The sequence below is a fragment of the Pedobacter insulae genome (assembly GCF_900113525.1).
Classification (GTDB): Bacteria; Bacteroidota; Bacteroidia; order Sphingobacteriales; family Sphingobacteriaceae; genus Pedobacter; species Pedobacter insulae.
This window is the reverse complement of record NZ_FOPP01000004.1, coordinates 346,029-403,699: the sequence shown is the minus strand read 5'-3', so window position 1 is coordinate 403,699 and position 57,671 is coordinate 346,029. Positions and strand designations below refer to the sequence as shown.

54 protein-coding genes (2 of these 54 cut by a window edge) are annotated in these 57,671 nt (G+C 38.1%); 10 read left to right on the top strand and 44 right to left on the bottom strand.

All coding sequences use genetic code 11. From position 1 onward, the window contains the following. The 10 genes from traK to BM207_RS09065 form a co-directional block, all read right to left on the bottom strand. Positions 1-612: the 5' portion of a conjugative transposon protein TraK gene (traK, locus tag BM207_RS09110; RefSeq protein WP_090993256.1), read on the bottom strand. The gene continues 3 nt to the left of window position 1, outside the view; 612 of the gene's 615 nt are visible here — the first part of the coding sequence; its start codon is at positions 610-612; its stop codon lies beyond the left edge, outside the window. 31 nt (positions 613-643) lie between these two features. Continuing rightward, positions 644-1,843, bottom strand: a complete 1,200-nt coding sequence (gene traJ / locus BM207_RS09105; RefSeq protein ID WP_090993255.1) for a conjugative transposon protein TraJ — start codon at positions 1,841-1,843, stop codon at positions 644-646. Positions 1,844-1,849: 6 nt separating this feature from the next. Further along, entirely contained in the window at positions 1,850-2,470 is a 621-nt protein-coding gene (locus BM207_RS09100; RefSeq protein WP_090993347.1) for a hypothetical protein, read from the bottom strand. A gap of 40 nt (positions 2,471-2,510) precedes the next feature. Continuing rightward, on the bottom strand, positions 2,511-3,203 hold the full coding sequence (locus tag BM207_RS09095; RefSeq protein WP_090993254.1) for a hypothetical protein: 693 nt from the start codon (positions 3,201-3,203) through the stop codon (positions 2,511-2,513). Further along, positions 3,190-3,927, bottom strand: a complete 738-nt coding sequence (locus tag BM207_RS09090) for a conjugal transfer protein TraI (protein ID WP_245768062.1) — start codon at positions 3,925-3,927, stop codon at positions 3,190-3,192. The genes BM207_RS09095 and BM207_RS09090 overlap by 14 nt, the downstream gene beginning before the upstream one ends. Positions 3,928-3,933: 6 nt before the next feature. Beyond that, positions 3,934-6,393 carry a TraG family conjugative transposon ATPase gene (locus tag BM207_RS09085; RefSeq protein ID WP_090993253.1) on the bottom strand — a complete coding sequence of 820 codons (2,460 nt, stop codon included), beginning with the start codon at positions 6,391-6,393 and terminating at the stop codon, positions 3,934-3,936. 4 nt (positions 6,394-6,397) lie between these two features. Next, the gene (locus tag BM207_RS09080; RefSeq protein WP_090993252.1) at positions 6,398-6,748 is read right to left on the bottom strand and encodes a DUF4133 domain-containing protein; all 351 of its coding nucleotides are present in this window, start codon (positions 6,746-6,748) and stop codon (positions 6,398-6,400) included. Positions 6,749-6,750: 2 nt separating this feature from the next. Further along, positions 6,751-7,095 (bottom strand): DUF4134 domain-containing protein, encoded by a 345-nt coding sequence (locus BM207_RS09075; protein ID WP_090993251.1) that lies wholly within the window; start codon positions 7,093-7,095, stop codon positions 6,751-6,753. Between the two features lie 53 nt (positions 7,096-7,148). Continuing rightward, on the bottom strand, positions 7,149-7,667 hold the full coding sequence (locus BM207_RS09070) for a hypothetical protein (RefSeq protein ID WP_143095937.1): 519 nt from the start codon (positions 7,665-7,667) through the stop codon (positions 7,149-7,151). A gap of 143 nt (positions 7,668-7,810) precedes the next feature. Further along, positions 7,811-8,680 carry an RteC domain-containing protein gene (locus BM207_RS09065; protein WP_177217088.1) on the bottom strand — a complete coding sequence of 290 codons (870 nt, stop codon included), beginning with the start codon at positions 8,678-8,680 and terminating at the stop codon, positions 7,811-7,813. 424 nt (positions 8,681-9,104) lie between these two features. Here BM207_RS09065 and BM207_RS09060 point away from each other — a divergent pair, with 424 nt between their 5' ends. Further along, a complete protein-coding gene (locus tag BM207_RS09060) occupies positions 9,105-10,964 on the top strand; it encodes a DUF6119 family protein (protein WP_090993248.1) in 1,860 nt (619 codons plus the stop codon). On the opposite strand, the gene BM207_RS09055 is transcribed toward BM207_RS09060, so the two are convergent. The 3 genes from BM207_RS09055 to BM207_RS09045 form a co-directional block, all read right to left on the bottom strand. Next, positions 10,961-12,115, bottom strand: a complete 1,155-nt coding sequence (locus BM207_RS09055) for a hypothetical protein (protein WP_143095936.1) — start codon at positions 12,113-12,115, stop codon at positions 10,961-10,963. The genes BM207_RS09060 and BM207_RS09055 overlap by 4 nt on opposite strands. A gap of 85 nt (positions 12,116-12,200) precedes the next feature. Next, complete coding sequence (locus BM207_RS09050) at positions 12,201-12,845, bottom strand: TetR/AcrR family transcriptional regulator (protein WP_177217087.1); 645 nt, start codon at positions 12,843-12,845, stop codon at positions 12,201-12,203. 10 nt (positions 12,846-12,855) lie between these two features. Continuing rightward, positions 12,856-14,115: an aminotransferase class I/II-fold pyridoxal phosphate-dependent enzyme gene (locus BM207_RS09045; RefSeq protein WP_090993245.1), complete on the bottom strand. Its 1,260-nt coding sequence runs from the start codon at positions 14,113-14,115 to the stop codon at positions 12,856-12,858. A gap of 254 nt (positions 14,116-14,369) precedes the next feature. Between BM207_RS09045 and BM207_RS09040 the strand changes: the two genes are divergently transcribed. The 3 genes from BM207_RS09040 to BM207_RS09030 all read left to right on the top strand — a co-directional run bounded on the left by BM207_RS09040 (position 14,370) and on the right by BM207_RS09030 (position 16,029). After that, the gene (locus BM207_RS09040) at positions 14,370-14,948 is read left to right on the top strand and encodes a Crp/Fnr family transcriptional regulator (RefSeq protein WP_090993244.1); all 579 of its coding nucleotides are present in this window, start codon (positions 14,370-14,372) and stop codon (positions 14,946-14,948) included. A 140-nt stretch (positions 14,949-15,088) separates the two neighbouring features. Beyond that, entirely contained in the window at positions 15,089-15,553 is a 465-nt protein-coding gene (locus tag BM207_RS09035) for a MauE/DoxX family redox-associated membrane protein (RefSeq protein WP_090993243.1), read from the top strand. A gap of 137 nt (positions 15,554-15,690) precedes the next feature. Next, a complete protein-coding gene (locus BM207_RS09030; RefSeq protein ID WP_090993242.1) occupies positions 15,691-16,029 on the top strand; it encodes a hypothetical protein in 339 nt (112 codons plus the stop codon). A 49-nt stretch (positions 16,030-16,078) separates the two neighbouring features. On the opposite strand, the gene BM207_RS09025 is transcribed toward BM207_RS09030, so the two are convergent. The 3 genes from BM207_RS09025 to BM207_RS09015 are packed head-to-tail and all read right to left on the bottom strand — an operon-like array spanning position 16,079 to position 22,036. Continuing rightward, entirely contained in the window at positions 16,079-17,428 is a 1,350-nt protein-coding gene (locus tag BM207_RS09025) for a RagB/SusD family nutrient uptake outer membrane protein (RefSeq protein ID WP_090993241.1), read from the bottom strand. Between the two features lie 11 nt (positions 17,429-17,439). Beyond that, complete coding sequence (locus BM207_RS09020; protein WP_177217086.1) at positions 17,440-20,640, bottom strand: SusC/RagA family TonB-linked outer membrane protein; 3,201 nt, start codon at positions 20,638-20,640, stop codon at positions 17,440-17,442. A 13-nt stretch (positions 20,641-20,653) separates the two neighbouring features. Continuing rightward, the gene (locus tag BM207_RS09015; RefSeq protein WP_143095935.1) at positions 20,654-22,036 is read right to left on the bottom strand and encodes a TlpA family protein disulfide reductase; all 1,383 of its coding nucleotides are present in this window, start codon (positions 22,034-22,036) and stop codon (positions 20,654-20,656) included. 669 nt (positions 22,037-22,705) lie between these two features. Here BM207_RS09015 and BM207_RS09010 point away from each other — a divergent pair. Then, positions 22,706-23,086, top strand: coding sequence for a helix-turn-helix domain-containing protein (locus tag BM207_RS09010; RefSeq protein ID WP_090993239.1), 381 nt, complete (start codon positions 22,706-22,708; stop codon positions 23,084-23,086). Positions 23,087-23,184: 98 nt separating this feature from the next. Here the strand turns inward: BM207_RS09010 and BM207_RS09005 are convergent, their stop codons facing one another. From BM207_RS09005 to BM207_RS08995, 3 genes are all read right to left on the bottom strand, one after another. After that, positions 23,185-23,583: a hypothetical protein gene (locus BM207_RS09005; RefSeq protein ID WP_143095934.1), complete on the bottom strand. Its 399-nt coding sequence runs from the start codon at positions 23,581-23,583 to the stop codon at positions 23,185-23,187. 148 nt (positions 23,584-23,731) lie between these two features. Beyond that, positions 23,732-24,694: a hypothetical protein gene (locus tag BM207_RS09000; RefSeq protein WP_090993237.1), complete on the bottom strand. Its 963-nt coding sequence runs from the start codon at positions 24,692-24,694 to the stop codon at positions 23,732-23,734. Then, positions 24,691-26,727, bottom strand: coding sequence for an AAA family ATPase (locus BM207_RS08995; protein WP_090993236.1), 2,037 nt, complete (start codon positions 26,725-26,727; stop codon positions 24,691-24,693). The genes BM207_RS09000 and BM207_RS08995 overlap by 4 nt, the downstream gene beginning before the upstream one ends. A gap of 257 nt (positions 26,728-26,984) precedes the next feature. Here BM207_RS08995 and BM207_RS08990 point away from each other — a divergent pair, with 257 nt between their 5' ends. Next, on the top strand, positions 26,985-27,206 hold the full coding sequence (locus tag BM207_RS08990; RefSeq protein WP_090993235.1) for a hypothetical protein: 222 nt from the start codon (positions 26,985-26,987) through the stop codon (positions 27,204-27,206). A gap of 60 nt (positions 27,207-27,266) precedes the next feature. Beyond that, the gene (locus BM207_RS08985) at positions 27,267-27,845 is read left to right on the top strand and encodes a hypothetical protein (RefSeq protein ID WP_090993234.1); all 579 of its coding nucleotides are present in this window, start codon (positions 27,267-27,269) and stop codon (positions 27,843-27,845) included. A 362-nt stretch (positions 27,846-28,207) separates the two neighbouring features. On the opposite strand, the gene BM207_RS08975 is transcribed toward BM207_RS08985, so the two are convergent. The 10 genes from BM207_RS08975 to BM207_RS08935 form a co-directional block, all read right to left on the bottom strand. Beyond that, positions 28,208-28,780, bottom strand: coding sequence for a phosphatase PAP2 family protein (locus tag BM207_RS08975; RefSeq protein WP_245768061.1), 573 nt, complete (start codon positions 28,778-28,780; stop codon positions 28,208-28,210). Positions 28,781-29,118: 338 nt separating this feature from the next. Beyond that, complete coding sequence (locus BM207_RS08970) at positions 29,119-31,155, bottom strand: heavy metal translocating P-type ATPase (RefSeq protein WP_090993231.1); 2,037 nt, start codon at positions 31,153-31,155, stop codon at positions 29,119-29,121. A 186-nt stretch (positions 31,156-31,341) separates the two neighbouring features. Beyond that, positions 31,342-32,679: an efflux RND transporter periplasmic adaptor subunit gene (locus BM207_RS08965; RefSeq protein WP_090993230.1), complete on the bottom strand. Its 1,338-nt coding sequence runs from the start codon at positions 32,677-32,679 to the stop codon at positions 31,342-31,344. 6 nt (positions 32,680-32,685) lie between these two features. Next, entirely contained in the window at positions 32,686-37,053 is a 4,368-nt protein-coding gene (locus BM207_RS08960) for a CusA/CzcA family heavy metal efflux RND transporter (protein ID WP_090993344.1), read from the bottom strand. Positions 37,054-37,274: 221 nt separating this feature from the next. Further along, positions 37,275-37,601 carry a DUF6660 family protein gene (locus BM207_RS19455; RefSeq protein ID WP_394332969.1) on the bottom strand — a complete coding sequence of 109 codons (327 nt, stop codon included), beginning with the start codon at positions 37,599-37,601 and terminating at the stop codon, positions 37,275-37,277. A gap of 57 nt (positions 37,602-37,658) precedes the next feature. Further along, positions 37,659-38,084 (bottom strand): Fur family transcriptional regulator, encoded by a 426-nt coding sequence (locus tag BM207_RS08955; protein WP_218155036.1) that lies wholly within the window; start codon positions 38,082-38,084, stop codon positions 37,659-37,661. Positions 38,085-38,175: 91 nt separating this feature from the next. Continuing rightward, on the bottom strand, positions 38,176-40,218 hold the full coding sequence (mobC, locus tag BM207_RS08950; protein WP_090993229.1) for a conjugal transfer protein MobC: 2,043 nt from the start codon (positions 40,216-40,218) through the stop codon (positions 38,176-38,178). Positions 40,219-40,255: 37 nt separating this feature from the next. Then, the gene (locus tag BM207_RS08945) at positions 40,256-41,482 is read right to left on the bottom strand and encodes a relaxase/mobilization nuclease domain-containing protein (protein ID WP_090993228.1); all 1,227 of its coding nucleotides are present in this window, start codon (positions 41,480-41,482) and stop codon (positions 40,256-40,258) included. Next, positions 41,467-41,877, bottom strand: coding sequence for a plasmid mobilization protein (locus BM207_RS08940; protein WP_090993342.1), 411 nt, complete (start codon positions 41,875-41,877; stop codon positions 41,467-41,469). Before BM207_RS08940 ends, BM207_RS08945 begins: the two co-directional genes overlap by 16 nt. Positions 41,878-42,112: 235 nt before the next feature. Further along, entirely contained in the window at positions 42,113-42,397 is a 285-nt protein-coding gene (locus tag BM207_RS08935) for a helix-turn-helix domain-containing protein (RefSeq protein WP_090993227.1), read from the bottom strand. Between the two features lie 1,153 nt (positions 42,398-43,550). Between BM207_RS08935 and BM207_RS08930 the strand changes: the two genes are divergently transcribed. Genes BM207_RS08930 through BM207_RS19400 form a run of 3 tightly spaced genes read left to right on the top strand, consistent with a single transcriptional unit; the run spans position 43,551 to position 44,744 of the window. Next, complete coding sequence (locus tag BM207_RS08930) at positions 43,551-43,922, top strand: ArsR/SmtB family transcription factor (RefSeq protein WP_090993226.1); 372 nt, start codon at positions 43,551-43,553, stop codon at positions 43,920-43,922. Then, complete coding sequence (gene merTP / locus BM207_RS08925; protein WP_090993225.1) at positions 43,919-44,527, top strand: mercuric transport protein MerTP; 609 nt, start codon at positions 43,919-43,921, stop codon at positions 44,525-44,527. Before BM207_RS08930 ends, merTP begins: the two co-directional genes overlap by 4 nt. Before the next feature lies 1 nt (position 44,528). Further along, entirely contained in the window at positions 44,529-44,744 is a 216-nt protein-coding gene (locus BM207_RS19400) for a GDCCVxC domain-containing (seleno)protein (RefSeq protein WP_090993224.1), read from the top strand. On the opposite strand, the gene BM207_RS08915 is transcribed toward BM207_RS19400, so the two are convergent. From BM207_RS08915 to BM207_RS08845, 15 genes are all read right to left on the bottom strand, one after another. After that, positions 44,741-45,100 (bottom strand): VOC family protein, encoded by a 360-nt coding sequence (locus BM207_RS08915; RefSeq protein ID WP_218155035.1) that lies wholly within the window; start codon positions 45,098-45,100, stop codon positions 44,741-44,743. The genes BM207_RS19400 and BM207_RS08915 overlap by 4 nt on opposite strands. A gap of 90 nt (positions 45,101-45,190) precedes the next feature. After that, the gene (gene arsB / locus BM207_RS08910) at positions 45,191-46,249 is read right to left on the bottom strand and encodes an ACR3 family arsenite efflux transporter (RefSeq protein ID WP_090993222.1); all 1,059 of its coding nucleotides are present in this window, start codon (positions 46,247-46,249) and stop codon (positions 45,191-45,193) included. 1 nt (position 46,250) lies between these two features. Continuing rightward, on the bottom strand, positions 46,251-46,670 hold the full coding sequence (locus BM207_RS08905; RefSeq protein WP_090993221.1) for an arsenate reductase ArsC: 420 nt from the start codon (positions 46,668-46,670) through the stop codon (positions 46,251-46,253). A gap of 11 nt (positions 46,671-46,681) precedes the next feature. Next, positions 46,682-47,167: a GNAT family N-acetyltransferase gene (locus BM207_RS08900; protein ID WP_090993220.1), complete on the bottom strand. Its 486-nt coding sequence runs from the start codon at positions 47,165-47,167 to the stop codon at positions 46,682-46,684. Positions 47,168-47,177: 10 nt separating this feature from the next. Continuing rightward, the gene (locus tag BM207_RS08895) at positions 47,178-47,645 is read right to left on the bottom strand and encodes a DUF6428 family protein (protein ID WP_090993219.1); all 468 of its coding nucleotides are present in this window, start codon (positions 47,643-47,645) and stop codon (positions 47,178-47,180) included. A 53-nt stretch (positions 47,646-47,698) separates the two neighbouring features. Further along, positions 47,699-48,028 carry an ArsR/SmtB family transcription factor gene (locus BM207_RS08890; RefSeq protein ID WP_090993218.1) on the bottom strand — a complete coding sequence of 110 codons (330 nt, stop codon included), beginning with the start codon at positions 48,026-48,028 and terminating at the stop codon, positions 47,699-47,701. 284 nt (positions 48,029-48,312) lie between these two features. Further along, on the bottom strand, positions 48,313-48,807 hold the full coding sequence (locus BM207_RS08885) for a DUF305 domain-containing protein (RefSeq protein ID WP_090993217.1): 495 nt from the start codon (positions 48,805-48,807) through the stop codon (positions 48,313-48,315). A 47-nt stretch (positions 48,808-48,854) separates the two neighbouring features. Next, positions 48,855-51,368: a heavy metal translocating P-type ATPase gene (locus tag BM207_RS08880; protein ID WP_090993216.1), complete on the bottom strand. Its 2,514-nt coding sequence runs from the start codon at positions 51,366-51,368 to the stop codon at positions 48,855-48,857. A gap of 10 nt (positions 51,369-51,378) precedes the next feature. Beyond that, a complete protein-coding gene (locus BM207_RS08875; protein WP_090993215.1) occupies positions 51,379-54,006 on the bottom strand; it encodes a multicopper oxidase domain-containing protein in 2,628 nt (875 codons plus the stop codon). Between the two features lie 21 nt (positions 54,007-54,027). Beyond that, positions 54,028-54,495: a heme-binding domain-containing protein gene (locus tag BM207_RS08870; protein WP_090993214.1), complete on the bottom strand. Its 468-nt coding sequence runs from the start codon at positions 54,493-54,495 to the stop codon at positions 54,028-54,030. A 5-nt stretch (positions 54,496-54,500) separates the two neighbouring features. Then, positions 54,501-55,073, bottom strand: coding sequence for a DUF3347 domain-containing protein (locus tag BM207_RS08865; protein WP_090993213.1), 573 nt, complete (start codon positions 55,071-55,073; stop codon positions 54,501-54,503). A 155-nt stretch (positions 55,074-55,228) separates the two neighbouring features. Further along, a complete protein-coding gene (locus tag BM207_RS08860; RefSeq protein WP_090993212.1) occupies positions 55,229-55,717 on the bottom strand; it encodes a DUF3347 domain-containing protein in 489 nt (162 codons plus the stop codon). A 109-nt stretch (positions 55,718-55,826) separates the two neighbouring features. Further along, complete coding sequence (locus BM207_RS08855; protein WP_090993211.1) at positions 55,827-56,267, bottom strand: hypothetical protein; 441 nt, start codon at positions 56,265-56,267, stop codon at positions 55,827-55,829. A gap of 111 nt (positions 56,268-56,378) precedes the next feature. Continuing rightward, positions 56,379-56,945: a DUF3347 domain-containing protein gene (locus BM207_RS08850; RefSeq protein ID WP_090993210.1), complete on the bottom strand. Its 567-nt coding sequence runs from the start codon at positions 56,943-56,945 to the stop codon at positions 56,379-56,381. Positions 56,946-56,981: 36 nt separating this feature from the next. Next, positions 56,982-57,671, bottom strand: the 3' portion of a protein-coding gene (locus tag BM207_RS08845; protein ID WP_090993341.1) for an efflux RND transporter periplasmic adaptor subunit. 528 nt of this gene lie beyond the right edge of the window; the window shows 690 of its 1,218 coding nt (coding positions 529-1,218); its start codon lies beyond the right edge, outside the window — the gene reads right to left on this strand; the stop codon is at positions 56,982-56,984.

Below are 57,671 nucleotides of genomic sequence, written 5' to 3'. Positions count from 1 at the left end.
GGGCTTTAAGGGTAAGTCGCTATTCTCCAAAGTTTCCCAGCGTTGGATCAGAAAACCATGAGGATTATTATCACTGCGTCCGACATTTCGCAAATACCCTTGGGTAACCAGTTTTCTGTTTACTGTAGCACTCGAACGGATAAGTTGTTGTGTAGCATAACAGCGGAAATAATAGGGATACTGCTCAATATCAAGATGAACACTATCAATTGTTATTTCCTGTGAGATATTGGCCGAAATCAGGTTGCTGTAGAAACCTTGTTCCTTCAGATTATCGTAACTTTTCTTTGCGCTTTGGTCTGATAGTTCCAGAGCTTTGCTAATGTTGCGCTGGATGACCTTTTCATCAGGATCAAGAGTAAAAAAGTAGTGATGGAACATTTTTACGTGATCCCTGATCTCTACAGGTAGGTTGCTTTTCCGTTCGGTACTAAAAGCTTCTATGGCTTTTCCGTTGGCAAGGATGTAAACTTTTGCCTGTGCTTTACCAACCATTTCATAGCTCTTGTAAATGGCAAATCCTGAAATGGTAATGCAGGCAATGATCAGAAAAAGACTGAATCTTTTGATGTGCCTGAATGCGGTATCTATATTTCTTAGTTGACTGAACATGGGTAAATAGATTAGGTGTTACTATTAATGATTATGATTTTCCTTCCTTACCACTCAGCTTATCGTGTTGATGTTGTCCAGGCGTTTGATCTGGCAAATAATCGCCATTACTGGAAGCAGCATAACCCTGTTGCATATTGCGGTAAGCATTGCCCATCATATCTGCAGCCATTCCAGCTCCAGATGATGCGGTTTTCATTCCCGTACTGTTGGTACTACTAATGATGGCATTTACCTTTTGGAGGATAGCATTACCACCACCTGCATGGACAACATAGTTTGCCACATTGGGTACAGAAAAATAACCTATGATACCGATCAGCAAAAATATGAGGTAAGCTGTATCTGTCCCGCTGAAAAAGGTATCGCCCTGTTGTTCGATCTGGGAAAGGTCTAGTTTTAGCATGTTCTCCTGTATCTTCCCCAAAATACTCCCGAAGATATTGGCAATGGGCAACCAAAGAAAGATGTTGATATACCTTGCCAGCCAAACCGTAAGCGTATTCTGAAAACCATCGAATACCGCAAAGCCGAATACCAGCGGACCTAAAATGGCCAGAACAATCAGGAAAAATGTCCTTACGGTATTGATGCACAATGAAGCTGCTGCATAAAGCACCTCAAAAATTTCCTTCATCCATTGTTTGATGGAGTTACGAAAGTTATAGGACTGCTTCTCCATAAAAAACTGGATGTCATGCCCCAATCCGTCCAAAATACCGTCACTACCTTGTTCTGGAAAAGTATACTTCAACCATTTTTCACGGTCTCCACTCCCATTTTCTCCAACGTACATTTGCCAATGCTTGCTTTTTTTTATGGCGGCTTCCTTTGCTTTAAGCAGGCGTTCTATGGTCTTGTTGCTATCACTTACCATTTTTCCAGTAGCTGAAACAGTTGGCTGTAATACCCCGTTCATCAGCGAAATGACCAGTGGAAACATCATAATCGCCATTCCCAAAGCAAAAGGTCTGAGCAATGGGTAAAAATCTATGGGTTCGGCACTGGCAATCTGGCGCCATACACGGCTGGCGATATACCATAGTGCACCAAATCCCGCTATCCCCCTGCCCACATCGATGAGCCGACTGCATAGTGGCAACATCTCGCTGTACACCCTGTCAAGAACGGGTTGCATTCCGCCCAGTGTTTCCGCTATGCCCTGTGAATATGCGCCAAGTGGCGAGAGCAGGGCAAATGCTCCAATGCATAAAATATTTACCTTTTTCATCACAGCTCAATTTTGGTTATAATATCTTCTGGTGGCACTGATATCCGATTTCTCCTTTTGCCTTTGTAAATTGAGTATGCTCGCCTCTTTATTGAAACTTCTTAAAAAGATGAGCTTGTCCTGCATGTCCAAAAAAATTCTGTCGATTGCCCTCAAGCGCTCATCATCGCTCATTCTTAGTTTTGAAGAGGTGATTACTGTTAAAAGTTCATCCAGGTTATTAATGCTCTGGTCGAAAAGCCGTCCATAAATACCGGATAGATAACTTAGTTCTTCAGGGCTAAAAGAGTCGGCATTTCTGAAACGGTTGTAGGCAGATTTGTATTCTGAAATCAAATGCTGCTGATAGGTGATGATATCCGCAATCCTTTCATATTTCCTGATTTCTGGATTGATCAGCATCAGACCGTCCAGAAATACCTCATGCATGGAAAAGTTGCCCTGTGAAATATTTTTCACCACATTATATCCATTGGAGACAATGGTATATCCACGCTTCATATCTGAAAGGATATTTTTCAACTGGCTGAGCTTCTCTACATTTAGCAGGAGCTGCTGTACCTCTGTAGACTGTGCCCTTAACTTAAAAACTGTAGATGAAAGACAGACCAACAATAAAGTCAGCATTAAATACAGGATGCTTTTTACACCCTTTACTTTAATTATTCTAATCGTTTCCATAAATTTTTCTTAAATGGTTAATAGATTTTTGTTCGTTCTTTCTTTGATGAATGAGCAGGTTTACCTCGTCTGTAAAGCTTTGTGCAAATGCAGCTTTTTCCTGCATCCTTTCATAAATGCCATCCAATCTTTCTATCCGCTCATCATCACTCATTTCCAGCCTTCCAGAAGTGATGACCAGTAAGAGTTCCTCCATGTCATCCAGGCAATCATCGGTTACCCTATCCTTTACACCTAATATGTACTGGTTGTCGGAAAGTTTCAGTTCATCATTTTCACCGATATTTTTGAAAGCTTTAATGATGGAGACTTGCAGGGAAATGATACTGGAAACTTTTGCATTTTTTCTGATGACAGGATTAACGCTTTTAAGCGAGGAAAAAAAGGTGCTGTGCAAACTGAACTCGCCATTCTTTATATCCTTAACAGTACCTATTCCATTGCCGACAATATCATAACCTTTTTTGAGGTAGCCTGCATACATCTTCAAGGCAACCAATTGTTCGAGCAGGTATTTTTTCTGCGTTTTTTTCTGGTTGAAGAATTCACCCCAGGTTTGACCAAAAGTGTTTGTACCTATAAAAAGTAATAGAAATACTAGCCCTAAAAGTCTGATTGGTTTCGATACAGACATACATTTATGGCTATAACTACTTTGTTGTTGTCTATTGAATTCCATACAATTCTTTTAAAATAGTTACCTCATCCAACGATTTTGCCCTTTGAATGCTCAACAGGCTATTTTGGGTATTGAAAGATTTTAGGTCGCTAAAGTTGGTATCCATTTGAGCGGCAGCAGCATTTATGATTTCCAGTCTTTTAGCATCGCTCATCTGCGTTTTAAATGAATTCACCACAAGCAGGATTTGGTCTAAATTTTTGATGCTTTCATCCAATATGCCCGAATAAACTTTCTGCATGAGCTCCAGTTCATCAGCGGTAAAATGTTTATCTTTTTGGAACAGTCCCCATGCCCACTTGTACTCATCGACAATGGCAATCTGTTTTTCGGTTAGATCCTTGATCCTCTTGTAATAGGCAATGGCTGATTTGACTTTCCATAGCTCTTCGTAATAATTTTTGTAGAGTTCTTTCTGCTTTTCCGTCCAATCGGCTATTTCAGTCAGCTTTAATTTAGAAAGCTGGTTTTCCAATACCTTTTGAGCATTTTGCAGCCAGATGGTTTCGTTCTGTAGACGCTGAACCTTAAGGTCGACAGCCTTGATTACTTTTTTTACTCCTGCTTTAATGACTTCCAAAACTGCTATCTGAGCATTTGCCCCTGTGGGCATGGACACAAATAGCGTCATGGCGCTCACTGGGAGGATGACCATGTATTTTTTCATAACTCTTTTGATTGCACCGATGCAGGCAACTGCACCAGTTTCGTGAAATGATATCATAACTGATTATTGTTTATGTTTTAATTCGTTTGCTAGTACTGCTATCCCCTTTTGGATACTTCCATATCGTTGTGCATAAGTTTGAACCTGAAGCTTTTCACTTTCCTCGGTGGTATAGGCGAGATACTCGCTTGTTGAAACTTCTGTGCGGTAAACCTTGCTGTATTGTCCTCCTAGAGAGATAAATACCTCCTTGTATTTGAGTTTGGGATCATTGGCTTTGTTCATCGAAAGTATCTGCGACTTTTCCTTTTCTGTAAGCCCCAAAAGTTCCTGTATAGCGTCAAACTTGTTTTGGTATTTTGACTGGTCGAGCAATATCTTACAGTCTGAATTATTGATGATGGCCTGTTTTACAATCGGCGAACTGATGATATCCTCTACCTCTTGGGTTACCACAATGGCTTCTCCAAAATACTTTCTTACCGTTTTGAAGAGGTATTTGATGTATTCTGCCATACCCTCTTTTGCAATGGCTTTCCAGCATTCCTCAATTAGCAAAACCTTACGTATCCCCTTCAACTTTCTCATTTTGGAAATGAACATCTCCATCAGGATCAGTGTAACCACGGGAAATAATATCGGATGGTCTTTGATATTGTCCAACTCTATTACAATAAATGGCTGATGCAATAATTCCAGATTTTCAGATGCGTTCAACAGGTAATCAAACTCGCCTCCACGGTAGTATGGATTAAGGACATACAGAAAATTATTGATATCAAAATCCCTATCTTTTACCTTACTGGTTTCCAACACCTGTACATATTCATTGCTCAGAAACTCATAAAATGTATTGAAACAAGGGAAAATATCAGGTCTGTTTGCCAGTTGGGCAAAGTAAAGCGTCAATGCATTTGATAAGGCTACATATTCCGAACGCCTGAAATTTTCATCGTCTTTTTTCCATAAGGCAAGTAATAACGTTTTAATGCTTTCCTTTTTCTCCGTGTCCAAAACATCACCTTCAGAAAGGTAAAATGGATTGAATTTAATGGGGTCGCTCTCGCTGTAGGTAAAATAATAGCCTCCTACCAGATCACACAAACCTTTGTAGCTATGTCCCACATCCACCAATACCACATGAGCCCCTTGCTCATAGTAGGAACGAACCATGTGGTTGGTGAAAAATGATTTTCCGCTACCACTTGGCCCCAAAACAAACTTGTTCCGGTTGGTAGTAAAACCCATCCTCATAGGTTCGTCAGAAATATCGACATGTACGGGCCTACCATAAAGGCGATCACCTAAACGTAATCCAAATGGACTGAGAGAAGAACGGTAGCCCGTTTCCAGATTGAAAAAGCAGGTTGCCTGTTCTATAAAAGTGTCGAAGGTATCGTTCATAGGAAAATCGGCAGCATTTCCGGGAAGTCCAGCCCACCAGATTTGAGCTTGACCATCGGTTTCCTGTTTGGCAACTGCATCCAACTGTGCCATTGCCGACGATACGAGATTTTTAAGGTCTCTGCTTTTTTCTTGGTCTTCCGACCATACCAATACATTGAAATGTGCCTTGATAGGTAATCGTTGCAGGGCAATTGCCTCGTTCAGAAAGTCGTTTGTGGCATCTCCTGAAATTGAATTTTCTCTCGAATAGGCAGATAAGGATTGTAGACGGAGCTTTTTGGCTTCCAATCTTTTGATGGTTTTCTGCACATCTGATACAAAAACATATTGGCTCAAGATATGGTTGCAATTTAAGAGTGAACCTAATGGACTTGCAAAACCAACGGAAAACTTGCTCCTGTCCGTACTGTACTTATCATAATTGATACGGCTTCCGCAAAGTGCAGGCATATTTTCCGTATCACATAAGGTGTAGAGTTCAACTTTTTTATCGCCAACTACGATCTCATCTTTCACGTGGATATCACGGATCATTGGTTGGTTATTCTTGTTCAATAAAAAGCAATATCTTTCTATAATGCCAGCTTTGTTTGCAGTTCCAGCCAACTCATCATCGTTCAAACTTTTTAGTCCAACAAATCCACTATCAGTCAGTATGCGCTCAAACTGCCCCGCACTGTCCAGAAAATCCTTAAAAAGTATAGGAGAAATGGTTTGGCTGGGTACAATGGCCTTTCGCAAAATATTACTGTATACCGAACTGGAAAGCTTTCTTTCTTTTGGTTTCTGGGTTAGGAAAATATAGCACTCATGATCCAAAAATGGTCTTTCGTTGAAGAATACCTCACTGCTACGGGATAGGAAACTGCGATCAATAGTATAATCAGCTTTGTATTTGGTTTCGGTAAACCAGTCCTGCTTTAGGAAAATGCTGTGCTGTGGTAACAATTTAATTGCCTTTACCCAAGTCTGGTGATACGCCTCGTAATCTCTTTCTGATAAGGTAAAGATTTCTGGAAGCTCCACTCTATAGCCAATGGTTACATCGCCATGCATCGAAATAATGGCGTTGTTCTCCACCTTGTAAATGGGCAATATGTCTTTTGCTTCTACCATTGGATTAGTTTTTAAATGATGTTGTTGGAATATTCGATTTGCTTTTGAGCGAGGTAAACAATCGTCTGGAACGGAATTTCAAGTAATTTGGAAGGCTACGTTTTGCCCAAAATTTCATCAAGCCATGCTCACCAAAACGGTGGCTTAAGCGGAATACACCGAAAAAAAGTGTTGTTCCAAGGGTGATGATCAATGGTAATAGCACCAAAAGGCTCAGTCCAGAAATGTAGAGAATGGCAAAGCTGATGAGTAATAGAACCAGTCCTACAGCTAGATAGGCAATGTACTGTGCCTTTAAGCCTCTAAATTCTATAGGTCTGGTTACACCTTTATTGATTTTATAAACGCTGGCCATGGCTATATCCCGAAAAATGATTTAAGAACAGTTGCCACTACCACCAAAAAGATACAGCTACCGAACCAGGCTGCAGCTACCTTGTTGGTATCAGGCTCTCCGGCATTCCACTTATTGAAAACTTTAATTGCCCCTATGATGCCAACAACTGCACCGATGGCATACATCAGGTCGGTTCCCGTGTCGAAATAGCCTTTTACCTTGTTGGTTGCTTCCTGTATCCCTGCATTTCCATCCTGGGCGAAAAGAGACAGACTGGTCAACAAATTGTAGATACAAAGGGTAAATAATAGCAATAGAGACTTGCCTAAATTTTGGTTGCCGTTATTATTGGATTGACGTTTCATAATGTTTTTGATTTTACAGCTTGAGAATAAATTTTGATGCTAATTGGTAGATGTTAATCCCAGAGATTTTCCAATTCTTCTTTCGAGAGGTGGAATGGGGCATGTTCAGCAATAAACTGGTTAATCTGAACTATGCGTGGGTTGGAACCAATCTGTCCATATTTTGCCCTGACCATTTCCATCATATTGAAAAAGTCCTGTTTGTTACCTTCCTCTTTTTCCAGAATGGAAAAAATTTCTTTCAGCTCCTGAAGTACATCTGGTATTAGTCCAAGCTGTTCAGATTTGGCATTTTCATCCTCTCTAAAACTGACTTGCCCCATACTTACCGTACTCGTTCCTTCAGCTAGTTTAGAAGCGCCCAGCAGCCCATCATGTTCTTCAAATTTCTGGATAGGCTCTTCTACCTTATCTGCCCAGCGGCGAGGAAACGGTTCTTTGAAAGGTGATCCTTTGCTAAAAAATAGGTTAAGTTCTTTACGGAAGTAAAACAGGATGATACCCGAATACCAGAGCAAGGTGAGTAGAAGTATTGCAAGCCAAAACTCCTGCCATGTAAATTGTGCCAACATAAATTCTTTGCTTTTCTCCCAAGCACCATTGCATTGGGGTTTGATGAAGCAAAGTTTCTAAGCTTTCGATTTTATGTTTGGCAACCAGTTGGGTACTACCCAAAAATAAAAACACAACATCCTAATAAACAATCCATTACTAATTACCTGAAATTAGGTCTAGGAACAAATTCATCGTCGTCATCTATTCTTTTATCAATAGCTGTTTTCATTTGATCGAGGTATTTGGTCTTGCTTAGCCGTTTGCGTTGTTTGATTTCCGAAAATCTCCTTGAAGGTTTACCAATCGCAATGTTGAATATCTTCTCAAATAATCTTACGATCTCAGCTATTCCAGCATTGCCGTTGTTGATTTCGCCAGTATAATACAAACCGTATGCAAGTTCTACCAGATTGATGGCCTCCCCTGTCCAACGGTATTCCTTTTTGTCTACAGATCTATTTTCAGTAAAGTTCGTACCCTCCAGTTTTACTATTTCTTCGGCCAGATAAAGCTGGATTTTTTCCATTGCTAAAATTTTTGCCACTAAATAGTCTGCTGGGGTTGAAAATCTTTCATCACGTTCAAGCTTAGGCTTGAGTAACCAATGGGGATGTTCCTCAACTTTTCTTAAGAAAAGTTGTGCATCCATCTCAGTTGCTCCAGAGTAGTAATAATTCACCAGATTTTGGTTGTAGCAACGAAAAGAGCAAATCTTCTGGATTTCATCGGTATAGAATTTCTTCAATATCTTCTTGCAGCCCTTCGGTTTTTTAAAAGTGATATCTTGCAATGTCAAATAATAAATCTGCAAAGACCTGAACTTGGGCTTCACTGTCTTGAAAAACAAAATTTCTTCCTGCTGATCATCAAAACTTCCTGTTAGCACCAATGATTGCAGTGCATTCATAAAATGGTTTGCGGTTTTAAGGTAAGGTACAGGATCAATTATAGCTTCCCTGTTATCCTGTTCCAATTGCTCTATAGTTTCTAAGAGCTCTTCAAAAAGTTTAGTTGCTGCTATTAAAATCATATTCAAGAAAATTATACAGCTTATCGCCGTCGAGTGAAGATTAAATTTTGAGCGTTTAATTTCATTGATACTTTTATTGCAATAAAATGCAATAAGAATGCAACTGAACATTAAGACATAAAGGTTGATAGACTTACTATGTGTTACAAGTGGAAGTAAATAAAAAAAATCTCCACCTGAATTAAAAAAGACATTTCTGAGCACGAAATAGGAGAATTTTAGATGGATTTATTTGTCATAAAAAATAAAAAGTACAATTTAATGCATCTTTTAAAATGAACCATATTCTAAACTATTCCGCTACACTTGATGAGTAGACAACTGATTTTTTTGGCGTTGTAAATGTGTGGTAGGAAGAATATTTTAGACCGAGTAAAATGTTTATATTTGAAATTAGCCTGTCATCATTTCTAAATGTCGCCTCATGAATATCATACCGAAAATCTTTAAAATAGATAAACAGCACCGACAATTATCCGGGACTTCTACAACAGAGGATATGCTGAAGGTTATAATCCGGGTTGCGTATGCCAAAATGGAAATAATGCATGGTCAGGACGATTTGGAGCTCATTCAATTTCCTAAAGACGGCCGTACCTATTATCTGTACCTATATTCAGTTGCAGATAAACAATCTAAATGGGCTGCGTTTCTTCCGCCAGAACTTAAAAACAACTCAGAGATTTTCAATCAGACAAAATTAACGTTAGTACTTTTTGTTGAAACAGAACACAACCTTTATGCAGCCATAGGTGGTAACGCTTTTCCCATAATTGTAAATTTCGTGGATCATTCTTTTGGACTTGATATCTATGATAGGATCATTTCCATTGACAATGATGAGGCATTTACTACCAAGTCGAGGCGAATAGTAGGGCAACAAGTTGGGCTTAGCGAACAATTCAGAGATAATTATAAATTAATTAATTATCTACAGTTCGGGAAGATTCCAAAAGAACTGCATATAAAATTGAGTGAGGAAACCAGTAATGAATATTTTTCTTTCTTGCTGAAAAAAAATACTGAAAGGCTTAAGATTTCTGTAGGAAAAGCATTTTGCATTCATAGAGAGGTAGATTTTGATACTTTGCATCAGATTATATCTGAGCTTTGCACTATTAATGAACTTGCTCCCCAGGAGCTACTAAGCTCTTATACCGAACTTAGAGACAAAATCCTGATTGAAGAACTGCAACAGCAACTGAATAATCGAATATTCAATTATATACCAATCCTGCAGCGAACAGCTAACACAATGACCCAGCATTTTGAATTTGATTTGTGCAGTCCCAACAATATAGAGGCTTTTTACACGGCCGAAACCTATGTACTTAAGGAAAAAGGAGAAGATAAACATGAGCAATTTGCTACATTACTAGATAAAGACGAAATTTTCAGTACTGTAGTTCTTCGTGCGTACGAACTAAATGGTGATAATGAGGTAGGATTTTTATTCTACCTTAGAGGAGTTAGGATTGAATGCTATAGAGGAAGCAAGAGAACTACAGCAAGTAGCTTCTTATTCCATCTAAATGCAGAATTCAACTTAAATAAAACACCTATTTTCCTTGTGGATAATAAATGGTATCAGCTCAAGGATGCATTTGTCAAAAGTCTAGAAAAACAGACTGCAGCAATATTTAGGACAACGAAACTTCCAGCAGGAATAATGGACATTCCTTGGGAGCTCAAGACAAATAGCCACCATTTAATTGATGAGGGAGATTACAATATACAATATGATGGCCGCGAAAACTATTTTGTAATCGATACCATAAAACCAGAAGGCATTGAACCATGTGACATCATCTTTATTAATGACACAGAAATATACATAATACATGTAAAGCACAGTTTTACTGCAAGGGTTAGAGAGCTGACCAACCAGATCCTGATCAGTGCTCGACGCATATCCCAAGCAAGCGCTTCGAAAAACCATAAATACTTTGACAAGATCTATAATAGTATTCTCAACAAAGGAAGAGAGGTAAATAATCTTTCCTCCATTGAGTTCGCAGAGCTTTTTTACAATAGAGCACCGATATATGTTTTCGCGACAGCTTCTCAATTCGCTGACGACCCACTTATTGCCGATTATATAACCAGATATAATTCAAACATAGCAAGGTTTTCTGTCACGACCTGTGCAAGCGAAGTCAGGGCGAACTATGGAGATTTCAAGACCTGCCAGATAAGACGAACTAGAGACACATCTGTTGAATTATTAATTATTGATGAATCAAGCAACGAAATAGACCAAGAATTGCAGATACAGCTATTTTAATAGGTAAAGAAAAATATAGTCAAAAGATACTTCTCATCTATCTGCTTAATCAAAGATTGTAATAGCGCTCTGACTTTTATAGCCGTAACTCTATTATTCTCGGCATAAGTATTCTGCATATTTCCTATGGAAAGATTATTCTTTTTAACTGTGCCTACATGCGCATGTATAAATTCATAGAGATCAGCCTTACGCTTCACTAATACTATGCCTTTATCGATCAAGAGCCGGAAAATAAACAAAAACTGCTCCATAGATATAGAGATTTTAAAGTAGAACTGTTGTAGAAAATATCTTGTTCCAGTTCCCTCAAAGATTTTTTTATTCATGTTGATCAACTTCTTGATACAAACAAGCTCGTTTTCTAATGTATGACAGAGAGCTTCCCTTAATTCAATAGCATCAGCGTCGTAACCGTATCCTTTCCTGATAATGAACTGCCTTAACTTCCTTATTTCTACAGTAATCCTAATGTATTCCTCTCTATAATTATCGACCGCATCATAATCGAGCTGCAATCTTGATATATAGTACTGAATAAGGGGCGGGTAATTAAAGTTATGGTAACAAAAAATTCTGCACAGGTCCAGTTCAACCTCCTCTACTCCTTCCGAACTTATCTTATTCAGATCATTTATGAGCACAGTCCAAAAATCTAGCAAATGGAAGCTGACTTTTTTATTCGATTTCATGTCCGAGAAATATGTCTTAAGCACTTCAAGTAGCTTTTCTTCTAACCCAGACAATTCCAATGATGGAATAAGCTTCTCCGAAATTTTAGTTAAGATCAAATCTGCTTTTTGCTTATAACGACCAGGGACTACCTTTTTAAAATTAAAACAGTAACTATAGTGGATTTTAAAGTGGTCAATCAAATTATTGATTACATCCAGAATAATTATGAGATATGCTTTGAAATTTACTTCTAAATGGACTTTTTTATCAGAGAGAAGAAACGTATTGCAATCTTCGGAAAGCTGTACCAATTCAGACTGTAGGTGATCCATGAAAACTTCTGCATACTCATCTAAGTGTAGCTGCCTAAATTGTACATCTCTCTGTATACGTATAACAAGTCCATCTGTATCATTAATAAACCCTTCTTTAGTATCAGGAATAGCCTCCAGACTTGATTGAATTAGATTTTGCACAATCTTTCGTAGCTCATCAAGTCCGTCAACAACATAAAATTTAGCATTTTCTTTTTCCATAATCCACCACAACTAGTTCATCACTTCATTTTTCATCAAATGTCCAGTCAACAATCTGTTCAATGGTCCTTAGTATTTCCTCTTGGCCCTCTACCGAATTTACATCGATGCTGCATATTGTAGATTCGTTCTTTTTGGCATGAAGTACCATATAGTAGATTGCACTCACCATGAGAGCAGTAACGCCCTTAAGACTTTTTTTGCCGTCTTTAAACAGAAGTTCTGACTTTTCAAGCAATAGCTTTCCTACTTCTTCACGGACATGTGAAATACTATTGAGTAGGTCAGTCTTTTCGGTAATTTCCCATAAAATAATTGAGCGCATTTCTTCATGCGTATAGAAATATTCAAAATGGCCTTTTAACAGATCCGATATTAGTTTTTTTAATGTTTCTCGATCTGTATTGCCACTGGCTTCACTACTTACCTCTTTTGTTTTAGCTATCCAATAGTCATTTTTAAGCACATATGCCTCAACTAACTGATCAACCCCACCAAAATACCTATGTATTAATATTTTACTTACTCCAGCCTCTTTGGCAATTGCATTCAGGCCCAGTCCTTTATAGCCCTTATGTTTGATGATTGCGCCTACGGCATCTACCAGCCGTTGCATAGTTTGTTCTTTATTCTTTAGGTGTCCGGAAATGTTTTTAATTCTGAGAGGCATAGGCATTAATTTATGTTTTGGAAATGGAGAGCTTTTTATTAACATCTTCAAAGGCATTCAATAGCTTATCTAAATGCTCTTTTGTATGCGTAGCCATGATATTGAGCCTGACCCTGGCATTCTTTTTTGATACTGCCGGGTACATGATCGGGTTGGCATATACACCCGCATTCAGTAATTGCTTTCCGGCCTCTAAGGTTTTGCCTATATCACCAATCTTAACAGGTATTATCGCTGATGCTGTAGTTCCTATATCAAGCCCCATCCCCAATAATCCATCTTTAAGGTAATTCACGTTTTCCCAAAGCCGATCTTTCCAGAAAGGTTCTTCATCCAAAAGATCCATTGCCTTAAGTATTCCTAAAGTAGTTGGTGTTGCAGTAGTGGAGAAAAGATGTTGTTTTGATTGATATTTTAGAAAGTTGATCAGTTTGGTGTCAGCAACCACATAACCACCTATATGAGCAAAAGCCTTGCTAAAGGTTCCCGTTACAATATCCACCTTATCAAATAGGTCATATTCTTCAATTGCGCCCCTGCCTGTTTTTCCAACAACGCCTGTGCCATGGGCATCATCAACTACCAGATAAGCCCCATAGTGATGTGTAAGCTCAGCAATCCGATCCATGGTTGCTAAATCTCCATCTTGGGAATATACACCATCGATAATTACCATTTTTGTACGAAATGTATGTTGTGCATGCTTTAGTGCAAGCTCCAGCGCCTCCATATTATTGTGCAGAAAAGTTTTTACATTGGTGAGCTGGCAACCTTCATAAACGCTCGCGTGAACCGCCATATCAATAATAGCAATATCCTCTTTTTGCAAAAGACATTGTAAAGTAGCACTATTTGCAGTATAACCTGTAGTATAGAGTATGGCACTTTTTTTCTTGAAAAACTTTGCAATCCTATCTTCCAATTGCTGATGGTAAACAAAATGACCACCGATAGCTGGAGAAGCGCCTGCACCACTACCAAATTTTTCTATGGCATCTTGTAGCGCCACTTTTATTGCGGGGTGCTGAGTAAAACCGAGATAATCATTGGAGACGAAACAGGCACATTTTTGTGCTATACTCTTTCCGGGCAATAGGAGGTCCATTTCTGGAGCACAGCCAGACAGAGATTCTATTCGGTAGTTCAAGTGTCCATTTACACTTAAATAATCTAGAAATAACTGGAATTCACCAGCCCTTTCCATCACATCAATTCCGGGAATATTCTCAAAATCCCTGAAGCTTGCTTTAGCGTAGTCAATATTTACCATAATAATCGAGAGTTAAAACTCAATGTAGCACCTATTTTTTTTAAAAGTGGTAACATGTCATTTTTTTATTTAAAACATTTTAGGCATTACTAAATAAAAGCTGAATCCTTAAAAATAACAGGACAAAGAAATCCACCCAAAAAAACTTTGTTCTACACCATTTTGCTCGATAATGCCTGCGTAGGTGGAAAAACAGCAACTAAGTATTACACTTGACTGGGATATTCAAACACTCTTTTTTTGCAATTAAAAACATGAAATACGAAAAACTCATAGCTAAACTTCATGAAATACCACATTGCAAAAAAGATATAAAAGATCTTTTTTCAGAACAGTTTCTTTGTGTTGACTATTTAAAAGGCCAGACCATTATTGGTCCAAACCTATTTAACAATTCATTATACTTTGTAAATAATGGTTTGCTTAGACGCTATCCATTAAAATTAGGATTAGCGGGGACAAGCCAACTATTTATTGTAGGAGATTTCATTTCGCAAAATGGCATATATCTTAAAAGGCCAAGTTTAGAGTATGTTGAATGCTTAAGCCAAGTTGAATTACTTTCCATTAACTACAAACAACTCGAACGCTTTTTTAGGCAACAGCCAGAAGCGATAAAAATTTTGTTGTGCATTTTGGAAGAGCAGAAGTTAAAAGAAATTGAAAATGCAGAAATGATGCGTCTAGAACCTGCTATAGAAAGGTACAGATTTGCATCTGCTTTGCTAGGGAAGTTTATTCATGATCTTCCCAAACGCATCCTTTCATCCTATCTACGGATCAGTGAAAAACAGCTTAGCCGTTTACTTATAGCATATGCCCACGGTAAATAACTCACTTAATTCTATAGACATACGTCCAGTTATTTTCTGACATATTGCCATTTGCTTTGCGACATGTGTCCCGCTCAAAAGCTGTGAAACAACCTAATTTTGGTTTAAGATTATGAACTGAAATTAAGGTACTAGCAATCATGAAAAAGGAAACTATATTAAAATTCATCAGCGGTCTTATAGCTGCGTTATTTTTCTATGCTGCTTTTAGTAAACTAATAGATTATGATAAATCTGTTGGAGAAATGCGCAATCAGATATTTTCCGCTACAATAGCAAATTTATTAACATGGCTGATCCCTACAATTGAAGTCACGCTAACTTTCCTCCTTCTATTTCCAAATACAAGGAAGATAGCACTTTGGGCTTCTTTGTTCTTATTAAGTGCTTTTACTTTATACATAGGTGTGGTAATGACCGGTGTATTTGGAAGGATACCATGTAGTTGTGGTGGAATTTTAAAAAACATGAGTTACGGAACACACTTAATATTTAATCTCTTTTTTGTTTCACTTGCCGTATTAGGTCTTGCTATTGAGAATGGCTGGATATTATATAACAGATTGTTTTATCTTAAAAAAGAAAGGAGCTTGCCTGACAACTGAACGAAATAATAGAGCAGAATTATGGCTTGTCTGCAATAAGAAATAAAACATTGCCTAAGACCTAAGCCAAATCGGTCTTTAGGCCTAACCTACTAGTACCTTCAAAACCAAAGGGTACTACGTCAATACTTACAATTATGGAAAAGTTTAAAAATGCACTTAAAAGTGTAAACAAATTTGGATTAGTATTAATCCTAGCAGCAGCAGGGATAATATTTAGTCAAAGTGCTTTCAAATCTAAAAAAGCAATGGTTCTTTGGGGGAAAGACTCAACTGTTCCATCGGTTGGCTGGCGCAATCTAACCGGAATTGCTGAAGATAATGGAGAAGCCCCACATGATCCAAATACGTATAGATGTGTAAGCAATCTAGAACAAATTTGTACAGCCGAATTTGAGGACTCTACACCACCAACCAGCCCTTCAAGTATCCCTGATGGAGACACAAACCAAGGCGAATTCATCTATAACCCGTAAACAACTAATCAAAAGGCTTTCTAAAATACTTAGAAAGCCTTTTTTATTATCATCTTTGATTTTGAACATGCTGATGCCTTATAATTTCTTGATCGGGTATTGGATAAACATAGCGTCTATCATTCGGCAAAAGTTCATGAACTTGGCCATTCACATACCTTTTTAAAGTAGTTTCATACAGTTGTTCTTTGTTCAGTCGCTTAAGGTCGTACCACCTCATGCTTCTACTGTTGCATGAAAGTTCTTTCCTTCTTTCGATAAAAATTAAGCGCAAGGCCTCATCTCTACTTAAAACTGTTTGTTGTGCGATCGAATTTTTGATGTACCTTTTTTCACGTAAACGATGTAGCATTACCATGGATTCTGATAATGCGTTGTTCCTTGCATAGCACTCTGCAGAAATCAAATAAACTTCAGGCAGCGATATTCCACCATAATTCCTGCTATTTATTAAGCCAGCTGTATTTGTTGTGAAAAATATTTTTTTACGCGTGTCAATTTCCTCATATAGTGCATATAGATTTGGATCAACAGTTGTAGTCGAAGCTCCTTGAAAAGCGTATGATACAGATGCCATGTATAGAAGAACCTCTGCATTTCCGTTTGGAAGTGTCTCCTCAAATGGGTTGAATGAGGACGGATTAAGCACATTATAATCTATCAATCCGTCATATTTCGATATGCAACTATTAGCAAGCTCTCCAGCCTCGTTGTAGTTGCCCATTGTAAGATTAATTCTTGCAAGCATTGCGGCTGTTGCTAAGCTAGTAGGCCTAATCTTTGAAACTTCCTTTTCCGGTAATAAGGTGTATGCTTCATTCAAATCCATTAGTATCCTATCAAAGGTTTCTTGCAGTGTACCTCTCCCGTAGCGCCTATTTACATCAGGATGCAAAGGAAGTGGAATTCCAAGATTTGCATTAGCCTTATCGTCATACTGTTCACAAAAAAGCTGGGACAGGTAAAAGAACCCCGAGCCCCTAAAAAATAAAGCAGCACCTCTAAGCTTCTTCCATTCTGGAGAATCCTTATCTGCATCGCTCATATTGTCCAATCCATCCAAAACTACATTTGCGTAAAAAATTGCCATGTATGGGTTGTTCCACTCAAAAATCGTTGCACCCTCGGCCAAGTCTGCAGCCCATACATAACTGTTTCTCTGAGGCGCAGTACTAAGTGCTGACCAAGTAGCATCACCAAGTATAACTTCGTCAGTTGCTAGCATTGTTAGGCCTGGAGCTTGAAAATTCATTATCCTATAATTATCAAGTAACGCCTGCATATCAGCAAACGTTGTTGGTACTAATAATGATTTAGATGGTTTTTCTTCAAGAAATTCTTTTTTACAAGAAAACAGGCCAGTACAAAACATTAGTACTATAAAAAATTTTAGTTTCATTAGTTGACGCTTTAAAGGTTAAGGTTTATACCAAAAGAGTATGTTCTTACAGGAGGTATTCCCTGAAAATCTGGATCTATATCAAAATCGTTTGCCTTCCATATCAATCCTATGTTATCTATATAGACAAATAACTTAACACCCTTTATTCCAAATTTTGAGAGTTTACTATCTAGGTCATACGAAAGGTTAACATCCTGTAAACGTATATGATCACCCTTGTCCACCAATATCTCCGAATAGGCATAGAAAATATCTCGTCTTGCATTATTGCTAGCAGGGATAGATGGAACAAAGGTCTTGAGTTCGTCTCCAGCATTTTTCCATCTTAGTTCATAGTCGCTATGTCCGCCTAATCCTTGATTTCCACCATAGCTAATACTTGACTTTCTAAAGTAGTATCCAAGACGATAACTAATATTGGCCGAAAGACTAATGTTTTTAAAGGAAACTGTATTTCTAACTGCTCCGTAATAAAGCGGTCTAGACGTTCCATTAAAAATAAGTTTATCTACTGGCGTAAGTGTCTGCATTTGTGCGTAGCTCTTGCTTATATTGTCAGCTAAGTAGCCCATCGGGTCACCGTTTAATGGATCAAGACCAGCCCATTTGTAGCTATAAATAGCATACAACGGCTTGCCAACCAATGGAAAGCCCCCATTTATGCCCTGTTCCAAATAATTTGCGTTGGCAGCAATCAGTTCATAGCTAGTAACGATATCCTTAGAATAGCTGAAGATGAAATTGGTCTGCCAATTTAATATCGATTTGACATTAATACTTTGCAAACTAATGTCTACACCTTTGCCTTTGGTATGTGCATAATTGCCCCTAAAAGAAGTAATTCCTGTTGAAGGAGGAAAGGGCGTAGCGCCTAAAAGGTCTTTCCCTCGCTTAATATAATAATCAAAACTTCCGCTCAATCTGCTGTTGAATAGAGAGAAATCTATTCCTGTATTCATTACGCTAACCCTCTCCCATCTCAAGTTAGGGTTTGGTGGATTTTGTATCGTTGCATATGGCAAACCAGTCGAAACAGTCGAACCCGCATAATATTGTGCAGTAGTATAGGCAGAAAGAGATCTATCTACATTTCCGTTATAACCATAGCTAAATCTTAACTTAAGGGCATTTATCTCCCTTACCTTAAAAAAACCTGCACGGTCTATATTCCATGCTAATCCAGTTGACCAGAGCGGTATACCCTTTTGATTGGTGTTAACTCCAAAAATATTGCTCTGGTCTAGGCGAATACTTGCGTAAGCGTTGTATTGGCTATCGAAGGTATAGGCCCCATTCGCAAAATAAGAAACAAAGCGGTCAGTTAAAGATCCCATAATGTCCATATAAGGTATCCGTAGCGTTGTAGTAGTAGGTGTAACTTGGGAAACGTGGTTCTTCTGGTAGTCGACTAACTGTCCTGTTGCATGCATGTCGTCATACCCATATATTCTAAAACTACGAGATTGGGTCTCACCATCTTTAAATTCGTATCCACTCAAAAAGCTAATGTAATGTGATTTGCCGATCTGCTTATCATAAGACAATTGTGTCCTTAACTGATGGCTATTTGAAGTTATATCCGTCTGGTCAAGAATACCTCCTAAGGGAATGGGACGAGTTACACTTCCATTAGCATTGATAATGCTATATGTATTTATCAAATTACGGGTAAAAAAGGTTTCTTGAGACCTATTGTTTCTTCCGATAGAATTTCCATAGATGTACTGATAAAGTATCTTGGCACGTAAGCCATCTATGACCTTATACGATAAGCCAAAATCCCCTCTTAGTTCTCTATAATTTGTTGTGTTATCAGCATAACGGATTTCATCCAATGGTTTGTAGGCCCAGTCCAAAAGCCCTTTTTGCTCTGCAGAACGAACATAAGATAATCTGTAGTTATTTGCTATGGGAAGGGAATTGCCACTATCGTCTACAAGCTGGGCATAAGGATAGATTGCACCCAGGCTACTGAGCGTGATATTTGCACTTCCCAAATTTTGTACCACATTATTGTTCTGATTAAAATTAACATTTGCAGATAGTTCTAACCTTTTATTTAGAAACAGATAGCTATTATTAGCAGTTAAGGTTACTCGGTTAAAATCATTTGCACGCAGTGTTTCCAAATTTTTATCCCAACCAGCAGAAAGATAGTACTTTCCACTTTGGTTACCTCCCATTACATTTAAACTTTGTTGCAGGTTAAATGGTAAGCGATAAAGGTATTTTAGATAATGTTCACGGACGTCCAACAGCTTCATTCCTTCAATTTGTTCATCAGCAGTTCTAGGATCAATCAGGCCGTCTCTTTTTGCTATTAAAAGTTCAACAACTGGACTTAATGGAGCCCTAGCTGCAGAAAGTTCCGTGCTACGATAAAAATTTAAGGCAAAAAGCCTCTTCTCTGTTTCTATGTAATCACTACTGCCCATAATCTGAGAGCTTAACAAATCAGGTTTTTCGCCAATGGTAACCCTCGATGAAAAGTTAACTTTTGGGCCGCCAATATTACTGCCTTGTTTAGTGGTAATAACAACAACGCCGTTACCAGCTCTGGCACCCCATATCGAGGCTGCTGAAGCATCTTTAAGAATGGTAATATCTTCGACATCATTTGGATTGATATTATTTATATCTCCATCGTAAGGGAAATTATTAAGGATAATCAGCGGATCGGTATTCCCAAACAAGGTACTCTGCCCCCTTATGCTCATAGGACTTTTCCTGGAAGAGAGCCCTGACCTGTTAAAAACAACACCTGGGACTACATCTTCCAGTCGGTTCAGAATATTGGTTGATACCCTTCTCTCGATAAGGCTATTGTCTACTCTAACGACTGAGCCAGTAAGTCTTTCTTTTGAAATTTTTTGATATCCAGTACTAATTGTTACCTCATCCAACAGTGTTGTATCATTCAAAAGAGGTATAAGGAGAAGCCCTTCGTAAGGAATATTAACTAGTATATCCTTCTTTAAGTATCCAATATTTATAATACTTAAACGATAATCCCCATTTGAAAGAATCAACTTAAATTTGCCGTTAGAATCGGCTATTAACGTCTGGTTTGTTTCATGCACCTTAATTGTTGCACCCCTCAATGGATCTTTAGTTTGTTTAGAGAAAACTTGCCCCGTTAAAGCCCCTTGTGCATTTAATTTAATTACGGCTATACTAAGACATAACATTAAAAATATGTACTTTTTCATTTGATAAAGGATGCTAATTTGTGAATGTTTTTTTACCTGCAGTTTCTGCAACTCCCGTATTAACATGTTTATCTTTGATGACCAATACGGGTATAAATAGTTCCTTTTCAACTAACTTGAGACCGTATTTTGCAAGAGATATATCAAGTCCCGCTAAGCTTTTAAGATCACCCTGAAGATTAATGCCGATTTTACCATCGTATCCAGTATCGTTTATTATCGGATTGGGATATCCCTTTAAGTACACATTCTCCAAGTTCCAAGTGAGTACACTAAAGAAAGTATTCTCAATTAGCAGTTCGTCAGCCGTAGCTTTATATAGGTAATCTGTATGGTGCTTATTAAATAGATTTTCATCGGTTGTTTTAACTATTGCCAAGCACGTTTTTTTACGCTTCTCTATATTAATTTCATATACATCAAAAAGCTCTGCCAAATCAGACTTCATTTCTTCCCAAAGGTTCTTTTTAGAATTATTAGGCAATATTAGTTCATAAGAATATCCATTACCGGCTTTTAACCATTCTTCTACTGCCCTGCCTTTTAAACCAGAAGATATTTTTTCGGGACTTGAAACCTCTACGTCTGTGCGGTTCTTTTTCCAGTTGTACTGTCCATTTCCATAGGCCAACTGCATTAAATTTAACAATGGATAGTTTATAGCCCGTATAATTTTGGTGGATTTTTCTGCACTTCGTATTCTCTGCATGCTACCTAATCCATCAATATATCCAGTCAAAATTGAATGATAAATCAAATTTGATCCGTTACCACCATTACCATTTATTAACAAGGGTATCTCCTTGTTATAAACTACATTCATATCCTTTTTTCTTTCTAATTCAACTGCATTTGCAAATACTTTACTGATATTTTCGGTATTTACCTCTTCATAGCCCGTTACCGCCTTAACAAGTCCACTCCCATCAACCCATATATAATGTGGCAAAGTAGTATGGGGAAATAACTGGTGTAGTTGTTTTGAGCTGGTTACCACTGGCAGATTGTAATGCTTCCCTTGCTGTTTCTCGAACTTCTCCAAAAACGGCAGTACCTCTTTCTCCGTTTGATAAGTCGCCGAAAGGAACTGAATTTTATCTCCGAAAGACTTCTGTAAACTATCCATCTTCGGTATCATGGCTACACAGGGCGAACACCAAGTAGCCCAAAAATCGAGTATCAGTAGTTTGCCTTTAAAATCTGAAAGTTTAGCTGTTGTGGCTAGTTTGCCATTAGTGTCCCTATAATTGTGTAAACCTGTAATGGTAATATCTGGCACCTTCTGCCCTATCTGTATACCTTTTAAGGTTACATCTACCGCTTTGTTGTCTTGTGCCTGAGCCTTAAAGTTTAGGCATAGCAAAGCCATTACGATATATATCGTTATTTTTTTCATTAATATGATGTTAGTTAGTTTTTGATTTTAAGAGTATTGCCCGAATGGTCTCAGTTACAAACCAAGGCTATGAGAAAAACCCTGCTTCTTTAAGTTTTTATTAACTATTAACCACCTAAAATTATATTAAAGAAAGCAGGGTCTAATAATTTCAAACCGGGCTTTTTATAATTAGCTGAAACAGCTGTTTTGTAGATTTAACTGGTTTTGGCAAGCTGAAAACAACATAACCCTCCCCTGCCTCTTTTGTAAAGGCAAGGGTAATTGTGATCAGTGTTCTAGGTTGTTTTTTCACGGTTAATTATTTAACCGAAAGAAAGCATAAAGATTTGGGCCACCTTTAGTGCTTATCCCGCAGTGAAGGTGTAGGACCACCACCGCCTTTTACAGCGGCCGAACACGGAATAAGCAGGTGACCCAAATCCTTACGCTATACAAATATAGCATAGGAATTGAGTTTTCCCTACTTCTCGTGTTCGAACGTCCTACTTTTCACCACAAGTTCTTTCAGTAATTACTTCAATTCAGTTATCTGAATTTTATTTTTATCTAATATTTTTTACAATAATTAAAATTTAATTGCTTTATAGGACTAATATAATAACAATTTTTTAAATCCACAAGTGGAGTTGATAAAAATTTTTTATATATGTCAATTGCCATTAAAAAATGGCTAACAAATCTGAAGAAATTTTATATAGAGAAATGTCTGAAATAGATTATTTATTAATTCTGCATATTAAAGAGTTAAGGATAAAAAAAGGCATAACTCAACTTCAACTCTCTCAAAAAATGAAACTCGCCGATGGCTTTGTTTCTAAAGTTGAAACTTTATCTGAGAGGGCTAAATATAGCATTCGCCACTTACCGTTGTTAGCAAAAGTTTTAGGAGTTGAAATAAAAGACGTTATTCCTAGTAAATCCGCTACTTATGACCTTGTTGTATTAACTCTGAGAAAAACCAATAAAATAAATAATGATGGTTCAATATCAGTGAAGAAAGTAGTTGAGGTAATTAATATTGAACCTGCCAATCAGCTGGAATCTTAGTTTATCTCCTAAACTAAGACACTACAATATTACTTGGACGCAGTATCGGATTTCATTCTTTTGATTAACATTTTTATAAGCATCTAATCGATATGATTTCAAGATTGTGGTTTAGAAGTTAAATGAAAACATCCACAAACTTCACAATAGTACGAGCGGATGGGGATTTTATGGTCATTTTTCATTTCAGTTATTCTCTTTAGTTCAGCTTTGGCTACTTTTTCAGAAGAGTAGACTATTTTTTTGCATACTAGGTGCAGTTCGGGGATTTCTAATTCTCCAATTGCTCTCGCTTTAATCCGTGATAGGTTCTTTTCAATATACTCGTAAAGTTCAGGATTAGCTTTGTTCTTTTTCGCATATAAGTTAAGTAGGTATTCTGGCGGAACCCTGCAAAGAGCTGTAAATTTATACTTACCTCTAGACAATATGGTATCATCTTCATACATATTTCTTTTAAAATTTGATGACGAAATATTAAAGTTAGTGAAATTCAATGGTTAAAAATTACATAACTAAATTAGATTATAGTCAAAGAATTAACTTTAAGTCTACAAAAGCCTATTCAAGATTGATGAGATTTTATATTGAATAAGCAATAACATTTCTATTTTAGACATAAAAATATTAATTACAAACACAATCTTATTTGAGGATCCCCAGTTGCTTAGCAATGTCTTGTGTTAATTTACTTAATGGCCTTTGATGTATATCTGTAGGCTTGTCATAATTTCCCAAAATAAGACGGTTAAATCCGCCATAGTTGAACTTTTTACCAAAACTTTCTCTTAAACTTTTAAGGTACGATGAATTATATATTTTATGTTTCCAAATCAATTCTTCTGCAACATCTTTAAGAGCATTATAACTACCCTCGATTTTAAAGACTCTATTATGATCATCATGGTCTGAAGTATCAAATTCAATTTTGAGGTCCGTATAGTCTTGCGTTAACATATACTTAACTATTGATTTTTTATCTAATGTAAATTTAAATGGATAGCGTCTTGCTGGATCTTCAGTATATAAGGGAAACAGAGTTATAGTTTTCAGTTTAGCTTTGTTACAATTTGCACAGACAGGGTAAAGATTGTAAAAGTTAGTACATAGATAGGGATATACAGATTGAGGCTTAAAATGATCCAATTCGTATTTTGCAATATTAGACTTTTTAACTTTAAATGAGATGGCATAATTTGCATTACAATAAACACATGAACGGATACCAAGTCTTTTGGCATAAGGCAAAAAATCTTTGTCCCTAACTGCATCATATCTCATTGCAGATGTAACATGCTTGTAAAACGGCAAATCTTTTCCATTTATGTTTATTTTTTCGCTCAAATCAACATCTAGGTTTGCAAATAATTGGTGTACCCTATCTATAAAACTTGGTTTCAGTCTGTTAATAAATGGATAGACTCGGATTACCGTTATTATATATTTTTTATACCCAGTGCGAATCGTAACTGCATTATCAAGTCCGTTAAGCAAAGCTCTTAAATTAGGTAGCGGTTGTACGAATTCATCTTTTCTATCTAAAAATAACTCTGATGAATATTCATTAGCCATATCTTCTATAGCTGGAGTCAATAATATAGACTTCATGATTTACCTCCATTCCTTTTATCAAGCAACCTTTGTAACCTATCTATTTCCTCATCTTTGGCTATAAGCTGATCTTCATAAGAAGGTTGATCGAAAGCTTGAGTGTATAAGCCAAACAAATTTTCACGCAATAGCGGCTCACCGGTCATTTCAATTAACTCCAATAGTGATTGTTTGTTCCAAAGTGACTTCACACTTACTTTCTGCTTTTTTATAATCCTTTCTAAGGCACTAACTGCAGATACAATTTGATTTTTTGCATGCTCACCCATAAAGCCACCTTCCAGAAAAAAGCTTTGGTAAAGGATGTCATTTATGTTTGCTGCAAAAGGATTAATTAGGCCCTCATCAGGATACTGCTTCCCATCCTTCAGATATAGAATATTGTTTTTAGGGATATCAGATAGTATAAAAGGGGAATGTGTAACGATAAGGATATTAAACGAGCAGCTTCTTGTTAAGTTTAATCTATCCATCAGGTCAAGTAGTTGTGCGATAAATTGGCGCTGATATTCTGGATGAAAGCAAATCTCCACTTCATCCAGAATCAGATTAACGTTCCTGTATCTTATTCGGTTGGATTGTTGAATAGAAAGAAGATTTTTTATATGATAGACAATCGTTCCAATTGTATAAATAAACTGGCGCTCCCCAGAACTTAAAGATGATAATGGGAGATCTTTTTCTTCATTTTCGTTTCGTAACAGCCGAATGTCTTGCTCAAAAAATGGCGGTGGAAGCCGGTGGATAATATCATCAATATCTCCAAATCTCTTCTTGTCTTTGTAAGGAATATATTCTTCTAAATTAAATGCCTTGATCAAATTATTATAGGAATTTATATAATTAAGTGTTTGATAAATTTTAATGTTTACATGTGACTTAAATGTTTTTATTTCTGATATACCGGCTAATAAATCAATTTTTTGCTCCTCAGTTATTTCTAGTCCAAACTTTCTAATCTCAGGAACATTTATATAAGCTTCAAACTGAGCATATTTACTCAGGACACTTAGAGTTTTATATATTAGATAAGCATATGGAACAACTGCATCTTCATTCTGAAATTGAGTAATATCAAACCCATATGCTTGAATAATTTGACTTGCTACAGATGTTTTATCAACCATTGCTGCCATTAGTTCAGTCAAATGTATTGAATCGTCTGACTCATTATATTTTATAAACAATTTTTTTAGAAAATGACTATGATTTGCCTTGTATTGAATTGTTGACAAACTATAACCACTTAAAAGATCTTTTTTGCTATGTTTTGAATGGATGAGTAGAGCAGCAATTCTGGACAATGTTAGGTCGTACTCCTTCTGAAGATCGATTTTACCCTCATCTCTATAAGGATTCAGAACGATTGGCGTTACATAACCATCATTTTTACGAAATAAACTGTCAAGCCAATTTCCATTCGAGTGATAACCTTTCTCCTTAGAGCCAATAAACTCGCGAGCAATGTCTTTTTCGAAATCCTTAGTAATTAATGACTGAAAAGAATAGTTAGTTACAATTGTATAAAAAAATGAAGAAACCAGTTTAACAATTCCTTCATTTTTATTGCTTTTAAAATCTGAAAATTCAAAGAAGTCGTCATCAAAATTACCAAAATAGAACTTTTCTTCGCCGCGAATAATCCCCAAAGATTTATCACGTACCATAAACGAGCATTTTACATCGTCAATTATGAAATCGAGATCTGCATATAGCTCTTCTATTAAATAAATAGGCTCAGCTGAAACTCGTTTCATTTGAGTTCCGTCTAAAATGTAGTATGAAAAATTATTTATAATTCTATAGATAATTTCTAGAACTGAACTCTTTCCACTTCCATTTTTACCGACAATTGCCTGAATAAAAACTCGTTTTCCGAAAATACTCCTTTCGAGCGATTGTTGCTCTTGGTAATTCACTAAATCGAGTTGATTAAAATGATATGTGTCTTCTTTAAGGATTTTCTTATAAACTTCGTTGCACTTGGAGTGTATCCGTAGTTCGGTGATAATAAAGTTTTGAGATCTCATGCTATATTGCGTTAAGTTAGCGTGGTATAAATTGTTTACATTATAGTTAATTTTTACGAGTTTTAATTAGAACCGCGCAAAAAGATTGATAATTCAACTAAGCTATTGACGAAAGGCAATCTTTATCATCTACTACATATTTGAACAATTTCAGAAATCCCAATACCATATAAGCATTGTCTCAAAATCGAACATGTTACCACTTCAAATATTTTATAAGCGTATTTTTATAGAGGTGGAAATAAAATAAAGATGCTATGAATACATCTCTTCTAATCGGAATTTCAACAATGCTTTTTGGAATATACCTACGTTACTGGATCAATAGAAGAAGATTTTATAGAAGGGGGCCGAATGGATTAGAACATTTTTCTAATTATGAAAAATCAGTAGCTACCAGATCGGTTGAAGGATTTTGCAGCCTGCTAGCTTATGCGCTTATTTTGATTGGACTATTTTTAGTCATTAATAATTGGTGAACGATATTTTCTTTAAATTAGAATAGAATTTATCTAGGGAGAAATAAATACTGTTTAGAAATGAAAAAAATTAAAGCTCAAATCCTCTCGTTCCTCAAAGAAATTTATAGCGTTTGGTTTCCATGGCTCGACATCGCCATACTGGCGTTTATCTATTTCTTTTTATGGGGAGAGCACATTGATCCATACAGACATTATCAATTAATAAAGCATGGAGAAGTTGCAGTCGGAAAAATTTCTGGAGAGTCAGGTCTTTACGAGTATTCAGATCATCCAAGAATGCGTGACTTCGACTATACCTTTGCACTACCAGACGGAAAAATAATCAAGTCAAGTTCGCATACTTTTACGCTAGATAAAAAAGATTGGAAGAAACCAACTTACCCCGTGATTGCTGAAATTTCCTATCTTCCGTATCAACCAGAGATTAACTGGATAAAGTCAGACCTTTCCGATAACCTTGGAGATTTCTTTTATAGAAATTTAATATTTGGAACGTCATTTATTGCAATGACATACCTGATCGCAATGATTGTGTTCAGATTTAGTATACTCGATTATCGAGAAGAAAAGCGGATCAAAAAATTGGCTAAGCAGGGACGTATTATAATTGAATTGCCAAAAGAGCAATTGAATTGACGACTTCAGTCACATAAGCAAATATACTATTCATCTGTTCTATCCTTAAAAACCCACCCTTTTCAATCACAATTTGATTACCTACATCGGTAATAGCTTATAAAACAGCAACAATTTTTCTTCATCCATTTCGTTCGCTAAATATGTGAATAAATATGAATTATTTTAACAATAATGAATACAGTCAATATCGCAAACATCAATATCATCAAAAAAACAAAAAAAGGTGATTTTTTAATTCCTTCTTTTTGCTTGGCATGCTTACTCTGAGCAGCAAGTCTTGACTTTTTAACGGGAGATTTATAAACCAATATCTTTTTCTTCTCTTCCACTTTAAATACGATAAATCAAATTATTTCGGATTAAAATGACAGTTGATACGATAGACCAAACTTTTGCGATTGGTAATAAGGAACAACGATACTATTACTTTTCTTATTCTTAACATTAATAAATGAACTGAACTTTGGATATAACCAATAAGCAAGCTCTGTTGATAGAATACCAACTCCCGCACCTGCAACAACATCGGTAACCCAATGTTTATCGTTAAAAACTCTGTATACACTGGTGAAAATAGCAAACGGATATCCCGAAAAGCTCAATAAAAGATTATCGTCCCTATATTCCCTATACATAAAATGAGCAGTAGAAAATGCCGTAGTTGCGTGACCTGAAGGAAACGACTTTTTATTAGATCTGTCTGGCCTTTCTTCTGCAGTTATGGATTTTGCAGGTGTTACAATTGCAGCAGAAATCAATTGTGACGTAACATAGATAATAGTCCTGTCTTTAAAGTTATGCTTTCCCTTTACCCCTGCAAGGTTTAGCCCATAAACCATAACAGCCGGAAAATATTGGGTATAATTGTCTAGTGTTGTTTTTGATCGGTGATGGGAAACCTCAATCTTAGTTGCTACATCAAGTCTCTTCATACCCGGGATAGCAAAACTTATGGCGCCTATGCTGATAAGAGATGTGGGCAATATAAGTTTCCTGTAATTTAACTTGTAAACATTCGCGGTATTTAGAGTAGTATCCGGTCGTTTTTCAATCATCAGACTGTTTTGTGCAATGGATATTTTACTAACTATAATTAAAAAAAGTATGGAGATTATCTTCGAAATCATTTTTTAAGATTAATTGGTATTTCCAAAGGATTTTGAAGACAAACCCGCGTACTGATCCCTTTGATCATACTTTTACGGACGTAACACTTCAAAATCCTATTTTTTTCATAAATATTCTTAATGGCTAAAATTTTAAATCATAATTAAAATTTCATCTTCTGAATTCTTACCGCATTCAAAATCGCCAATAATGCCACACCTACATCTGCAAAAACGGCTTCCCACATTGTGGCTAAACCACCTGCGCCAAGCACCAATACAATTCCCTTTACCACAAATGCCAATGTGATGTTTTGCCAGACTATTTTTTTGGTTTGCTTCCCAATATTGATTGCCATTGGGATTTTGCTTGGTTTATCGTCCTGTATCACTACATCAGCAGTTTCTATGGTGGCGTCACTTCCCAAACCGCCCATTGCAATGCCTACATCGCTCAAAGCTACTACTGGTGCGTCATTCACTCCATCGCCAACAAACGCAACGGTTTGGTTTCCAGCTTTGAGTTCTTTTACTTTATTTACTTTGTCTTCTGGTAATAAATCGCCGTAAGCATTGTTTATTCCTAAAGATTTTGCTACAAATTGCACAACGGTGCTTTTATCCCCGCTCAACATTGTAGTTTTTACACCTAATGCTTTTAATTTATCAATGGTTAGCTGAGCATCTTCTTTAATGCTGTCTGCAATCGTAATATAACCTGCGAATTTTCCATCGTAGGCAATGGCGATTAAGGTATAAACAATCGTACTTGGATCTAAATCATATTTGATGTTGAACTTATCCATTAACTTAAAATTTCCAACCAATAATTCTTTAGCATTTACGATAGCTTTCAAACCGTGACCTGCAATTTCTTCGGTGTTTTCTAGTTTTATGGAATGATCGATTTCGCCTACATATTGATGGATAGCTGTGGCAACCGGATGCGTGCTTTGACTTTCTAAAGCGTTGACCATTTTCAGGATTTCGTCTTTATTAAATTCAGGTTTTAATACCACTTCCTGTAACTTGAAAACGCCTTCTGTCATGGTTCCGGTTTTGTCCATCACGACATTTTTAATATCGGCAATGACATCTAAAAAATTACTTCCTTTAAATAAAATTCCATTCTTGGAAGCGGCACCAATTCCACCAAAATACCCTAAAGGAATACTGATAACCAATGCGCACGGACAAGAAATTACCAGGAAAACCAATGCTCTGTACAACCATTGACTGAATACATAATCATCCACAAAAAGATAAGGGACCACGGTAATTAGCACTGCCAACAATACTACAATTGGTGTGTAGATTTTTGCAAATTTTCGTATGAATAATTCTGTTGGTGCTTTCTGTGCTGTGGCGTTTTGTACCAATTCCAAAATTTTAGAAAGCTTGCTATCAGTGTAAGCCGTGGTTACTTTTACTTGTGCAACGGTTGTTAGGTTTATCATTCCAGCCAATACGGTTTCGCCTTTGGTTTTGGTGTCAGGCTTGCTTTCTCCGGTTAATGCAGCGGTGTTGAAAGAAGCAGTTTCGGATAACAATTCGCCGTCCAATCCCAATTTTTCTCCGGGTTTTAATTGAATGATATTGCCGATGTTTACGGTTTCAGCTTTTACAGTCTTAGGTTGGTTATTTTCTAAAATCGTTACTTCATCGGGTCTTTGGTCGAGCAAAGTTTTAATGTTAGCTTTGGCTCTCGTAACCGCCAAAGTCTGGAATACTTCGCCAACCGCATAAAATAGCATCACGGCAACACCTTCAGGGTATTCGCCAATAGCAAAAGCACCGATGGTGGCAATGCTCATCAACAAAAATTCTGAAAAAACATCACTTTTTCTGATGCTTTCAAATGCTTCTTTAATCACAGGAAATCCGACAGGAATATAAGCTGCAACATACCATACAATTCTTACCCACCCTATGAACCAAGCCTGAGTAAACCAATTATCAAAAGCGATCGCAATCATCAACAAAACAAAACTGATAATGGCTGGCAAAAACATTTGAAAAGTGGTTTTATCTGTACTCCCATGGTCGTGTCCGTCATCATCTGACTGTTCGTGATTGTGACCATCATCGTCATGATGCTTTTCCAAAAGCTTTTTAGCATTGGCATCGGTATATATTTTTTCTTCTTGTGGCGTGCAGCAAAGCTGTTTGCCTTGTACATCGTACTTATGTTTGTGTTCCATTATAATAGTCTTTTAGTAGTTTTTTTTATATAAATTAAATATCGTTCTCCGTGTTGTTTTCACAAAAGTTATTGGGTCGATCGGTTTGCTTACAGGTGCGGTATGATGGCAGCGCACAAACCACCATCATATATAACACCAAATACATCGGAAAATGAATTTTTAACCAATCATAGTCACTAAATTTTAGTGTTCGTGCCCACCTGTATTGCTCAATTTTGCATTTACAAAAAACGCCCCCTTCACTACAATTTTTGCATTTTTGGGAACTTCTGTAACGAAAGTAACTGCCGTATATCCCATATTCGAGACGCCTTTAAGCACTTCTATCTTTTCAAAACTGACATTAGATTTTTCATCTTTATGTTCTTTCTTCTCGTTCAACTTTTTGGCATCTGTTTTATCTGCTTCTGTAATGTCACTTTTTTCTCCCTCTTTGTGATCGTGACCTTCCTCTCCTTCTTCGTGATTGTCTTCTGATTTTTTATCAGTTTGTACAAACACATAATATTTCCCATCAGCATTAACAATAGCATCATTAGGTACGGCAGGAGTTGTTACATTACTAAGGCTAACAATTCCCGTAATATTCATTCCATCAATTAAACCAGTTTTATTTCCATTTACGCGACAGTGTACAGCAATAGTTTTACTATCGTTCTCAAAAGATGAACCGATACTAAAAACTGTAGCATCATATTCAGTAGTGGGATTATTGGTTAAAGTAAAATGGATGGTTTGCCCAACTTTTACCTGTGGTAAATCTTTTTCAAAAACCTGGAGATCCAAATGCAAGGAACTGTTGTCTACAATTTCAACAACCGGTGAAGAAACATCAATGTAACTACCAATTTTGGCATAAACATTACTAATTGTACCATTAGATGGACTGATTACTGCCAATGATGATTTTAGATTACTGTTCGATAGTGTACCTGGATTAATACCCATTAATTGTATCTGCTGTTGTAATGAGGCTCTTCTGGTGCGCAAACTATTCAAGTCGGCAGTGGCGCTTTGCAGGTTTTTCTTTGCTCCTGCATTACCTTCATTCAGCTCTTTCTGCCTCGCCACCTCTTGTTCTGCGAATATTATTTTACTGGCTGCCGTCAAATATTCTTCCTGAAGTTGTATAAACTGTGGATTGGCAATGGTAGCAATCACTTGGTCTTTTTTAACATAATTACCAATTTGGACATTAAGCGTTTTTATCACTCCACCATACAAAGAGGTGGCGTTGGCTTTGTTGTTATTTGGAACACTTAAATTACCATTAGCCTTAATCGTTGCCGTTAGTTCTTTAAATTCTACACTGCCTAACGCTATCCCTACCGTTTTTATCTGTTCGCTCGTAAGTGTAGCAATAGTTGATGTTTCTTCTTCATGTGCTTCTTCCTTTTTAGGCTCCTCATTCGCCCCATGTTCATCTCGATCGGCTTCCTTTTGATTACTGCAAGCGGAAAAAGTAAATATTAGAACAGCTGCAACAGCTATAGTTGTGATTTTATTTATATTGAATTTCATTTTTACTTATTGATTGATGAATGAATAAATATTGATTACCGATTGGTTTACCTGTTGAATACTTTTGAGGTAATTCAGCTCTATATCAGTTGAAGTTTGCAATGCAAAAAGATATTCCACATAGCTGATATCTCCCGTTTTATAGCCCAATTGTGCCGCCGAGATAATTTCCTTTGCATTAGGCAATGCTTCCTGCTTAAAATAATTATACTGTTGCATATCCTGCTGATATTGCAGCTTGGCATTTTGCAACTGTGAAGCAAATGTCTTTTGCTGTTGCTGGGCAGTAGCTTCAGCGGCCTGCTTTTTATAATCCAAGGATTTTATCCTAGCTTTTGTTGCGCCATAGGTTAAAGGGATGGCAATGCCGATATTTACCGAACTAAACCTTTTCCCTCCATTGAAAAACTGCTCCGATCCGTTTACATTCTGAAAGCCAATTAGCGACTGGTTGACATAACCAAATGCAAAGTCGGGTAAGCCTTGCGACCGTTCTACCTTTTTGGTTTGTTCGGCAATAATAGCATCCTGATATAGGGATTGAATGGCAGGATGATTGGCTACCACCTCATTGTCCAGCAAGTTGGTGATTTGCAAAGGCTGAAACACCCCACTTTCTGCAATAGCAAAATCTTCATCTGTGTTCATCAGTGTTTTCAGATTGGCGAGGGCATTGGTCAAGAACACATCATTCTGTTTTAATAATAGATTGATCTCGCCTTTCTTGGCTGTTGCTGTGCTAATGTCCACTTTTTTGGTATCACCAGTTTTGTATCGAAGCTGGGCAATCTTCATAAAATCGTTGTATAAACTATCCAATTGTTGCAATTGCTTCTGATTGTATTGCAGGTACCTGATCTGATAATAATAAGTGCGCACCTGATTTTTCAAATCCAGCAAGGTGAGGTTTCTTTGCAGTTCTTTACCCTTAATTTCTGCGTTGATCAATTGTTTTTTTGCGCCGAACAAAGCTGGAAAAGGAACAGTTTGGGACGCCTGGAACGACTTATCGAATTTCACGCTGTTGTACTGTCCCAACTGCGCATTTAGATCCAGTTTGGGTAATTCTCCGGCTGTTCTTTTCAGTGCCTGACTTGCCTTAACCTCCAAATCTCCTGCCTGTAATTGCTTATTATTCTCAATTGCAAGCTGTATGGCATCATCAACGGATAAAGCTTTGCCTGTTTGTGCATTTGCCGTAAAGCCTAATGATGATAGAAATAACACAATTATGGTTGCGATAGGTTTCATTTTAGGTTTTCCTTTTAGATTAATTTTTGAATTAAAAATGATGTACAATAATGGAAGAACGAATAAGGTTAGGAATGTCGCGGTAATCAATCCACCGATAACTACCGTTGCCAAAGGCTTTTGTACTTCTGCACCAGCACTGCTGCTCAATGCCATCGGTAAAAAACCTAAACTGGCTACGGTTGCCGTCATCAATACTGGTCGCAAACGGATCTTGGTTCCTTCGATTACTCGTTTGAAAACATCTTTTATCCCTTCTTTTTCGAGTTGGTTGAAAGTACCTATCAGCACAATTCCATTAAGAACCGCCACACCAAACAAGGCAATAAAACCAATACCTGCACTGATACTGAAAGGCATACCACGAAGCAGTAAAGCCAATATACCACCAATTGCACTCATTGGTATAGCTGTAAATATCAATCCAGCTTGTTTAAAGGATCGGAAGGTAAAATACAGCAGTACAAAAATCAGCAACAACGAAACCGGAACGGCTATCATCAACCTGTTACTGGCCTCCTTTAAATTCTCGAACTGACCGCCATAAGTAAAATAATAGCCAGCCGGTAATTTTATCTGTGCATTCAGTTTTTGCTGTATTTCTTCTACCACGCTCTGTACATCCCTGCCTGCAACGTTAAATCCGATTACAATTCTTCGCTTTCCAGCTTCACGGCTGATCTGTGCCGGCCCAAGTCTATAGTCGATAGTGGCTACCTGTGATAATGGAATTTGATTGCCGGCCGAAGTCGGTATCATCAGATTGTTTACATCCTCGATACTGCTCCGGTGGGTACTATCCAGACGAACCACCAGATCAAACCTTCTTTCGTTTTCAAAAACCACACCTGCACTCTTACCAGCAAAAGCTGTACTCAGCACATTGTTTACGTCTTCTACCGTTATCCCGTAATTAGCCAAACGGGTGCGGTCATATTCTACGTTTATCTGTGGTAAGCCGCTTACACGCTCTACTTGAGGACCTGTAGCACCTTGTACCGTCTGTATTACTTTGTTAACCTTTTCGGCATTCAAAGCAAGTGTATCCAGATTTTCCCCAAAGATCTTTACCGCAACATCTTGCCTGATGCCCGTCATCAATTCATTGAAACGCATTTGTATCGGCTGGTTTTTCTCAAAGAAAACCCCTGGTATTGCTTCCAGCTTTTCGCTGATTGCATCCGCTAGTTCATTATAGGTTCTTCCGCTTTTCCACTCGCTCTGTGGTTTAAGTAAAATCATCATATCGGTAGCTTCTGGTGGCATTGGGTCGGTTGGCACTTCTGCTGCTCCGGTTTTGCCTACTACCATTTTCACTTCATCAAATTCTTTAATAATTCTTGAAGCCTGCATCGAGGTTTCGATACTCTGGCTCAATGAACTTCCCTGTGGAAGGATACAATGAAAAGCAAAATCCCCTTCCTGCAACTGTGGAATAAATTCGCCTCCCATTCGGCTAAACAAGAAAATACTAAATGCAAAAATCGCTACGGTAATTCCGACAAGCCAATATTTTACCTTAATGGCTTTTTCTAGCATTGGCTGATACATTTTTTGCAGCCAGTTCATCATTCTGTCCGAAATGGTTTCTTTGTGCGATGTATTTTTAGAGAGGAACAAGGCACACATCATTGGGATATAGGTAAGGGATAAAATCAATGCTCCAAAAATGGCAAAACCTACAGTTTGCGCCATAGGACGGAACATTTTACCCTCTACACCTACCAAAGTCAAAATAGGAATATAAACGATCAGGATGATGATTTCTCCAAAAGCTGCACTGCTACGGATTTTGGATGCCGAGGCAAATACTTCATTGTCCATTTCCTGTTGTGTGAGCCTTTGGGTGGATTTTCTAAGTCCCAAATGATGCAAAGTGGCCTCAACGATAATTACCGCACCATCTACAATTAAGCCAAAATCTATCGCTCCCAAACTCATTAAGTTGGCACTCACACCGAACACGTTCATTAAGGCTAGAGCAAATAGCATGGCAAGTGGGATAGCAGAAGCAACAATTAATCCAGCACGGAAATTACCTAAGAAAACCACCAATACGAAAATGACAATCAATGCACCTTCTATCAGATTTTTTTCGACGGTACTCATCGCCCTGCCCACCAAATCTGTACGGTCCAAATAGGGTTCGATCACAATATCATTTGGCAAAGATTTTTGAATGACAGGTAGTTTTTCTTTAATCCGTTTTACAACCTCGTTACTGTTTTCGCCTTTTAGCATCATCACTACGCCACCTACGGCATCAACTTCGCCATTGTAAGTCATAGCTCCATATCTTACCGCACTTCCAAATCTTACATCTGCTATGTCTTTGATGAAGATAGGAATACGGCTGGCATCATTTTTTACACTGATATTTTTTACATCATCTAAAGACGTTACCAAACCAATACCACGGATGAAATAGGCATTTGGCTTTTTGTCAATGTAAGCACCGCCTGTATTCTGGTTGTTTTTTTCCAATGCGGTAAACACATCAGTAATGCTTACCCCCATTGCTTTTAAGCGATCAGGGCTTACCGCAACTTCGTACTGTTTTAGTTCGCCACCAAAACTATTTACTTCTGCAATCCCAGGTGTCCCATACAGCTGCCTAGCTACTATCCAGTCCTGCATCGTACGCAGATCTTTGGCATTGTATTTTTTTTCGCTTCCTTTTTTCGGATGGATGATATATTGGTACACTTCGCCAAGACCCGTACTTACTGGTGCAAGTTCTGGTGTACCTATTCCTTTCGGGATTTTTTCTACTGCATCTTTTAGTTTTTCGTTGATTAGCTGCCTGGCAAAATAGATATCTACCTTATCTTTAAATACAACCGTAATTACCGATAGACCAAATCTTGAAATACTTCTGGTTTCTTCCAGATCTGGAATGTTGGCAATGCTCTGCTCAATAGGGAATGTTACCAACTGTTCTACTTCCTGCCCCGCTAATGTTGGGCAAACCGTAATAATCTGTACCTGATTGTTGGTAATATCGGGTACGGCATCAATGGGCAGTTTTGTGGCACTCCACACTCCCCAGATGATCAGTAATAAGGTCATTATACCAACAACAAGCTTGTTCTTAATACTGAATTTTATAATGTTATCTAACACGTATATCTGTTTAAATTTTGAAAAATAAATTCCTGGCTCTTCTTGCAAGAGGCCAACAGATAATCTAATAACTATCGAATGAAATGTATAATGCCTATAAATAAATGTCCGAATAAAGCATATCCCTTAAACGTTGACAGCACCTTTAAGACAAATAAATGGCATGTAGTTCAATGAGGTTTGTAGCAAACCATCAATAGCATTAAGAAAATCTGAAAAGATTAAATAGTTAGCTTTGGCGGTTGCCAAATATTCCCATAATAGTTGGAAACAAGCGAATAGTCGCGAATGATAATTTTTTTGCCTACGAAATTAAACTTAGGTGATTTTATTTCAAAAGACTTGAAAACTAATGAATTTAAACTAATGCTACAACAGCTGCAATAACAGAATGGACTACAGCTATCATCAGTGTCTGCATTATGGTCATGAGATTGAACAATTTCAATTTTTGCAATAGATTTATCACACTTGTTTCTCCCATCACTACAGCTTAGCGAAGAAAGCGCCATTAGGTAAAACGTCCATATTGTGATTATCAATCTCATTACTATGCAAATATATATAATTAATAATGCAATTGGATTGCAAAGTTTAGGATTATGTTAGTGGCACCTGTCACATCTTCCCTTAAGAACCAAATTGACACCTTCTAATGTGAAATTTTGGGGAATATTGATACTTGGTGTTTCTGCATCTATAAGGCAAAAAGTTCTCTTGCATTGTGAGCAATGGAAATGCGTATGCTGATCTGATGGATTACAACTGCAATTGGATTGGCAAAGTGCATATTTTACAATACCTGTTCCATCATCGATGGTATGGATAAGTTTGTGTTCTAAAAACGTCTTCAGCGTCCTGAAGAGCGTTATACTGTCCGCACGATCAAAAAGTTCTGCCAATTCTTTATGGCTGATGGCATACTGTTGAGCTAGTAATTTCTCCGCCACCAACAAACGCATTGCAGTAGGCTTTATGTTCCTCTGCCGTAAAATATTTTCTTCGGTTTCCATATGCGCTAATTTATGCATTATTAACTTCGCTTTATCTCAAAACGCTATGACCCTACTTTGAATTTGCAGATAATTATCTAGCACCTATGGTAAATAATAACTATCGTGATTACATTGAAATAGATGGCCCATCACTTGAAAAGCGATCATCTTCAACTTTAACATCTTTCTCTTGAGTTTTTTTGGCACTTCCATCCTTTGGCTTTCTATCATCAATTTTTTTGAGCTCTAACTCAAAAATTAATTCAATATCAGCCTTTATCTTTAGATAATTTTCCTGAATATCTGTTTCACTTGTTTTCTTAATTATTGGTATAGCTTGGTAAGCTTCCTCTTCATTGGCAATTGCTTTATGATCATTCTGAATTTCACTGTGAAAAACCTTAAGCTTTATCTTTTGATCTGGATTATCGGCAACAATGCCCACAAACTCGCCCGAAGAAAGAGATGAAATTTTTGAAGCTGGTATCGCATAATCTAGTTGTGTTGATTTGGATATGGAAGTATCAGAGCTATTGATGCTTAGACTAGTTCTATCCTGCATAATTTTCCCAAAAGTTTCCGATAGTTTTTTAGCGGTACTTCCGGTTACCTGCCCACTGATGATATTGCCAACAATGCCGCTGATGACATCAGCCTGCTCTGCACCATAATCCTTTTTAAGCTGACTAAAATCCTGAACTGCAAGCGTGGTCGAAACCTTATTGCTTCTTGCGGTAGCAATAAGACTATCCATATTGTTAAAATAAATCGTTGGAAACTCATCAAACACCAGACTACTCTTTAGTTGCCCCTTTCGGTTAACTAGTTTGATCATTCTGGAAATGTAGAGCGACAGCACAGCTCCGTAAGTTTGTATCTTCTGTGGATTGTTGCCCACACAAATCACTTTAGGCTCCAGTGGATTATTCACATCAAGGGTAAAATCATTACCGCTAAGTACATAGTATAATTGTGGCGACGATAATCTTGCAAGGCCAATCTTAGCACTGGCAATCTGCCCCTCCAACTGTTCCCTTGCCTTATTCTGAAATGCCGAAACAAATGGATTAATCAAAACCTTAATCTCTTCTTCTTCTTTCAGAATGGCAAACAACGGATCATAATCTGCCTGCATCAGCTCGATTACATGTGGCAGAGTACAATACTTACCATTTTCATATTTACGCAGGTACCAGATGATACCAGTCAAAAAGTTAATCGGACTTTCTACAAAGAAATCCCCCTGTTTCTTGATCCAGTCCCTGTTAAGCCCTAGCATAATCGTTCTGCTTGCTTCTGTAGCATCGGTTATGTCCTCCATACTATTGGGATCAAGTGGATTACATCGATGTGTTCGGTTCAGGTCGTCAAAATTGATGATATAAAATGAGGGCTGTACTTTAAAATTTTTACGATACTTCAATAACTTATTATAGGCAATCTTGGTCAGATCATCGTACTTAAAGTCGTAAATAAACATCGAAAATCCCTTCCTAAGATGCTGATCTATGATATGCCTGATGACAAAATATGATTTTCCGGCACCAGGAGTACCAGCCACTAACATACCACGGAATGGATTGATAAAATTGATCCAGCTGTCCCTTGTCTTGTTCTTCAATCTGTATTTGGCCGGAAGGTTAATGGAATACTCGTTTTCTAGCAACCGCTCTTCTTGCGGAAAGGTTTCGTTTTCATCATTAAAGATGTCCTTACTCAAATTTTCATGTATCAACCTTGATAGCATAGCCCCACCAGACAAAATGAGCAGGAAGCCAATTACGGTTACGGTTATGTAAAGGATTGCAGTTGTATCTGGAGCCAGATGTAAATAGTAGGTAAGCCCGCTGGCAAAATATAAGACCAATCCCGATAACAAATATTTACTAATTGACCTAAGCTGTATATCTTCATCCTTTTTACCCCTTAAGCCAATTAACGATATAACCAAAAAGAGCAATGAAGCCAATTTTGCATTCATCATGTGATTAAAGACTGCCGTCTTTGAGATATTGAAAATTATTCGATCAGTAATCTCCGCTGTCAAGCCCCATCGATTGAAAACCTCATAACAAAAGCTGTAAAAATGGATGACCAAAATTACAACACTAATGAAACGGGTAAAATCTACAATCTTTCTGAGCCCTTGTGCATCCTCTCCTGTATTCATGGTAGTTCCTTTAAGTTATGTTAAATCTGCATTTTCCCTAACGAGAAAAACCCCTGTACTTTTTCCTTTTCTTCTTCCTTTGCCCTACGGTTGCCAACTGTTCAGTATTACTGCTTTCCATCAGGTCTTTTAGATAATTGGTTGGGGTAATGGGTTCGAGATAAGATTTTGTTTGCTCGCTAGTTTTAAGGTACGTTTTCGGCCTATCCATATTACCGCAACGATCAAGAAAAGCCTTGGCACCATATTCCCTGCCCAAGTCACTGCCTTTAAAAACTGATTTGCTCCTGTGATCAATAAATGTTGAGCCATAAACCAGCCCCTGATCGTTCTGTCTGAATATTAAAGCTATTCCTTGATTTTTAAGCTCAGCAAGCAGAGTTGGTTTTGTTATGCTGTTATATTTTGAAAACACCCGTTCAATACGTTTCACAAGCCCTTCTTTGTATGGCTTTCGCTTTTCAGCATTCCTCTCAAACCTCTTTTCTATGTTATTTAGTGTTGGTCTAGTTGCCAACTCACTCGCCTTAAAAGGAATACCAACCCTATTGCCATCTTTATCAATGATAGAATAAACCAGCCCATGTTTTTGAAACATCACTGTATCTTCCCTTCCACGGTCTGCAATAACATTAAACTGTTTCAGAACAGCGTTGTATTCAACAAAAGAGGTAAACTTATAACTTCTCATAACCTCAGCTACGATACCATAGATTGCCTTTTTGGTTGGCACCTTTCCATAGTACGCTGTTTCAATTAATGCAGGCGCTATTGAAATTGCTTCACTCCTATTTCTTCCTTCAGCTTTGATAAGATTATGCTCAATTTCCAGTTCTTTTCTGGCGGTTTCGGACAACGTTCTGCCAAGCCCATGAATATCTATCCGTTTGCCATCTGCTTTTATATTGGTTGTTACGATATGGATATGCGGATGGCTAACATCTTTATGCTGATAAACCAAAAACGGTTGTTCGCCCATACCTATACGATCCATGTAGGAGGATGCGATTTGCTGAAACATAAGCGTATCCAACTTGTCGCTCCTATCAAAATTTAGCATGATGTGCAGGGCATTAGTCTTGACTTTTATATTTAGTTTGGTTAGGTGCTCAAAGCGGACTAGTTTGTTGTTAAAGTCCAGCCGTTCAATTTCGGTTCCGAAACGATTTGCCAAGATCAAGCTGGCTTCACCGCTATTAACCTTAGCCTCGTTATAATTGAGCAACCCCCTAATGCTTTTGCCGCTGATTATCCTTGCAACCATTTTTCAGTGAGTTTTGTAATGAGCAATAGAAGTGTATCCACCTTTTCATCGACCTTTTTATATAGGTCTGCCACTTTCATAACATAATAAGCTCTGTTGTTTTCAGAGGTTTTTTCCTGATTAAATGTTCTGGTAATTTGGTTGATGTTGATGCCAATTGCTTTCAATTCCTTTCTGATACTCACCAATTCTTCCATGGGCGCATTCATACTTACATCTGTGTAGAAACAGTTGATTTTCTTGCCAGAAAGTATCCTGCGTACAATTTCAGCGACCGTTTGGCAATTGCTTTCTATGCGAAGTTTTTCAAGCTTATTGAACTGTGCAGCATCCACCCTAACAATCAAATTATGGCTGAGTATTTCATCTTCGTTTTTAAGCTTTTTTCTTGGCATGCCTATCACTTTAAGAAAGTTCCAAGATTTGCGAGTTCCGAGCAAATCCCCCGACCTCAAGGGCGGCAAGATTTTTCGCGCATGCGAAAATACATCTTGCCAAACACAATGGTGTTTACACGTAACCGAAATCACATTGGTTTTGGAACTTAAAACTGTAAAATATTATGGTTCGTTTTTTAGTTGATTTCCGTGAATAACGTTGTTACTTTTTGGAAACTAACTGGTTCTAGATTCAGGGTTTGGGAATTATTTTCTTTCCCTCCACGAGTGCAATCACATCGTCGTACTTGTAGAACATCAACCCACCAACTTTGTTAAATTTGAGTTTGCCAGTATCTCGAAGACCTTGCAACGTACCAGGCGATATGCTCAACAACTTACGAACTTCATAGCTTTTCAACCACTCTTTTTGTTCACTGATTTTATGTAGCCTTTGTCCAGGTCGCCTTAGTTCAGAAAAGAGTTCTTGCTTAAACTGATCAAGATCTTCTTTGGTTATAAATTCAATGGTTGCCATAATTTGAATATTAAATGATATGGCAAAATTGGAAAGGATATAATGGAGTTTTTGGGTACTGGTTAGGTAGTAACCAAATATAAATTTTAGGATACCATTCTAAAAATTCATGACATGTATAATAGCTTGTATTTGGCTTGATGTTAGGAAAAATTGAATCGAAATCTATTTGAGTTGCATAGACCATCCTTATAAAGGAAATTAAAATAATCCAATTTTTAATATTTTATATCTCTCGGCGACAGCTGGAACTAGAACATTTCAGTTAAAAACTCTAATATTTATTTTGTTGGCTTCTTAGATGTTTAAAACTGACATTCTATAGAAAGATTTAGTCGTTTATTTACCTAAAATACTAATTGTGGAGAATATCGGAGTGGATATTTCATCAATTGCGAGCTCTAAACGCTGTTTTTGATGCTCTAAAAGGGGTTTTTTATCCGTCATTTTGAGTGATTTGGCTGAGTTTTGGCTGAGTTTTTAATTAAAATTTAAAAATAAAGATAAACAAAAAACATCATTTAAACCACTTTAAAGACATATTTTAAATCTATTTTGTGTCGATCACATTATTGTCAACAAATAAAATTTTCGTTAAATCATCAATTTCATGTTAAAATTAGCCGTTTTTTAGTCTTTTTTTCGGAAAATTTTAATGGCAATTTTTCGGAAGAATTTCTATAATTTGGCTGAGTTTTGGCTGAGTTTTATACATTAAATACCTGCTTGGATAAACCAATTTGATTAACCCCGTTCCGCCAATTTCGGAATACCGCAAAGCAAACTGGTTGTCAGACAATAATCAATAACTTATTTTTGGTAAAGAGGGGTCAATAGGTTATGGTTTTTCCACTATCTGTTGTTTCCGTTCGTCTTTCATATCGCGACAATTTCAAAGTATTGCGATAAAAACAAAGAGGATTTGTCGCAATATATTGTATTGCGACAAATCTTCACCATTTTTGGTGACAAATTGATTTCTGCATCTTTAGACCCATCATTAATCCGTTCAATATTTCTTTCCCTAGATGAGAATTGCGCAATGATCACAACAGACAATCTATTGATTGGCATCTAGAAGATATCCTATCCCTGAATTGCATAATTTGTATTTAAGTAATTGCTTAAATGCTTATATTTGTTCATTATTTTAATGATGAACAGTTGTAAAAGAATTTTCGCGGATCAAGGTCAGATTAATAATTGCAAAGAAGCCTTGAATGAAAGTAGTGGTCCATTCTCATACCTATCAGGACTATTGGCTCTCACCGGGAACGAGGTTAGACTAAAGATACTTTTCCTATTAAACAGAGAAGGCGAACTTTGCCCATGTGACCTGAGCGACATATTGGGTATGACAATCCCTGCCATATCACAGCACCTTCGTAAGCTGAAGGATGGTGGCATGATCCATTCGGTAAAATCAGGCCAGACCGTATTCTATTCCATTGAGGCTTCCCAACTCGGCCTGCTTCGCCCATTCTTCAATCAACTGCAAAAACATTTAACTACGGTACATCCATGAGTATAGGAACAACAAAAAGCTGGATAGCAGGCCTGTTTGCGGCCTTTACGGCATCACTTTGCTGCATTGCCCCTTTATTTGCCGTCATCGGAGGTGCAGGGAGCGCATCAACCTACTTCAGTTGGATCGAGCCTTATCGCCCGTATATTATCGGGCTGACCATTCTGGTGTTCGCACTGGCCTGGTTCAACCTGCTGAAACGAAAAGACATACAAAAAGATAATTGTGGATGTGAGGTGCAGAAAAAAAGTTTTATGGGGTCAAAAAAGTTTCTCATGATTGTAACGGTAATCTCTGCCCTGCTGATCACTTTTCCCTATTATTCAAATTTGCTTTATGCCAGCCCAAAGACAGCGACTACAACCGGAACAATAAGTAAAAAACTTGCCAATGTAAAGTTCTCCATAGAGGGAATGAGCTGCGAAGGCTGTACCAGCCACATTGACGGGGGATTGAAAGGCATTAGCGGTATTGCCAGCTCCACGACCTCATTTGAAAAAAGAATGGCGCTGGTCAGTTACAACCCAGACAGTATAACCACTGACAGTATTAGCAAAAAAATAAGAAAAATCGGTTATAGAAACACTATTATAAACAAAGACTAGAATGGCGACTACAATAATACTCGATTCAACTATTACCTGCCCAAAATGTGGCTTTGCAAAGAATGAAGAAATGCCTACCGAATCCTGTCAGTATTTTTACGAATGTGAAAGCTGCAAAACAGTGCTAAAACCACTCGAAGGAGACTGTTGTGTATTCTGTAGTTATGGGACGGCCAAATGTCCACCCATACAAGCAGGGGCTTCCTGCTGTGGCTAGTTTACCACTTCATAGAACGTGATAAGGTTTCCATACAAGTCTAGGGTTGCTAGATCGCGGTGTCCCCAATATTGTTCTTCTACAACCGAATGTTCACTGTGCAGTACCCCCTGAGCCTTATATTCGAGATAAAGCACATCGATCCCTATAACCTCGACCCTACAGCTTGCGGTTCCCGCTATGAAAGTTTCTGCCCCCGACCAGATCGGTCTAAGGAAAAGAGCTAGGCTCCTATATTTCCAGCTCTTGTCGCATGCCTGCCAAAGATGGATCTCGACACTTCCACGAACCAATATGGCAAAGCTTTCTTCCTGATGACGGGCAACAAAGCCCATTTTTGACTGGTAGAAGTCCACAGCCTTTTTAACGCTGACAGCAGGGAGCGCTGGAATACTGTTCTTGAAATTAACCATTGTTTTCTATCCTATAACCTAAAGTTAGTGAATTTAATAGAACTTTTTCCTGAACCAGAAGGCCAGGTTGACAAGTGCAATGAGTGCGGGTACCTCTACCAAAGGCCCGATTACCCCTGCGAACGCCTGTCCAGAGTTTATACCGAACACGCCTATGGCAACTGCAATCGCCAGCTCAAAGTTATTCCCAGTGGCCGTAAAGGCAATCGAAGTGCTCCTTGAATAATCCGCACCAAAGTATTTGCCCGCAAAAAAGCTGGCTACGAACATGATCGAAAAGTAGATCACAAGGGGTATGGCAATTCGAACCACATCCATTGGAATCTGAACGATCAGGTTACCCTTTAGACTGAACATGATCACGATGGTAAAAAGCAAAGCAATCAAGGTAATGGGCGATATCATCGGTACGAACTTATCCTGGAACCATTCTTCACCTTTCATTTTGATCAAAACGAACCTTGAGATAATGCCCAATGCAAAAGGCAGTCCCAGATATATGCCGACACTTTTGGCTATCTCACCAATCGTAATATTCACTTCCAGACTTTTAAGTCCAAAATATGGAGGAAGAACGGTAATGAACACGTAAGCGAAAACGCTATAGAGCAGTACCTGAAAGATACTATTGAGCGCTATAAGCCCTGCCGCATACTCGCGGTTTCCCTCTGCAAGTTCATTCCATACGACGACCATGGCAATACAACGGGCAAGTCCAATTAAGATAAGACCAACCATGTATTCGGGATCATCCCTTAAAAAAGTTATCGCTAAAAAGAACATCAACAATGGCCCGATGATCCAGTTCAACACCAGTGAAACAGTTAGCACTTTTGTGTCCTTGAACACTTCACCCATCTTTTCATATTTCACTTTTGCAAGTGGCGGGTACATCATCAGGATGAGGCCGATTGCCAGCGGTAAATTTGTTGTTCCGCTGGAGAATGAATTGATAAAGCCAGATGATGACGGTATGAAGTAGCCAATACCGACACCAATTGCCATCGCCAAGAATATCCAAAGGGTAAGGTAACGGTCAAGGAAACCAAGTTTTTTCCGCTCCACTACGGGCGCACAATTGTTTGCAGACATCTTAGCGCTTTAAGTTCTCGTTAACGAAGTTCTGTGCGTATTTGCGGATCATCTCCCTTACTTCACGGAACTGCTCCATCACTTCTTCTTCGGTGCCTTTAGCTTTTGCGGGATCGGGAAAGTTATAATGGAACTTTACGGCATTCGTCGGGAAATAAGGGCAGCTCTCTTTTGCGTTATCACAAACAGTGATCACGTAATCGAAACTGGTATCCATATACTCATCAATGTTGTTGGAGGTATGTCGAGAAATGTCTATTCCATCCCTTTTCATGATCTCAATAGCCTTTGGGTTTACGCCATGGGTTTCAATTCCCGCACTGTATACTTCCGCTTTATCTCCAGCAAAATGTCTTAAATAACCTTCTGCAATCTGGCTCCTGCAACTGTTCCCAGTGCATAGCACTAATATTTTCTTCATAATTTCTAGTATCAAATGATTTTATTACTTCTTCTTTCCAAAAGCACCGTGTCTCTCCAAACCCCATTCTGCTTTCCAATTTTCTCCCTAACGCCAAGGGTTCTGAACCCTGCTTTTTCATGGATGCGAAGGCTACCGATATTCTCGGGAAATATATCTGCCTGTAAGGTCCATATTCCTTCAGCTTCGCTTAAGGTTACAAGCGCTTCTAAAAGCGCAAGCCCGATTCCTTTACCTGATTGCTCGGGGTGAACATATACGCTGACTTCAGCTACACCTGCATACACGCAACGTGAAGAAACAGGGGTCAATGCTGCCCATCCGAGCAAACTTCCATTTTCTTCGGCAATGACCCTGCATGTGCCAAGATGTGAGCTGTCCCATTCTTCCCAAGAGGGTGCGCTGGTCTGAAAAGTGGCATTGTCTGTGGCTATGCCTTTTTCGTAGATTGATTTCACCGAATCCCAGTCCGATGGCAATAAATTCCTTATCTTCATAACTAACGGATTAACAGCAACCGCCACCAGGGGTACAACTGTTTGCCGCACCTGCCAGATTAACCATTCCTTTTTTTGGAGCGTCTTCAACGCCGCAAGCCTCCCTTGCTAGGCAAGCTGTCTGCTTGGCAAGTAAGAGGAAATTCGTTCCATCAAAGCCAAGATCATATTTGCCTATGGTTCCAGATTGGTATTCCACTTCGATTTCCAGGTCTTCCATGCCCAATACCTTTTCTGATAGGGAAATGATGTTCAGCAATTTTCCAGCTTTCAAGCGATGCTCGTAGTCATCGGCATCCCATAACTGGAAGTTTGCCACTTTCTCATGGCGCACCTTTCCTCCACAGTCGATGAAGTCCTTGGTGATGACACCTACTTCTGTTACGTGGAAATGTTCTGGTACGGTTTCTCCGTTTTCTACTTGGAAATTAACTGCTTCAGCTGTTGCCAAGATGGTTTTGATTTCTGATAGTTTCATATATTCTCTATTTATGTATCGTAATTTTGCGATGGATTTACTCAAAAAAAGGGTTAGCAACAGTCCTTGGGATCTGAATAGGAGCCCATAAAGTCTCCAAACAGCTTTTGTAAAAGGGCCCATGTTTTCGGTTCTATGCAATAGCAGACCTTCACCCCATCGATCGTTCCCTGAATAATGCCCGCATTTTTCAGCTCTTTCAAATGCTGGGAGATCGTTGCCTGCGCAAGTCCGAGTTCTTCCACGAGGTCGCCACAGATACAGGCATTCGCAGAAATGATCTGCTGCAATATCGCAATGCGTGCAGGATGTGCAATCGCCTTCAAAAGTGTCGAAAGTTCGTTCTGCTCCTGCGTGAATATTTCTGTCTTTGTAAGTCCCATAATTTTATATCGCAATATTACGATACGTAGATTTAAAAAGCAAATAAAATGAGAAATAATTGAAAGGCTGAATGCCTCGCTTCTAGTATTGAAGGGTATGAAGTCATTTTTTGACGATACATGAGCTTCGTTATAAAACAACGGTACTTGCCAAAAAGAAAGCGGGAACCGCCTAAGGCTATTCCCGCTTATCTAAATTAACGCTCTCGATATAAATAAACGTAAAAAAAATGAAATAGTATTCGCCTGTCAAAATATTTAACTGATATAAACAAAATAGTTCGTTACTTTTTTTCTAGTTCTTTCAACTTTGCCTTCATTATTTTTATCTCTTGTTTTTGGCTTGAAATAATTTCTTCCTGTAATTTTTTTATCTCAGGGTCTTGGGAATTCGATTGCTCGCTCATTAGTATGGCCGCTGCATGATGCGGGATCATTCCCTTTAAAAACTGTTTATCCGAAACGGCAGTTTGAAACTGTATTAAAGAAAAGAACCCAATTAAACCTGCCGAACTAAGAGCTATCAGGGTTACGTTTAGTTTCTTATTCCCATACATCTTGCCCATTAACGCTAGTTCAATGATGACCATTGGCATAGTCATCAAGGCTGCCATATAGAATTGATTAATGTTTGGATAAATGTTACTTATGCTGTTAGCCATTGAATACATCAAAATGTACATCGCTATGAAAGAAAGTACTGCCATAGTCAGCAGTTTTTTGTAGGAATTTTTATGCGATGTTTCCATTTGCATATCTTTATGTTCCATATTTTTCATGATCAATCAAGTTAAATTTCTTTTCAGTTTGCTGTCACCCACATTGTTTAATCGATTTTTGCACTTCTCAGTCGTAAAGAATTCAGAATTACAGATACTGAGCTGAAGCTCATCGCTAGTGCAGCTATCATCGGTGACAATAAAATCCCAAAAACCGGATATAAAAGTCCAGCCGCTACAGGTATTCCCAGTACATTATACCCAAGAGCGAAAAACAGATTCCCTTTTATATTGCCCATTACCTTATGGCTCAATAACCTTGCCTTTGCAATTCCGTTCAGATCACCTTTTACCAAAGTAATTGCTGCACTTTCAATAGCGACATCCGTTCCTGTCCCCATAGCGATACCAATGTCTGCCTGCGATAATGCAGGGGCATCGTTAATACCATCGCCAGCCATAGCTACCTTTTTACCTTCGCCCTGTAGTTTTTTTATTTCATTCAACTTATCCTCTGGCAGCATCCCTGCTTTGAAGCCATCTAAATTCAGGGTTCCACTAACTGCTCTTGCCGTATCTTCATTGTCTCCGGTAAACATAATCACCTTTAAACCTTCCTGTTGAAGTTTATGAATAGCTGCTGCACTGGAAGCTTTAATTTTATCAGAAATAACTACAAAGCCAACGGCCTTATTTCCGACAGCTAGATAGGAAACCGTTTTCCCTTGCTTTTGGGCAGCCTTAACTTGTTCATCTAATTTATTGTCAATTTTGGCTTTAACATGTTCCATTAATTTTTGATTCCCCAAAGCAAGTTCCTCTTTGCCCAGCTTACCTATAACCCCTTTACCGGTTACCGCTTCAAAATTTGAGATTGGTTGAACTTTTATCTTATTTTCTTCTCCGTAACGTAACGTAGCCTGCGCCAAAGGATGCTCACTGCTACTATTTAATGCTACTATTCTTTCAAGGACATCCTTTTCATTGAAATCAGAATTTACGCTCACTACTTTTTCTACAGATGGTTTACCTTCTGTAACCGTTCCAGTTTTATCAATAATAACTACATCAATTGCATTCATTTTTTCTAATGATTCTGCATTCTTGATGAGTATACCAGATTGGGCACCTTTTCCAACACCTACCATTACCGACATAGGCGTAGCCAAGCCCAGGGCACATGGACAGGCAATGATCAATACGGCAATGGCATTTACAAATGCATAAACATAAGATGGTTCAGGTCCATAGATTGCCCATACAATAAAGGTAACAATGGCAATCAATACTACCACGGGCACAAAATAGCCTGAAATCTTATCGGCCATTTTTTGGATAGGTGCTTTTGAACGACTGGCAGAATTAACCATTTCGATAATCTGGGACAGCAGGGTTTCTGAACCCACTTTTTCTGCCAACATTACAAAAGTCTTATTTCCGTTGATCGTACCTGAACTTACCTTGTCTCCGGTCTTTTTCTCCACCGGAACAGGTTCTCCAGAGATCATGGATTCATCAATGATGGCTTCTCCTGTTTTAATGCTACCATCTACCGGTATTTTTTCGCCCGGCTTCACTCTTAACAAATCCCCCTTTTGAATGTCATCAATGGAAACTGTCGACTCTTTATCTCCAACAATCCTTGTGGCCGTATTTGGGGCTAATTTTAATAGCTCTTTAATGGCACTATTGGTTTTCCCGTGTGCCCTAGCTTCTAAAAGCTGACCAAGCAACACCAAGGTCAAGATTACGGTGGCCGCTTCAAAATAAACATAGACCGTACCATGGTGGGTTTTAAACTGGTCTGGAAAAACATCAGGGAAAAGCAAGGCGACAAGACTAAAAAGCCAAGCCACGCCCGCACCAATACCGATCAGGGTAAACATATTGAGTTTCCATGTAATGATAGATTGCCAAGCACGTTGAAAGAACATCCATGTTGCATAAAACACCACGGGGATAGAAAAGGCAAACTGAACCCAGTTCCAATATTTCAGTTCCATTAACTTAAAGATCGGGTTGCCTGGTATCATTTCTGACATCGCAATTAAAAAGATGGGTACCGTAAAAATTGTTGCAATCTTAAACTTGCGCAAAAGGGTTTCATAGACTTTATCTTCCTCTTCCAAATTACCCCCTAACGGCACCAAGTCCATCCCACAAATTGGACAGGAACCGGGCTGATCGCTAATGATTTCGGGATGCATGGGACAGGTAAATTGTGTTGCTTGCTTTAATGTAGGCTGTTTTAGCAAATCCATTCCACAAACTGGGCAATGACCTGGTTTATCATACGTTTTATCTCCTTCACAATGCATCGGACAATAGTACACCCCTCCAGTTTCTTCCCTGTTTACTTTAATAGGGGTTGTGCCATGATGGTGATGAACTTTTTCTTTTGTATCCTTCTCATGGGCTTTCATTTCAATACTGTAATTTCCGCTAGCCGATAATGCTTCCTGCAACTTTTCAGTCTGAATATGCTTATCCATGGTAATTATTGCCTCAGCAGGTTCCAGCGTAACCTTAGCAGAAATGCCATCAATTCCATTCAATGCTTTTTCAACCTTGGTTCGGCAGCCCTGGCAGCTCATTCCGGTTATTTTATAGGTATGCGTCATGATTAATAAGTTAATAATTTAATGTAAGTCCAGCACCATAGCCCATATCACTATCATAGTGGGTAGATAGACCAAAGTACTTGGTAACTATATATCTAAATCCTGCCATGTACTCCTTATCTGTATTTACCATAAATTGAAAGCGTAATTTTTTGGAGATGGGCACATCTTCCCGCATCAACTGAAACCTGACATTTCCTTTGTGATCGATGGAAGCATCTGCGATAATCAGCATCGGTAGGGTATACTGTACCCCTAACTGAAATACCTGCCTAAAGTTTTTGGTATTACTCTGTCCGAAAATGTTTTTTCCTGGTGCTAAGGATTGTCCAAATATATTTTTGTCCAATGGATCAACAGTCCTTTTTCTAAAGTCCCAACCAACGTAAGGTAATAGCCATTGATTTCGTCCGATATATCTTCCAAAGTGGCTTTCACTTTCATATCCCATTTCTTTATCAAAACCAATTCTCCATTCTGTTGTTAAACGATAACGGGTATTGGCCAGCATAATTTCACCGTCACTACCATTGGTTTCTATTCCAACCCTTGCCATTGGATGAAATTCCCTGTCATCGCTAAATAATTTGCGTTGTGCCAATTTTGGATCAGGAATTTCGGGGTTAGGTGGCGAGTTTTCATAGCTAAATACCCTGCCCATACCACTCATCATGTGATACAAGATATGGCAATGGAAAAACCAATCTCCCCCAGGTTCCGTAGCGGCAAATTCTATGGTATCCCTTTCCATCGGCATAATGTCGATAACGTTTTTCATGGGTGCATTTTCGCCCTGCTGGTTAACTACCCTAAAATCATGACCATGCAGGTGCATAGGATGGCGCATCATACTATTGTTGAACAGGATAATCCTCACATTTTCACCCTTCTTGATCAGTATCTTGTCGCTTTCTGAAACCGTTTTGTTATCCAAAGACCATACATAGCGGTTCATATTCCCGGTAAGATCAAATTTCAGCTCTTTCCATGGCCCTTTCGGTAAGGTTGTTTTCTTGGGATCACGGAGCATTCCATAGTTTAACGTAACGATGTCAGGATTATCAGCGGCCATATTCATTCCTGCCATGCTTTTATCGTTTGGCATCTGCATACCCGGCATTGCTGCTTTTTTGTTTTCTTTTTTCGGTTTTTCCTCGCCTGTTACTTCCGGATACATTACTGTATTCATATCCATGGCCTGGTTCTGCATTTTCATACCTTCCATTTCGATCATGTTTCCGTTCATGTCCATCATGTCGTTCATCATTTTCATTCCGGCAAAATATTTCAATTTTGGTAGTTTCTGGGCAGGGACTTTATCTCCTTTACCTAACCAAAGTGATGCCGATTTCGTACGATCTTCTGGTGTTACCAAAAATTCGTAGCTTTTATTTTCCGGAATGGTTACTACCACATCATACGTTTCGGACACGGCAATAATCAACCTGTCTACCTCTACAGGCTCTACATCATTTCCATCGGTAGCTATTACGGTTATTTTACCACCTGAATAGGTCAGCCAAAAATAATCAGAGGCTCCGCCATTGGCAATGCGTAACCTAACCTTATCCCCGGCCTTAAACTGGGGCTGAACATTCTGGTTCTTGCCATTGATCAGAAAGGCATCATAATATACATCGCTCACATCCATGGCATTCATGCGCTTCCACTCATTGTTAATCTTGGTCTTAAAATGCCCTGTCCTGATGGCCTCGGCATAACTTTGGGTTGTTCCTTTTTTAATGGCAAACCAATCATTGGCATTCTTCAAGCTCCGGAGTACTTCTTCTGGCTTCATATCTGTCCACTCACTCAATACCACTGGAATAGTTGGAATATCCCATTCTTTCTTTTTGTTCATAATGAATGCACCGTACATACCAATCTGCTCTTGAAGTCCACTATGGCTGTGGTACCAGTGTGTACCTGTTTGAACGATGGGAAATTTATAGATATAAGTAGAGTGGGGTTTAATAGGCATTTGTGTAAGGAAGGGAACTCCATCCATTTTGTTGGGTAAAAACAGGCCATGCCAGTGCAGGGATGTCTCCTCATCCAAATTATTATGTACGTATATCAAAGCCGTATCACCTTCGGTAAATGTTAAGGTAGGCATAGGGATTTGACCGTTTACAGCAATTGCCCGTTTTGTTTTCTTTCCGAATGTTACGGTTGTATCGGCAATGTAAAGATCATAGCGAACGGTGCGAGGGGCTTGGTTATTTGTGATGGTTTTAATAGGCCCCAAATTTGCTTTTGCCTTTTTGATGTTTTCCATCCTGGTACTGTCATCCCCCATATCCATACCACCCATGTCTTCCATTCCGTCATTCTTTTTTGGCATCTCCTTCATGGGCATTTTCATATCTCCCATATCTGAAGTCTTTGCAGGCTGCGGTTTTTTATCTGGAGCGGAAGCTTTCGGTTTAACAGCTTTTGCTTTTTGAACGACGAGCTTCATACCACATTTCGGGCAATTGCCAGGTTTGCTAGCTTGTATTTCCGGGTGCATGGTGCAGGTATAGATAACCTCGGTCGGTTTTTCACTTTCCTTTTTTGGCATTTTCATTCCCTTCATATCCTGAGCGGAAGCTACAGCACAAAAGATCAATAAAAAGGCTGTTAACATATTTTTCATTTCTTTGGTGATTAATGTTGGTTAAAAATTCTTTTTGCTTAAGCTATCCCTTGATATTTGAACCCAGCTAATTATTTGCATTTTTTCCGCTTCGCTCAAAATGGCATTTCTGTGAATCAATGTATAGGAGGACAAAGGCATGGTACCATCTTTCAAACTATTCTCTATGGAGCGCAATTTGCTCTGTTGTCTTCTGGGAGTATAAGCGCCAAATTCGTTGAAATTCAGTTCTGCTTTACCAGATTGCACATGATCGTCCAAGAACCAGTTCAAAGGTTGCACATTGGCATACCATGGATACTGAGTGTTGTTACTGTGGCAATCATAGCATGCTTTTTTCAGGATCCCCTGTACTTTAGCCGGCATAGCAACCATTTTAGAAATATCATTTGGCATAGCCTGCCCACTTTTGTTGCGGGCAGGTTGTATAAATTGGATAATTACAAGGATTACCAATAACCCAAGAAGTACTTTTTTTATGCCCTTCATGGCCACTATTTTAATTCCTCTTGAACCGTGCCGCAAGTTGGCATTGCTTTTCCAAGATAGGGATTTTTAATATCCTTCACTTCGCTCAACCAGATTGCTCCCTTATTTTTATTGTACATTGGGCAATGGTCAACATATAAAGATTGATTAGTTCCGAGCAATTTAACAAGGTCGTACATATCCTTGCTCAACATATCAAAGTGTTCACGCTGATGGGCTATATTTCCAACGTTGGCTCCAATGTGTTCAGCATGTTCTTTGCCATCATCATATATGTCGGTATACGCTTTATCCTGCTCTGGTGTTAAAGATTTTTTATCAAAAGAAGCAAAACCAGCAACCATTTCATTTCCGGCCGCTGCCGCATCTTTGTCATTATCAGCTGTGAGGGCGTTCTTTAATTTGATATATGAACTTAACAATGCAGCAGTAGAAGCACCTTTTTCTGAAGTTTCTGCTACGACATCCTTAGTTGCTGTAGAGTCTGGCGTAGCTGTTGTCTGAGTTTCTTTATTACCATTAGAACAGGCGGCTAGAAATAGTAAAGAAAAAGCCAAGCTATAAATTAATGTTTTCATCGTATTTTAATTAAAATATTTTTAAATTGTTGATTACCTACCTAAGGAAGCAATTGCATTTATATTACCTAGGCAGAATTATTTGATAAAATCCGAAGTCAATTGTACAGCTAATACACCCAAAAAAGGTGAAACTGTACAAATAACAAACAGAATTACTTTAAAGTTTCCTTTATCGCTCCGCAGGTTAACATTTGTTTTCCGAAATAGGGATTTTTAATCGCTGCATTATCAGACAGCCAATAGCTTTTTTTCATTGGGCAATAGTCATAATAGAAAGGCTCTTTGGTCAACTTTACAGCTTTGGCCAGTTTAAAAAGATTGGTTGAAAAATTAGCGAAGTGTTCCCTTTGGTGGGAAATCTCCTTTGTTTCTGAGATATGTTTGGCATCAAATTCCAATTTATCCTGAAGCCCCATAAAAGCTGTCATTTCTTCCTTTGGCATTGACTTCATATCCATACTGCCCAGTGCTTTAGAAAATCCGCTTGCTTTTGATGCTGCTAAGGTTGCATCGGAATTTACCAACGCATTTTTGATGTCGTAATAAGAGGCTAATAAAGATTGTGTTTGGCTGTTTTGGGCAAAAACAGGTTTGATCCATGCAGCTGCAACTAAGGCAACTACTAAAAATATTTTTTTCATGATGTAATAATTTAATGTTTATACTAATTTTTGGACATAGCAATACCTATGTAAAATGTATTTGTAAGCTAACAGCAGTGAACTGGCTGTTTAGCAAACCCATTAAATCTTATATCTGAAAACTTTGGATGCTTATTCGAATATCTTCGTTGGGAGGTCGATATCGATGATCTATGTAACCACTTTGACCTCGCTCAATACTGCTTACAGGAATTAGTAGATTATAAGCGTAATTGGTAAGCCACACTACTGGTAAACTAACCAGTACTTTAGCGCTTTCCGGGATTAGTTTATTTTGGATGGTCAGCTCATTTACCACCTTTTTACAGCAAGGATCTTCTTTTGAAAAATCTAGCCCCGGTGTTGAAGTCATCTTATGTTCATGACCCTTGGCGTGATTGTGCTGATGATCTTTGTGTTCATGAACAGCCGCTTTTGTATGGGAATGATTATCATTATCATGTTTTTCCTCCATTCCCAAAGCACAGGCAAAGCCCACAACGGTGTTGAGCAAAAATATAACTAACAGAAAGATAGCTTTACTTTTCATGGATACGCAAATCTATATAAAGATGCAAAATTAAATTTATATAATTCAACCTATTAGTTATATAATTATGCTACTACCCATTTAGAGTAGCAGCGTTTAAATCATCTATTCTTAGTTCAATGTTTCTTTTACTTCGCCACAAGTCATCATGCTTTCACCGAAATAAGGATTTCTAATTTCTTTTTGTTTGCTTAACCATGCTGCTCCTTTATTATTTAATGCCATCGGGCAATATTCTACATAAATCTCACCAGAGTTTAAGCCAGAGCCTTTTACTCTTTCTATAAAATCTTTGCTCAAATCGGCATATAAAGTTCTTTGGGCATCGATATCTTTGGCTGCACCTATTTTGGCTGCTAATGTAGCCAATGTACTGCTATTACTAAGCTCTTTTGAACCCAGTTCGATAGCATTAACAGCTACTTTTGCCTCGACCATATCGCCATTTACAAGAGCATTGGTAAGAAGTACGTAATGTTGGTACACTGCATTTAATTTATCGTCTTTTAAACTAGCCCCTACAGCTGTTTTTTCTGTAGGAGCAGCGTCATGACCTTCGCCTGCTGCATGGTTATGACCTGCATGAGCATCTTCTGCTACTGGTTTCTCACTATTTCCACAAGCTGCGAATAAAGTTACTGCAACTAAAATCATTACAAAATTGGCTATTGTTTTCATTTTTTTTTGTTTTTATAATTAATATTTATGATTTACTTATTTTATTCCTTCAATAGGATTTTTTCCTTTTTTAAGGATATACTCGCTATACAGCAAATATGCTCCGGTTACTACTACCTCATCACCCTTTTTAAGACCTTCAGCAATCTCAACCTGATCATCATTTTCTCGTCCAATTTTTACAAGTTTGGCTTCAAAATTGTCTTTTCCGCTTTTAATCCAAACGTGCATTCCTTTCCCATCTCTTATTACAGCATCTACTGGTAAAGTCAACACATTACTTTGCTGTGCAGAAGGTAAAAAGGCGTTGGCTTGTAAACCTGGTTGCCATTGATTTGATGGATTAGGAATAGTCCCTCTAATTTGTGTAAGCTGTGTACCTGCTTGTAAGGCTGGCGTAATAAAGCTAATGGTCATTTCTTGTGGCTGATCTTCCCAGCCGGCAACCACTACCTTAACCTTTTGGCCCTGTTTTATATTTTTAGCCTCATTTGGATAAACATCTGCTTCGACCCATAACTGGCCGTAACCTTCTAGTCTTAATATTGAGCCCCCTTCTTGCACGTACTGCCCCTGTGTTACGGATAGCTCTGCCACAACACCACTTTGTGGGGCATAAAACACAATAAATGGATCTTTTTTCTGTGTTTTTAACAATTGAAGAACCTGTTTTTCAGATTGACCATATAGTAGTAGCTTCTGTTTGGCAGCAGCAACTAGCTGACT

Bases quoted from the DNA above. Each gene is read 5' to 3' on its own strand.
- BM207_RS09035 (WP_090993243.1), top strand. From the start codon at position 15,089: ATGAAAAAGGAAACTATATTAAAATTCATCAGCGGTCTTATAGCTGCG.
- BM207_RS08885 (WP_090993217.1), bottom strand. From the start codon at position 48,807: ATGAAAAATATGGAACATAAAGATATGCAAATGGAAACATCGCATAAA.
- arsB (WP_090993222.1), bottom strand. From the start codon at position 46,249: ATGTCTGCAAACAATTGTGCGCCCGTAGTGGAGCGGAAAAAACTTGGT.
- BM207_RS09010 (WP_090993239.1), top strand. From the start codon at position 22,706: ATGGCTAACAAATCTGAAGAAATTTTATATAGAGAAATGTCTGAAATA.
- mobC (WP_090993229.1), bottom strand. From the start codon at position 40,218: ATGAATACAGGAGAGGATGCACAAGGGCTCAGAAAGATTGTAGATTTT.
- BM207_RS09070 (WP_143095937.1), bottom strand. From the start codon at position 7,667: ATGTTGGCACAATTTACATGGCAGGAGTTTTGGCTTGCAATACTTCTA.
- BM207_RS19455 (WP_394332969.1), bottom strand. From the start codon at position 37,601: ATGAGATTGATAATCACAATATGGACGTTTTACCTAATGGCGCTTTCT.
- BM207_RS08900 (WP_090993220.1), bottom strand. From the start codon at position 47,167: ATGAAGATAAGGAATTTATTGCCATCGGACTGGGATTCGGTGAAATCA.
- BM207_RS08865 (WP_090993213.1), bottom strand. From the start codon at position 55,073: ATGAAAACATTAATTTATAGCTTGGCTTTTTCTTTACTATTTCTAGCC.
- BM207_RS08985 (WP_090993234.1), top strand. From the start codon at position 27,267: ATGAAAAAAATTAAAGCTCAAATCCTCTCGTTCCTCAAAGAAATTTAT.
- BM207_RS19400 (WP_090993224.1), top strand. From the start codon at position 44,529: ATGGCGACTACAATAATACTCGATTCAACTATTACCTGCCCAAAATGT.
- BM207_RS09100 (WP_090993347.1), bottom strand. From the start codon at position 2,470: ATGCTGACTTTATTGTTGGTCTGTCTTTCATCTACAGTTTTTAAGTTA.
- BM207_RS09030 (WP_090993242.1), top strand. From the start codon at position 15,691: ATGGAAAAGTTTAAAAATGCACTTAAAAGTGTAAACAAATTTGGATTA.
- BM207_RS09080 (WP_090993252.1), bottom strand. From the start codon at position 6,748: ATGGCCAGCGTTTATAAAATCAATAAAGGTGTAACCAGACCTATAGAA.
- BM207_RS08870 (WP_090993214.1), bottom strand. From the start codon at position 54,495: ATGAAGGGCATAAAAAAAGTACTTCTTGGGTTATTGGTAATCCTTGTA.
- BM207_RS09095 (WP_090993254.1), bottom strand. From the start codon at position 3,203: ATGGAATTCAATAGACAACAACAAAGTAGTTATAGCCATAAATGTATG.
- BM207_RS09050 (WP_177217087.1), bottom strand. From the start codon at position 12,845: ATGCCTCTCAGAATTAAAAACATTTCCGGACACCTAAAGAATAAAGAA.
- BM207_RS09090 (WP_245768062.1), bottom strand. From the start codon at position 3,927: ATGATATCATTTCACGAAACTGGTGCAGTTGCCTGCATCGGTGCAATC.
- BM207_RS08970 (WP_090993231.1), bottom strand. From the start codon at position 31,155: ATGGAACACAAACATAAGTACGATGTACAAGGCAAACAGCTTTGCTGC.
- BM207_RS08995 (WP_090993236.1), bottom strand. From the start codon at position 26,727: ATGAGATCTCAAAACTTTATTATCACCGAACTACGGATACACTCCAAG.
- BM207_RS08935 (WP_090993227.1), bottom strand. From the start codon at position 42,397: ATGGCAACCATTGAATTTATAACCAAAGAAGATCTTGATCAGTTTAAG.
- BM207_RS08940 (WP_090993342.1), bottom strand. From the start codon at position 41,877: ATGCCAAGAAAAAAGCTTAAAAACGAAGATGAAATACTCAGCCATAAT.
- BM207_RS09020 (WP_177217086.1), bottom strand. From the start codon at position 20,640: ATGAAAAAGTACATATTTTTAATGTTATGTCTTAGTATAGCCGTAATT.
- BM207_RS09015 (WP_143095935.1), bottom strand. From the start codon at position 22,036: ATGAAAAAAATAACGATATATATCGTAATGGCTTTGCTATGCCTAAAC.
- BM207_RS09045 (WP_090993245.1), bottom strand. From the start codon at position 14,115: ATGGTAAATATTGACTACGCTAAAGCAAGCTTCAGGGATTTTGAGAAT.
- BM207_RS09000 (WP_090993237.1), bottom strand. From the start codon at position 24,694: ATGAAGTCTATATTATTGACTCCAGCTATAGAAGATATGGCTAATGAA.
- merTP (WP_090993225.1), top strand. From the start codon at position 43,919: ATGAGTATAGGAACAACAAAAAGCTGGATAGCAGGCCTGTTTGCGGCC.
- BM207_RS08945 (WP_090993228.1), bottom strand. From the start codon at position 41,482: ATGGTTGCAAGGATAATCAGCGGCAAAAGCATTAGGGGGTTGCTCAAT.
- BM207_RS09040 (WP_090993244.1), top strand. From the start codon at position 14,370: ATGAAATACGAAAAACTCATAGCTAAACTTCATGAAATACCACATTGC.
- BM207_RS08965 (WP_090993230.1), bottom strand. From the start codon at position 32,679: ATGAAATTCAATATAAATAAAATCACAACTATAGCTGTTGCAGCTGTT.
- BM207_RS08880 (WP_090993216.1), bottom strand. From the start codon at position 51,368: ATGACGCATACCTATAAAATAACCGGAATGAGCTGCCAGGGCTGCCGA.
- BM207_RS08895 (WP_090993219.1), bottom strand. From the start codon at position 47,645: ATGAAACTATCAGAAATCAAAACCATCTTGGCAACAGCTGAAGCAGTT.
- BM207_RS09085 (WP_090993253.1), bottom strand. From the start codon at position 6,393: ATGGTAGAAGCAAAAGACATATTGCCCATTTACAAGGTGGAGAACAAC.
- BM207_RS08905 (WP_090993221.1), bottom strand. From the start codon at position 46,670: ATGAAGAAAATATTAGTGCTATGCACTGGGAACAGTTGCAGGAGCCAG.
- BM207_RS08860 (WP_090993212.1), bottom strand. From the start codon at position 55,717: ATGAAAAAAATATTTTTAGTAGTTGCCTTAGTTGCAGCTGCATGGATC.
- BM207_RS08875 (WP_090993215.1), bottom strand. From the start codon at position 54,006: ATGAAAAATATGTTAACAGCCTTTTTATTGATCTTTTGTGCTGTAGCT.
- traJ (WP_090993255.1), bottom strand. From the start codon at position 1,843: ATGAAAAAGGTAAATATTTTATGCATTGGAGCATTTGCCCTGCTCTCG.
- BM207_RS09025 (WP_090993241.1), bottom strand. From the start codon at position 17,428: ATGAAACTAAAATTTTTTATAGTACTAATGTTTTGTACTGGCCTGTTT.
- BM207_RS08975 (WP_245768061.1), bottom strand. From the start codon at position 28,780: ATGAAGAGACTTGATGTAGCAACTAAGATTGAGGTTTCCCATCACCGA.
- BM207_RS09060 (WP_090993248.1), top strand. From the start codon at position 9,105: ATGAATATCATACCGAAAATCTTTAAAATAGATAAACAGCACCGACAA.
- BM207_RS08990 (WP_090993235.1), top strand. From the start codon at position 26,985: ATGAATACATCTCTTCTAATCGGAATTTCAACAATGCTTTTTGGAATA.
- BM207_RS08850 (WP_090993210.1), bottom strand. From the start codon at position 56,945: ATGAAAACAATAGCCAATTTTGTAATGATTTTAGTTGCAGTAACTTTA.
- BM207_RS08955 (WP_218155036.1), bottom strand. From the start codon at position 38,084: ATGCATAAATTAGCGCATATGGAAACCGAAGAAAATATTTTACGGCAG.
- BM207_RS08855 (WP_090993211.1), bottom strand. From the start codon at position 56,267: ATGAAAAGTAAAGCTATCTTTCTGTTAGTTATATTTTTGCTCAACACC.
- BM207_RS08930 (WP_090993226.1), top strand. From the start codon at position 43,551: ATGATGAACAGTTGTAAAAGAATTTTCGCGGATCAAGGTCAGATTAAT.
- BM207_RS09075 (WP_090993251.1), bottom strand. From the start codon at position 7,095: ATGAAACGTCAATCCAATAATAACGGCAACCAAAATTTAGGCAAGTCT.
- BM207_RS08890 (WP_090993218.1), bottom strand. From the start codon at position 48,028: ATGGGACTTACAAAGACAGAAATATTCACGCAGGAGCAGAACGAACTT.
- BM207_RS09065 (WP_177217088.1), bottom strand. From the start codon at position 8,680: ATGATTTTAATAGCAGCAACTAAACTTTTTGAAGAGCTCTTAGAAACT.